Source organism: Cellulomonas hominis (genome assembly GCF_005239125.1).
Taxonomy (GTDB): domain Bacteria; phylum Actinomycetota; class Actinomycetes; order Actinomycetales; family Cellulomonadaceae; genus Cellulomonas; species Cellulomonas hominis_A.
The window spans coordinates 1-52718 of record NZ_SZYE01000002.1 but is presented as its reverse complement, the minus strand read 5'-3'; the positions used below and the strand labels follow the sequence as shown (position 1 = coordinate 52718).

Below are 52718 nucleotides of genomic sequence, written 5' to 3'. Positions count from 1 at the left end.
ACCGAGCGCGCGCGGCGCCGCACGGGCGGCTGGTCGTCCAGGTGGATCTCGAGGTGCATGCTGCGGTCCCGCAGGTGCGTCAGCGCCGACAGCACGTAGGCGATCGAACCGGCCTTGGCCTTCAGGGCCGTCGAGGCGTCGTCGAGCAGCGCCGCGTCGAAGCCGATGCCGGCCATCACGGCGAACGTGTGGCCGTCGGCCTCGCCGACGTCGATCCGCCGCCGACCGTGCTCCGTGGCGATCTGCACGGCCGCGGCCGGGTCGTCCGGCACGCCGAGGTTCGCGGCGAGCAGGTTCCCGGTCCCGGCGGGGAGCACCGCCAGCGCGACGTCGGTGCCGGCCAGGCCCTCGATGCACGACCGGACGGTCCCGTCGCCGCCGCAGGCGAACACGACCTGCGCGCCGTCCTCGACCGCGCGCCGCGCCTGACCCGCACCCGGGTCGTCCTCCGTCGTCTCGACCCACTCGGGCAGCGGCCACCCGGCCTCGGTCAGCGCCGCCTCGACGGCCGCCCGCCGCTCCTCCAGGCCGTCGACCCGGACCGGGTTGTACACGACGACCGACCGCAGCGGCCCGGTGTCGCGGGCGAGCGAGGCGTCGCCCGGGTCGCGGTCGTCCGCCGGGTGGGCCGGGCTGGTGGTGCTCATGTCGTCGCTGCTTCCGTCGAGGGGGAGGGTCGCGGACCTCGTGCGGTCACGACCCGCAGTGGACCACGGCGCACGCGTTCCGGCGCGTCGACGGGTGGTCGACCGGGCGTCGTCAGGCGAGCGCGGCGAGCAGGTCGGCCTCCTCGCCGGCGGTGAGCCCCGCGCGCCGCGGTCGGCCGGTGCCGCGGGCGACCTCGTCCCGCAGGACGCGCGCGACGGTCTCGGCCAGGTCCCGCTCCCGCCCCCCTGCCGCGCGGTAGCGCGCGTTCGACCGCCGGGCGAAGCCCGACGCGGACGCGGGCAGCCAGAGCGGCAGCGAGCGGGGGCCGGCCCAGTACCGGACGTCGTGGTCGACCAGCCAGGCGTCGTCCGCGGGCACCAGGGTCCCGGTGAACCCGGTCGCCGCCCGCACCGTGTCGACGAGGACGTCGAAGGGTGCGCTCGTCCCCACCGCGTCGACCGCCCCGGTCACCGCGTCCTCGCCGGCGCGGACGACCCAGGCGGCCAGGTCGTCGACGTCGATCACCTGGACCGCCCGGCCGGTGCCGGTGGGCACGAGCACCCGGCCACCGCGGTGCAGCCGCGCGGGCCAGTACCCGAAGCGGTCGGAGGGGTCGCCGGGACCGACGACCAGGCCCGGGCGGGCGACGAGCAGCCGACCGGGCAGCCGCTCCGCGGACGCGCGCTCGGCCGCGACCTTCGCGTCGGGGTACGCGGTCAGGTCACGCGGCTCGACGAGGTCCGCGGACTCGTCGGCGCCCGGCTCGTCGTCGCGCCGGTAGACGGACACGGACGAGACCAGCGTCCAGTGCCGCGCGCGGTCGGCGAGCGCAGCCAGCGCGGACCGCACCAGCACCGGCTCGTACGCCAGCTCGACCACCGCGTCCCAGTCGCCGGCGAGGCCGTCGTAGGCGCCGGGCCGGGACCGGTCCGCGCGGACCAGGCGCGCGCCCTCCGGCGCGTCCCCCGACGCCCCGCGCGCGAGGCAGGTGACCTCGGCGCCGCGGGCCAGGGCCTCGCGGGCGACGGCGCGCCCGAGCCAGGCGGTGCCGCCGAGGACCAGGACCCGTCGCATCCGCCCAGTGAACACGAGGGGCGGCGCGGGCGCGGCCGGTCAGGCCGCGAGGTGGAACGTCCGCGCGAACCTGTCGAGCAGCCCGTCGGGTCCGCGCAGGACCTCGACCACGCCGGTCGCGATCGCGCCGGCGGGGTCCAGCTCGCCGGAGATCAGCCGCCGGATGCCCGGTCCCGCGGCGAACGCCAGGTCGGCCGCGGGGTCGGTGCCCCGCGCGACGGCGAGCGCCGGGCCGTCGACCCGGACCAGCAGCTCCGCCGGGCCGACGCGCGCGGCGTACGCCGTCGGCGGCAGGTCCGCGGCCACGTCCGCGCGGAACGCGGTGCGCAGGGCGACGGTCATCGAGTCGGCCGTGACCACCTGGCCCTCCCGGGGGTCGCCCATCGCCTTGAAGCCCCACGCCCCGAGGGCGAGCACGACCGGCTCGAGCTCCCGCCCGTACGGCGTCAGCTCGTAGACGACGACCCGGGACCGCGGTGCGCGCCGGATGACGCCCGCCTCCTGCAGCTCCTTGAGCCGCGCCGCCAGCACGTTGCTCGGGATGCGGGGGAGTCCCGCCGCGAGCTCGCCGTAGCGGCGCGGCCCGACGAGCAGGTCGCGCACGATGAGCAGGGCCCAGCGCTCGCCCACGAGCTCCAGCCCGCGGGTGACGCCGCAGTACTGCCCGTAGTCGCGCGCGGCCATCGGCCTCAGGCCTGCTGGTCGGCGACGGCCGCGGGGCCGTTCGCGGCGGCGACGGGGTCCATCCAGCCGAACTCCAGCAGGTTCCCGTCGGGGTCGGCGAGCTGGCGCTGGTACATGAAGCCGTAGTCCGAGGCGGGCCGCTCCTCGGCGCCGCCCGCGCCCAGTCCCCGGGCGACCGTCTCGTCCACCGCCTCGCGGCTGTCGAGGAAGATCGCCGTCGCGACGGACACGGTGGTCGACGGGTCGCCGATGGGGCGGTCGCTGAAGGTCTGGAAGTAGTCGCGGGTCACGAGCATGAAGTACCCGTGGTCCTCCTCCACGACGACGCACGCGGCGTTGTGGTCGGTGAACAGCGGGTTGATGGTGAACCCGACGGCCTCGTAGAACGCCTTGGCGCGTTCGAGGTCGGTCACCGGCAGGTTGACGAAGATCGCGGTCATGGTGTGCTCCCTCGGACGCGGCTGTGTGTGACGCGCACCACACTTGCAAAAAGCAAGTGCGGCGTCAAGAGCCGGGAGACGCGGACGCGACGCGGAGGCGTTCCGCGGGCCGACCGGCCCGCTCCTCGGGCACCATGGGCGAGGGTCGGACGGGCGGAGGGGGACAGGTGCTGCTGCAGGACACGGTGCTGGGCGTCGTCGGGATGAACGTGCTCGCGGTCCTGCTCGTCGTCGCGCGGGCACCGGTGTTCGGCACCCGGCTGTACCGCCCGATGCTGCTGAACGTCGGTCTGTCGATCGCGCCCGTGCTCGTCCTCGGGGCAGGTGTCCTCGCGGTCGCGCTGCTCATCGCCGCGGGCGCCCCGCGCGCCGTGGGTGCCGCGGCGGAGGCCGTCGTGGTCCTCGTGTGGCTGCTGCTGCTGCCCAACGCCGGGTACCTCATCACCGAGCTCAACCAGTCGCACCGCAGGCCGGGGGAGCGGGTCCCGGAGTGGTACGACGTCCTGCTCGTGCTGTCGCTCGCGATGTCGGGCGTGCTGAACATGCTGATCAACGTCTTCTTCGTCCAGCTCGCGTACGTGGCGCTGCGGTTCGACGACGTCGACGGGCTGGCGTCCGCCGAGGTGCGCTGGCTGACGGTCGCCGTCCTGCTGCTCGCGGCGTTCGGCGTCTACCTCGGGCGGAACATCCGGGTGAACAGCTGGGACGTCCTGCGGCCCTGGCGGCTCGTCGCCCGGGTCGTGGACCACCTGCGCGCCCCGGGCAGGCTCGCCGCGGCGGGCGCGTTCACCGTCGTGTGCGGGGCGTTCTTCGGGCTCATGCAGCTGGTCGTCGTCGGCCCGCTCATCGGTGCGGTGATCGCGCTGGGCTAGCCGCCGTCCGGCACGGATTGGGCTTGACCAGCCCCGGTACGGTCGCCGCATGCCTGTCGAGGAGCTCCCGCTGGCCGGTCGCACCGCGCTCGTGACGGGGGTGTCGCGCCGCAAGGGGATCGGGTTCGCCGTCGCGTGCGAGCTCGCGCGGCTCGGGGCGAGCGTGTGCACGCACGACTTCGCGCCGCACGACGCGGACCAGCCCTGGGGCGGTGACGACCTCGACGCGGTCGCCGCGGGGGTGCGCGCGTCCCTCCGGGGCGACGCGGTCGCCGGCCGCGTGAGCGCCGACCTGCGCGACCCCGCCGAGGTGGACCGGCTGTTCGGCACGGCCCGCGACCTGACCGGTGCCGTCGACGTGCTCGTCTGCAACCACGCCCGCAGCGGCGGCGACGGGTCGATCCTCGACATGACGCCCGAGGCGCTCGACGCGTTCTGGCAGACCAACACCCGGTCGACGATCCAGCTGACGCAGCGGTTCGCGAGCCAGTTCGCCGCCGGGCCCGGGCTCGCGGCCGCCCGCCCCGGCGAGCGCCGCGCGCGCACAGGACCGGCGGACCCGGACCGCGCGCCTAAGGTCGTCTGGATGACGTCGGGCCAGCAGCACGGGCCGATGCGCGGCGAGGTCGCCTACGCGACGTCGAAGGCGGCGCTGGCCGGCGTGACCGCCACCGTGGCCGCCGAGCTGCTGGACCTGGGCGTCGTCCTCAACACGGTCGACCCCGGGCCGGTCAACACCGGGTACCTCGATCCCGGGTCGACCGACCGCCCGCTCGCCGAGCTCGACGCGCTGCGGGCGGCGACCCCCTTCGGGCGGTGGGGCGAGCCCGCGGACCCCGCGCGGCTCATCGGGTGGCTCGTCGGCCCGGCCGGCTCGTGGGTGGTCGGGCAGGTGCTGACGACAGACGGCGGCTTCGGGCTGCAGTGAGGATGTCGGTGCGGCTCGCTAGGGTGCGCCGGTGCACGTCATCGAACGCGGGGCCGGGACACCGGTCGTCCTGATCCACGGCTTCGGCATCGACCACCGGGCGCTCCTGCCGCTGGACCCGGTCTTCGAGGCCGCGGGCGGGTGGCGCCGCCTGTACCTGGACCTGCCCGGCGCCGGCGGCACACCGGCCGGGGACGTCGCGAGCGCCCAGGACGTCGTGACGGCGGTCGAGCACGAGCTGGTCCGGCGCATCGGCGACGAGCCGTTCGCGGTCCTCGGGCAGTCGTTCGGCGGCATGGTCGCGCGGCAGGTCGCCCACGACCACCGGCGCCGCGTGCTGGGGCTGGCGGTCGTGGCGGGGGTGTTCGTCGCCCAGCACGACCGCCGGGTCGTGCCGCCCAAGACGGTCCTGCGGACGGACCCCGAGGCCCTCGCGCTCCTGGGCGACGCCGCGGCCGACTACACGGAGGGCGCGGTGGTGCAGAGCGTCGCGGGTGCGCGGGCGTTCCTCGACCACGTCCGCCCCGGGCTGCTCGCCGCGGACCAGGAGGCGCTCGCCCGGATCGCCTCCCGCTACTCCCTCGACAGCGAGCCCGAGGACGCGTCCCCGGAGCCGTTCACCGCGCCGGGCCTGATCCTCACCGCGCGGCAGGACCAGGTCGTCGGGTACGAGGACGCGTGGGCCCGCCGGGCGCACTACCCGAGGTCCACGTTCGCGGTGCTCGACGCCGCCGGGCACGACGTGCACCTCGAGCAGCCGGCGCTCACGGCGGCGCTGCTCGCGGACTGGATCGCCCGGGTGCGGGCCGACGCGGGCTGACGCGACGGCACGCGCCGGGGCGGGTCAGCCGCGCCGCAGCTCCTGGGCGAGCATCACGATGATGCCGCTCGGGCCGCGGACGTAGGTCAGCCGGTAGACGTCCTCGTACGTGGCGACCCCGCGCAGCGGGTGGCAGCCGTGCCGCGCGGCGATCGCGAGGGCCTCGTCGAGGTCGTCCACCGAGAACGCGACCCGGTGCATGCCGATCTCGTTCGGACGTGTCGGCTCCGTCTCGATCGCGTCGGGGTGCAGGTACTCGAACAGCTCCAGCCGGCCGTGGCCGTCCGGCGTCCGCAGCATGGCGATCCGGGCGTGGTTGCCGTCCAGGCCGACGGCGGTGTCGGCCCACCCGCCGCTCACCTCGTCCCGGCCCACGACCTCCAGGCCGAGGTCCGTGAAGAAGGCGATGGTCGCGTCCAGGTCGCGGACGGCGATCCCGACGTTCTCGAGCGCGATCGGCATGCGCCGCACGGTACCGCCGTGCGGCGCACGCCGGGAGGGGTCAGCCGCGGGCGACCGCCGCCACGAACCGCGTGCTGCGCTCCTGCACGCCGGCGACCCGCCGCGCCACGACGGCCGCGGCGTCCTCGCCCGCCTCGGCGATCGTCGGGCGGCGGCGCGCGTTGCGGGAGCACGCGAAGTCCACGCAGACCAGCGTCCCGATCGTGTCGCCGTTCCGGCCGGACGACCCGGCGAGCCGGGCGACGAACAGCGCGACCTCGTTGGTCGCGATCACGTCCTCGCACCAGGCGCACACCGCGTTCCTCCGGGTGGCGCCGTCGGACGCGCGCAGCACCATGCCGGTGACGCGGTCGTCGACCAGGGTCACGACGTACGCGCGGCGGGGGTTCTTCGGGTCGGTCCAGCCGAGGTAGTCGAGCCGGTCCCAGTCGAGGACCGCCAGGTCGGGCACGACGGCCTGGGCCGCCTCCCGCCGGGAGCAGTTGACGAAGGACGCACGGATCTCGGGCACGGTCAGGGCACGCATGAGCAGGCTCGCTCTCAGGGAGTGGTGACGCCCGCCGCGGTCGGGGCCGCGCGGGCACGGGGGAGCACCCGTCGCGGGGGACGGCGACCCGCACCCGTGCGGGTGGGGCGGTCCGGCGCGACGGGGTCGTCCCCGTCACACAAGGTGGCCGTGGCGGCCGACCTCGCTCCCTGCGGACATCCGCGAGCTCCTCGTGCTCCTCGGCGTCGCGGCGGTGCCCGCGGCGCAGTCGACCCGATGCTGCCCCACGTGGCGCGGGGGTGTCGACCGGATTTCCCGCGTCGCTCAGCCCGGCACGCCGACCGGGACCGCGACCTCCATCACCGGACCCGCCGCGCCCGTCCCGAAGGTCGGCAGGTAGATCTCCCTGTTGTCGCCCGCCGCCGGGCTCCCGTCGCGGGACGCGCCGGACGACAGGTGGTCGTGCAGGCGGACGAGGAACGACTGGTCCCGGACCTGGACGTCGTCGACCGGCACGAACTCCTCCCGGTGGGCGGGGTCGACCGAGAGCCGGGTCGACCCCGACGGCCGGACCACGCCGACGACGGGGGCACGGACCGTGACGGGTGCCGTCCCGGAGCCCGTCGCACGCCCGTGGTACTCGACGAACGGGTGCCCGGACAGGTCCACCCCGGCGCCGCGCAGGACGGCGAACAGCGCGGCGGTTCCCGCGGCGATCGCGTCGGGCAGCCCGTGCAGGTCGGTCCGGAGCTCCAGGTCGAGGGTCAGCCGCTCGGGGACGTCGCGGTGGCCGACCCGCACGTCGCGCAGCGGGGTCGCGGACAGCGCGGCGCGCGCCCGCTCACCCGCCGCCGTCAGCGCACGCAACCGCTCACGCCGGGCGCCCCACAGGTCGTCGAACGCCGCGACCGGGTCCGCCGCGTCGAGCACGCGCGCGACGTCCGCGAGCGAGAGCCCGACACCGCGGAGCAGCCCGACCGACCGTGCGCGGTCGAGGGCCTCCGGCGAGAACGCACGCCGACCCGTGCGCGGGTCCTGCGCCACCGGGACGAGCCCCCGGGCGGCGTAGAGGCGCACGGCCTTCTCGCTCACCCCGAGCGCGTGCGCGACCTGGCCGGTGCTGTAGGTGCTGGTCATGCCGTCGACGCTAGGGCCTGCCCCTGGGGCAGGTTCAACCGGGTGCGGCGAACTAGCATCGCGAGGGTGAGCGACGACGCGGACCGGTCGGGGGAGTGCGCGCCGCGTGCGGGGCCGAGGGCGTCGACCTGCTGAACCGCCGGTGGCCCGACCGGCCACGAGGCGCTCGCACGGCGGGCGCGGGTCCTCGCGGCGGCGCTCTGAGCGCGAGGCGCGGCGCGGGCGACCGGAACGAGTTGGGTCAGAAGCCGGCGCAGGCCGGCAGGGGAGCAGGGGAGAGGCCACCGTGAACGACTGGAACACCAGCATCATCACCGAGTTCCGCGCGAACGAGGGCAGGGTCGGGGGACGGTTCGAGGGGTCTCCGCTGCTCCTGCTGCACACCACCGGGGCCAGATCCGGCCAGGAGCGCGTCAACCCGGTGATGTACCAGGACCTGGGCGACGGCCGGGTCGCGGTCTTCGCCTCGTTCGCCGGGCTCGACGTCAACCCGGCGTGGTTCCACAACCTGGTCGCAGAACCGCGGGTCTCGGCGGAGATTGGCACCGAGACCCGCGAGTTCCTGGCACGGGTCGCCACCGGTGACGAGCGGACCGCGATCTGGGAGAAGCAGAAGGCCGAGCACGCGGGCTTCGCCGGCTACGAGGCGAAGACGACTCGGGAGATCCCGGTCGTGGTGCTCGAACCGCGCTGACGAGCGCGCGACCGAGCCGCCGAGTGTCCAGAACCGGGCGCGATCTGTCCCGGTTCGGCGATCGACTTCCGGACTCTCGGTGCGTTCAGCGACCGGCCGCTGAGCGTGCCGCCGCCTCCACGCGGGAGCGGTGCGCCGCCCAGTCGGCAGCCGTGGACGTCACCGGGGCGGCGCCGGCCGCCTCGTCGAGCTGCTCGCGCACGATGTCCGCGTGGCCGGCGTGGCGGTTGGTCTCGGTCAGCACGTGCACCATGACGTTGAACAGCATCACGTCGGGCCGCGGCCACCACGGCACCACGCCACGGGCGTCGACGGGCAGCGTCTCGATGGTGGCGTCCGCGTGCGCGCACGCCCGGAGGTACCCGTCCACGACGTCGTGGCGCGACTCCCGTTCGGTGACCCACAGGCTGTCGCGGTTGGCGTAGCCCGGGTCGTCGAAGCGCGGGATCCGCTCGGGATACGGACGGCCGAAGACATCGCCCAGGTAGCGCGCCTCGGACAGCGTGAGGTGCTTGACCAGGCCGAGCAGGTTGGTTCCCGTCCTCGTGAGCGGTCGCCGCACGTCGTACTCGGAGAGCCCGTCGAGCGTGCCCAGGAGCGACCGCCGCACCTCGCGGAGGTCGTCGTGGAGGTAGGTCTTCGCGAACTCGTCGATCATCGAGCGAGCATGCCACCGTCGTGGACGTCGGTCACCGGCTCCGGACCCGGTCCTCGGCGAGATGTGCGACCGGACCTGTCGTCGCCCCGTGCCCGCTGGCCGTCCGGGGAGCACCCAGGGACTGTCCGGGTGCGCGGACGTCTGCTCACGGTGAGACGAGTCCTCTCGTCTGGGTGGGCGCCAGATTGGCTCGACGCCGATAATGCACGTTATGTCAGAGCGGGGTCTGCGTCCGTGCATCTGATGTCGCACACGGCCAGCGTCACCCCTCCCCGGCACGCGGGCAGAACCGCCCTCTGACCGGCGCGAACGTCGAGGAAGCGCGACAGGAGCGCAGCGCATGGCGGCACGGGGGTGCAATCGGCGCGCCAGCGCCGAGGCGCTGACCTGCAGGTCTTGCGTCGGTGTGACATCCGGTGCGACGAGATTCACCAGATGTCACCACTTCGGGAGGTTGCGTGGCGGTCGAGGAAGCCGGACCGCACCTTCATGGTGATCGCGCGACGCCACCGACTGAGCCCGCGCCTGGACGTCCCGTACCGCACGCCGCGCTCACGCCCCGCCATCGCCCAGGACCAACCCACCGCCTGGATCGGCGAGATGCTCGTCGGGACCAGTGAGTCGCTGCCCTACCGCACCGCACGCATGTTGCTGCTGCTGCTCGCGCAACCCCTGGTCAAGGTCGTCGCGCTGCGCGTGGATGCCGTGCGCGACTCCCCCGCCGGCATGACCATCGAGCCCGGCACACCCCCACTCCCCTGCCCGAACCGTTCGCAGGACTGGTCCGAGCGCACCTGAAAAGCCGCCCGACCTCGCCACCGGCAACGCCGAGAGCCCGTGGATGTTCGTCCGCGTCGGCGGCCGTCCGCGCGGAACGCGGTCGGCCGCCGGGTCAGCGTCAGCGTCCGATCGTCTCCAGGTCTGCCAGGTCCTCGTCAGACAGCTCGATCGCCGCGGCGGCGATGTTCTCCCGCAGGTGCGCCACCGACTTCGTTCCCGAGATGAGCAGGATGTTCGCCGATCTGTGCAGCAGCCAGCTCAGGGCCACGCCCATGGAGCTGGTGCCCGTGCGCTCGGCGACGCGTGCGAGGGCGTCCGACTGCAGTGGCGTGAACCCGCCGAGCGGGAAGAACGGGACGTAGGCGATGCCGTCGGGCGCCAGGTCGTCGATCAGGTCGTCGTCGTGGCGGACGGCGAGGTTGTACATGTTCTGCACGCTGACGACGGGGGCGATGGCGCGAGCCTCGGCGACCTGCTCGGGCGTGACGTTGCTGACCCCGAGGTGCCGGACGAGGCCGTCCTGCTGCAGCTGCGCGAGGGTCTCGAAGCCTTCGGCGATCGACCCGGCCTGCGGCCCGGTGGCGTCGCCCATCCGCATGTTCACGAGGTCGAGCGAGTCGACGCCGAGTGCCTCGAGGTTCGCCGTGACCTGCTGGCGAAGGTCCTCGGGGCGGCGCGCGGTCGGCCAGCCGCCCTCTGCGTCGCGCTCGGCGCCGACCTTGGTCGCCACGACGAGCGAGTCGTCGTACGGGTGCAGGGCCTCGCGGATCAGGTCGTTCGTGACGCGGGGCCCATAGGCGTCGCTGGTGTCGATGTGGGTGATGCCGGCCGCGACGGCCTCGCGCAGGACCGCCAAGGCGGCGTCGCGGTCTGCGGGCGGCCCCATCACCCAGGGACCGGCGAGCTGCATGGCGCCGTAGCCGAAGCGGGTGACGGTCCGGTCCCCCAGGGTCCAGGTGCCGCCGGGAAGCGCGGTAGTGCTGCTCACGATGCTGCCGTTCCTGTCGTCGGTCTGGCGCCGAGCTGGCGCCGTGAGTCAGACTGGCAACAGTGCTCTCCATCAGGAAGTAGGCACTTCAAAGTGCGTTACTCACCGAACAGCGGAGGCTCGATGACCACGACGGCAGCGCAGGCGCGGGCTCAGGCCAAGGTGCAGTACAACGCGTTCCTCGCGGGATGCCCGAGCCGGCAGCTGCTGGACCGGATCTCCGACAAGTGGGTCACCCTCGTGCTGTGCGGGCTCGCCGGGGACAGTGCTGGGGGGCCGGACGCGCCGGCGGGCGGGCCGGTGTCGATGCGCTACTCCGAGCTCTCCCGCCTCCTCGCGGGGGTGAGCCAGAAGATGCTGACCCAGACGCTCCGCGGCCTGGAAGCCGACGGGCTCGTCACGCGGACGGTGACTCCCACCGTTCCGGTGACGGTCGCCTACGAGCTGACCGACCTGGGGCTGTCCCTGCATCGAACGGTGAGGCCCCTCCGGATCTGGGCACAGGCGCACATGGACGAGGTCGCGGCTCGGCGTGCTGCGACCACCACCACGGAACGCTGACCACGCGAGGGCGAGCCCGACCTCTCAGTACGCCCGACCTTGATACGCAGAGACGCCAGTAGGGCACCGACACGTCGGCGGGGTCGACGGTGGGATCGGCTACCGGATGTGCCGCGACGGCCGACCACGAACTCCGCGCCCGACCACGTCCCCGGTCCGCTCAGCCTCGCGCGGGCGCGCCGAGCGCCCCGAGCAGGCGCAGCCGGTCGGCGCTCGGGCTGCCCTCGTCCGCGTAGTACACGACGAGCACCACCCCGTCGACCGGCAGCTTGTCCCGGTGGAGCGTCAGCTCGCCGACGACGGGGTGGTGCACCACCGTGGTCCCGCCCGCGAGGCGGCGCACGTCCTGCCGCGCCCACAGCGTCCGGAACCGGGCGCTCGCCAGCGAGAGCTCGCCCACCAGCTCCACCGTGCGCGGGTCGTCGGCGCCGTCCCCGGCGCTCTGCCGGAAGGCCGCGACGAAGCCGGCGACCGCGCCCTCCCAGTCGTCGTGGAACGCCCGCTCCTCGGGGTCGAGCAGCAGGGACCGCAGCCGGTTCTCGCCCACCCGCAGCCGCGGCGAGAACGCCTGGGCGAGCGAGTTGGCCGCGAGCACGTCGAACGTCCGGCCCTCGATGAACGCGGGCACGTCCAGCGCCGCGAGCAGGTGGTGCAGGCGCCCCGGGACCCGCTCGCCGGTCGGGCGCCGCGCCCGCCCGCGGGGTCGTGGCGCGGCCAGGTCCTGCAGATACGCCGACTCCACCTCGTCGAGCCGGAGCACCCGGGCCAGTGCGTCCAGCACCTGGACCGACGGGTTCCGGTCCCGCCCCTGCTCGAGGCGCAGGTAGTAGTCGGCGCTGATGCCGGCCAGCAGCGCCACCTCCTCGCGCCGCAGGCCCGCCACGCGGCGGTTCGCGCCGCCAGGAATGCCGGCCTGCTCGGGGGTGACGAGCGCGCGCCGGGCGCGCAGGTACGCGCCCAGCCGGTTCGTCCCGTCGTCTCCGCTCACCGGGCCACGGTAGGCGGGCGACGGCCCCGGAGGGGTGGTCCTGCCACTCCCAGGACCGACGGGGCGGACCCACCGGCTGCGGGGCACCGGCAGCCTGGCAGCACCACAACCCGTACAGGAAGAAGGACCTCCCATGGACCTCACCCACCGCACCGCCCTCGTCGTCGGCGGCACGTCAGGGATCGGGCTCGGCCTCGCGCGGCGGCTCGCCGCGGCCGGCAGCACCGTCGTCGTCGGCGGCCGCAGCACCGGACGGGTCGACGACCTGGAGACCGTGCAGGTCGACGTCACCGACGCCGCTTCCGTGCTCCGCGCCCGTGACGCCGTGCTGGCCGCGCACCCGGACCTCGACCTCGTCGTCGCGATGGCCGGCGTGATGCTGGTCGAGGACCTGCGCGACCCCGCGCACTACCCGGCCGCCGAGACGACGGTGGCGACCAACCTGCTCGGGACGATCCGGGTCGTCGACGCCTTCACGCCGCACCTGGTGGGCCGCGGCGGCGGCGCTATCGTCACGGTGAGCTCGGGCATCGCGTTCCTGCCGTTCCCCTCGATGCCGACGTACGCGGGGTCCAAGGCCGGCGTGCACGCCTACACCGAGGCGCTGCGCGCGCAGCTCGCCGGCACCGGCGTCGAGGTCACCGAGCTCGTGCCGCCGGCCGTCGCGACGGCCGGCCAGGAGAAGGTCAACCCGGCGGCCCTGCCGCTCGACGCGTTCCTCGACGAGGCCCTCGGGCTGCTCGCCCAGGACCCCACGCCCGCCGAGATCCTCGTGCAGGGCGTGCTGCAGCACCGGTGGGCGGAGCGCGACGGCACGTACGCCGAGCTGGTCGCGCGGCGCTCGCAGGCGCTGGCGAGCCTCCCCGGCCGCTGAGGACGGGTGCGGCGGGGTCGGCCCCGGGCATGAGGCTGACGACGACCACGCGCGTCTCCCCCGACGACGTGCTGCAGCGCATGAGGTGCCAGCAGACCCCGGCATATCGTGCTGACCTGCGGTTTCGCCATGCTGCGCTGTCCGACCTCGCCGCGCTTCGGCGGACGCGAGCCAGCGTTCGGCATCGGCGGATCACGCGCGCCCGGGTCAGCGGTGCACGACGACGACGCGCACTCGCCACCCGATCACCGCGGCGACGGCCGCCACCAGAAGCAGCGCGAGCCCGCGGACCAGCGCCTCGTGCGCGTGCGCGACCATCGCGTTACCCGAGTCCACGTCGGACTGGGCGAACTGAGTGGCCACGTACCAGCGATTCCCCCACCGGAACCCGTCGGCGACGGTGAGCACGAGGGCCAGCACGGCGATGACCTGCGCCGCTGCCCGGAGTCGAACCCGTGCCACCTGCCCCTGCGCCACCGACACCACCCCCCGTCTTGCCGGGCCGGTGCCCGAGCTCTCGGCACGCTAACGGACGAGCGCCGCCGAGGTCCGGGGTTCGGTCGCCGAGTAGCTCGATCGTCCTCGCAGGAGACCGTCGTCCGGCGAGTACGCCCGATCCTGATCGGCAGCGGTGCCAGTACTGGCCTGCGTATCTCCTGACCTGCACCTCTACCGATCCGGCGCGCTCGACTCAGCTCGCTCGCGCGCAGGAGGCCGGGGGGACCGACCTGGTCCGGGAGCGGCGGTGTCAGGCGGACGGGTGCCCGGCCCGCTCCACCGTCCAGCTCGTCAACAGGTCGAGCGCCTGGCGCGACGGTGACCCGGGTTCGGCGGTGAACAGGAACAGCACCTGCTCCGGGTCGCCCGGGTTGGTCAGCGTCTCGTACTGCAGGGTGAGGTCACCGGCCACAGGATGCCGGAACCGCTTGTCGCCGAACGTGCGCTGGTGGACGCGGTGCTCCTCCCACCACCGGGCGAAGTCCGGGCTGGCGATGGTCAGGGCGCCGACGAGCGCCTGTGTCGCCGGGTCGTCGGGGTCGCGACCCGCTTCGAGGCGGAGGTTCTCCACGACGGTCCGGGCCTGCGCATCCCAGTCGACGAGGCGCTCGCGCGCTTCGGGATCGAGGAACATCCACCGCGCGTAGTTCCGGTCCCGAGCGGGCATCGCGTCGAAGTCGGCCAGCAGGGCGCGGGCGAGCCTGTTGGCCGCGAGCACGTCCGTACGTCGTCCCAGCAGCAGCGCCGGGACGCCGTCGAGAGCGTCGAGGAGCTGATGCAGCCCCCTGCGAGCGCTCTGCGCACGGACGGGCCGTCGGGACGGGCGCGGAGCCGCGCCGATCAGGTGGGTCAGGTGCGCGCGTCCTGCGTCGTCCAGGTCCAGGGCCGTCGCGATCGCCGCCACGACGCCTGCCGACGGGACGATCCGCCGTCCCTGCTCGAGCCTCGTGTAGTAGTCCGTCGACACGCGGGCGAGCGCAGCGACCTCCTCCCGCCGGAGGCCCGGCACGCGGCGCACCCGATCGTCCGGGGGGAGGCCCGCCCGGGACCGGTCGGCCTGGCCGCGCGCGCGGCGCAGGAAGTCGGCGAGTTCGCGGTTGACGTCGGCCACTGCTCGATCGTCTCGCACCACGTTGTCGTCGCGCCTGGCCCTGCGCGTCCTAGGCGCGCGCCTCCTGGGCCGCACACGGCCGATTGTGCGGCCCCACGGCCCCGCCGACCACCGGAGGCTGGAGGAACCGACGAGAGAGGAACTCCCATGACATCCCCCACCGACAGCGCCGCGACCTGGTTCATCACCGGGACCTCCCGGGGCCTCGGCCTCGCCCTGGTCCGCCATCTCCTCGGCCGGGGCGACCGCGTGGCAGCCACGACCCGCTCGACCGAGCGACTGCTCGCCGCGCTCGACGGCGTCCCGACCGGGGGCCTCCTGGCGCTCGAGGTCGACCTCACCGACCCGGACTCCGTGCGCACCGCGGTGTCGGAGGCGACCACGCGGTTCGGCGCCATCGACGTCGTGGTCAACAACGCGGGCTACGGCTACCTGGGCGCGGTCGAGGACACGAGCGACGCCGACGTGCGCCGCATGCTCGACGTCCAGGTCGCAGGCACCTGGAACGTCCTGCGCGAGGTGCTGCCGGGCATGCGCGCTGCCGGGTCCGGGCACGTGATCACCGTGTCCTCGATCCTGGGGCTCCTGGCCTTCCCGGGCTGGGGCCTGTACTGCGCCGCGAAGTTCGCCGTCGAGGGGCTCACGGAGTCGCTGGCCGGCGAGGTCGCGGACCACGGCATCCGCGTCACGATCGTCGAGCCCGGGTACTTCGACACGGACTTCCTCCGGGCGAGCTCGCTCGAGGTCGCCGCAGACACGGGCGACGCGTACCCGGCCATCGCCTCGATGATCGAGCAGCACCGCGCGATGCCGGGCACCCAGCCCGGTGACCCCGTCAGAGCAGCTCGTGCGATCGCGTTGATCGCGGCCCGTGCGGACGGGCCGCTGCGCCAGCAGCTCGGCTCGGACTCCTCGGCGATGGCCGCGGAGCGGGCCACGGCCCTGGCGTCCGACGTCGCAGCAGCCCGGGACCTGGCGCTGACGACCGACAAGGCGCGCTGAGGGACCGCGCCGGCCATCGTCCGCGGAGGTCGTCGACGTGACCGCGGTGGGCGGCTGACCCCAGGGAATTCGTCCACCCACCGTCCTCCAGCAGTCGCTCGCCACCCAGGTCGACGAGCTCACCGAGCAGCGGCGAGCCCCGGCGCCGGCCGATGCAGCTCTCGGGCACCGGCCGGCGCTGACCCGCTCCTCGGATCACCCCGTCCGACCACGGCGCTGTTGTCCGTGCGCCGAGGTGGCAGTAGCGAGCGCGATGGAGCTGCCGCGGGCCGGCAACCGCGCGTGCGGTCGCCGGCCCGAGGGGCTGGGTGGGGTCAGTGGCCGTCGGCCGCGACGGAGACGTCCTTCCACTGCTCCCAGGTGTCCAGGCGGGACTGGTACAGGCCCGGGATCATCTGCGTCGGCATGGCGCCGAAGAACACCCGCAGCGGCGGCTGCTCGGCGTCGACCACCTGGAGCAGTGCCGGCCCGGTCGCGGTGGGGTCGCCCGGGACGCTGGACCCGCGCCTGGACGCCATCGCCTCACGCAGCCCGTCGTAGGCGGGCAGCGGAGTCGCGTGCGTCGCGCTGCTGCCGGCCCAGTCGGTGGCGAAGCCGCCGGGCTCGACCAGGGTGACCTTGATGCCGAACCCGGCGACCTCCTGCGCCAGCGACTCGGTCAGCCCCTCCAGCGCCCACTTCGAGGCGTGGTACCCGCCGAGGTTCGGGAAGGCCGCGACACCGCCGATCGTGGAGATCTGCACGATGTGGCCGCTCCCCTGCTCCCGCAGCACCGGCAGGACCGCCTGGGTGACGTGCAGGACGCCGAACAGGTTGACCTCGAGCTGGTCACGCAGCTGCTCCGGCGTGATCTCCTCGACCGCGCCGAACAGCCCGTAGCCGGCGTTGTTCACGACGACGTCCAGGCGCCCGAACCGCTCGACCGCAGCGGCCACCGAGGCGAAGGCCGCGTCCCGGTCCGTCACGTCCAGCGCGAGCGGCAGGACCGCGTCGCCGTACTCCCCCGCCAGGTCGTCCAGCGATGCCGCGTCCCGGGCCGTCGCGACCACTCGGTCGCCGCGTCCCAGAGCGGCGACGGCGAACTCCCGGCCGAACCCGCGGCTCGTACCGGTGATGAACCAGACCTTCGACATGTGAGCCTCCTCCAGAGCGGTGCGTGTCACTTGGCGCACGCTATGGCACTCGGTGTCAGATGTGCAACCGGTGGTAGGTTCAGCGCATGGCCACGGAACCGACGACCTCGCCGCTGCGGGAGCGGACCCGCCGCGCGGTGCGCGCCGAGCTGATCGACGCGGCGCAGGACCTGTTCGTCGCCCAGGGGTACGAGGGCACGACCGTCGACCAGATCGCGGCGGCTGTGGGCATGTCGCGCCGCAGCTTCTTCCGCTACTTCGCCTCCAAGGACGACCTGGTCCTGGGCAAGTACGACGCGATGGCCGACCAGCTCGCCGAAGCCCTCCACGCCCGCCCGGCCGACGAGCCGCTGTGGGACTCGCTGCGTCGGGTCTTCGACGGTGTCGTCGACTACGCGACGGACCCCGCCACGGCGCAGCGCATGGCCGCGATGGAGCGGATCGTGCAGTCCAACGACGCGCTGCGCGCCTCCTACCTCCACCGCCTGGATGCGATCCAGGGCGCGCTGGTGGACGCTGCGCGCGAACGTGCGCAGGCCGCCGGCCATCCGTGGGAGCCCGCCGATCCGGCGCCGGCGGCGGCGGTCGGAGCGGCGTTCGCGTGCATGCGCACCGCGAACGACCTCGCGGCCGGCACCGGACGCGACCTGTCAGAACTGCTCGACGAGACGTTCGGCCAGCTCGCCGCCATCGTGTGCGCGCCGGCCGCGCCCCGGCCCTGACCTCGCCGGCCGAGCCCTCCGAGCGCGAGCAAGCGGTGACGCGCCCGCCGTCGAGCTCGACGGACCGGAGCGAGAACCGGAGCGTCTGGTGAGCCCGGCTGCGGCGACCGGCGTCAAGGCCCCGGCGTCGGCAGCGACCTAGTAGATCGACCGATCGCGAGGCGCAGAGGTGCCGGCGTTCAGTGATCGAGGACGACGACGTGCTTCCCCGTGGTGCTCCCGGACTCGAGCGCGGCGTGGGCGTCGGGGACCTGCTCGAGCCCGCGGTAGGTGCGCGCGACCGGCAACGTGAGGCGGCCTGCGGCGATCGCCTCGAGCTGGCGCTGGAGCACCTCGGGCGGCAGGTCGCGGGCGTCGCCCGCGTAGCTGGTGAGACGGACGCCCTTGGGAATGGCGAACGGGTCGAAGTCGGCGATCGTCCACGCTCCCCCGAGTGCGCCGGTGAAGCACGTGGTCCCGTGGACCCGGACGCAGGCCAGCGTGTCGGGAAGGGCGGTGCAGCCCACCAGCTCGAGCGCGGCGTCGACGCCGGACGGGGCGATGTCCCGCACGGTGCCGGCGATGTTCCCGTCGTCGGTGATCGGGTGGTCCACACCGACGGCACGGAGGGCGTCGAGCCGGGAGGCGTGCCTCGTGGTCGAGATGACCGTGGCGCCGAGCTCCTTGGCGAGGGTGGCGGCGGCCAGCCCGACCGTGGAGGTCCCGCCGCGGATGAGCAGGGTCTGCCCGGCCTGGAGGTCCAGGCCGGTGCTGAGCGACCCGTACGCGGTCTGGAGCGTCTCGGGCAGTGCCCCGAGCGCCTCCCAGGGCAGCGCGCTCTCGAACGGGATGACCTGGTCCGCGGGAACGGTGACGTACTCGGCGTAGGACCCGTCGAAGGAGCGGCCCATGCCGCCCATCATGGTCGCCACCTGCTGGCCGGGGCGCAGGTCGCTGTCCGGGTCGGCGTCGACGACCACCCCGACGCCCTCGATCCCCGGGATGCGGGGGTAGGTGACGTCGGCGTCGGACTCCCCCTTGCGCGTGGTGATCTCGGACTCGTTGACCCCGAACGCCCGCACGGCGATCAGCACCCAGCCCGGCTCACGCCCGGGGGTCGGCACGTCGCGGACCTCCAACGCCTCCAGGTGCCCGGGTCGGGTGACCACGACCGCGCGCATGGTCGGCGGGGCGGTGCGGTGGGTCGTGATCGTGTCGCTCATGTCGGTCCCCTCTGCGTGGTGCTCGCTCCGGCGCGTGGCGTCGTGCCGTCGGGATCGGTCCCGGTGTCGTCGGCGAGGTCGGTGACCAGCGCTCGGAAGGCGCGGCGGACCATCGTCTCGTCCAGAGGCGTGTCGTGGAACGAGCGGTAGGTCCACCACCCCCAGATGAGTGCGTCGACAGCGCGGGCCGCGGAGTCCGAGAAGTGTCGGCGCAGCACCTCCAGCGAGTCCTCCTGGAAGGTGCGGACGAGCTCGGCCACGCGTTGACTGCGCGCCGCGTACTGGTACATCTCCGTGTACAGGCGGATGTCGTGCCGGCTCGGGCTGGTCGTGCCGCCGGTGGCCGCCACCAGCGCCTCGATCGCCTCGAGCTCGTCCCGCGCGTCACGCAGCGGGCCGGCGTACCGCGGCTCCAAGCCCTCCCCCAGGGTCTCGAAGGCGCTGACGATCAGCGTCTCCAGGTCCGCGAAGTAGTAGGTCATCGACCCGAGCGGGACCTCGGCGCGCGCGGCGACCCGGCGGTAGGACGTCGCGTGCACGCCCTCGTCGCCGATCACGGCGAGCGTGGCCCGCAGGATGCGGTCCCGTCGCCGCGGGTCGTTCGGCCTGCCCTTGCGCACCGGGTCTCCTGTCAGTGGAAGTACGTACCATGGTACGTACTTGCGTGGAGGAGTCGAGCGAGGGAGGTCCCATGCAGGACCAGACGGTGCAGGACCGGGCGCGGGCGCGGGCCGAGGAGCTGCCCGGGAGCGACCTGGAGCATCCCTTCGGGCCGGAGTGGGACGTGTTCAAGGTCCGCGGCAAGGTGTTCATGCTGATGACCGACGTGACCGGCGAGCCGATCGTGATCCTGAAGTCCGAGCCGCACGACGCCACGGCGCTGCGCAGCGCGCACGAGGACATCACGCCGGGCTACCACATGAACAAGCAGCACTGGATCACGCTGCACCCGGGCGGCTCGCTGGAACCCTCCCTGGTCGAGGACCTGGTGACGGAGTCCTACCTGCTGGTCGTGGAGAACCTGCCGCGGGCGAAGCGGCCGGTCGACCCGGCCCTGTTCGGCCGGAGGGAGTCATGAGCCTGTCCGGCGCCCGGCTGCAGCAGGTCGCCCGCGGCGCCGCCGAGGTCGAGGTCGACCCGCACCACGGTGACGCTCTGCGGCGCGACCACGACTCGATCACCCGCGGGCGCTACCTCGACAAGGAGCACTGGATCTCGGTCGGCGCGGGCCCGGGCGTCACGCGCCGGCTGGTCGAGCAGCTCGTGCAGGAGTCCTACGACCTCGTCGCCGATCGAGCAGGGAAGACGTCCCCGTGACCCAGGACCCGCCGTCGCTGTTCGAGGTGGACGACGCCTCGCGCCCGCTCGCGGACCGACTGCGCCCCCGGGCCCTCACGGACGTCGTGGGCCAGGACCACCTGCTCGCCGACGACGCCCCGATCGGGCGGATGCTCGCCGCGCACCGGCTGGCCTCGATGGTGCTGTGGGGACCGCCCGGCTGCGGCAAGACGACGATCGCGCGGCTGCTGGCCGAGCGGACCGACCTGGTGTTCGAGCCGCTGTCCGCGACGTTCTCCGGGGTCGCGGACCTGCGCAAGGTGTTCGAGGCCGCGCAGCGGCGGCGCGAGGTCGGGCAGGGCACGCTGCTGTTCGTCGACGAGATCCACCGGTTCAACCGAGCCCAGCAGGACTCGTTCCTCCCCTACGTGGAGGACGGGACGATCGTGCTGGTCGGGGCGACGACCGAGAACCCCAGCTTCGAGCTGAACGCCGCCCTGCTGTCCCGCTGCCAGGTCCTGGTGCTCAGGCGGCTGGACGACGACGCGCTGACGACGCTGATCGCCCGCGCCGAGGAGCTGCTGGGCGCCCCCCTCCCCCTCGACGACGACGCCCGCCAGGCGCTGACCGCGATGGCGGACGGTGACGGGCGGTACCTGCTCAACATGATCGAGCAGGTGCAGTCGCTGCCCGGGCCGGTCGACGCCACGGGGCTGGCCCGGGCGGTGCAGAAGCGGGCGCCGCTGTACGACAAGTCCCAGGAGGGGCACTTCAACCTGATCTCCGCCCTGCACAAGTCCATGCGCGGGTCCGACCCGGACGCGGCGCTGTACTGGCTGGCGCGGATGCTCGACGGCGGGGAGGACCCGCTGTACATCGCGCGCCGGCTCGTGCGGTTCGCGAACGAGGACGTCGGCATGGCCGACCCGGCCGCGGTCCAGCAGACCCTCGCCGCCTGGGACGCCTACGAGCGGCTCGGCTCCCCCGAGGGCGACCTCGCGATCGCCCAGGCGGTGGTCTACCTCGCCACGGCTCCCAAGTCGATCGCCGTGTACCGCGGCGCGAGCCGGGCGCGGGCAGCAGCCGGGCGCACCGGCTCGCTCATGCCGCCGGCGCACATCCTCAACGCCCCGACCCGACTGATGAGGGACCTCGGCTACGGCGACGGCTACCAGTACGACCCCGACACCCCGGAGGGGTTCTCCGGCGCCGAGTACTTCCCCGTCGGCATGCGCCGCGAGACCTACTACACGCCCACCGGCCACGGCTACGAGCGCGCGATCACCGAGCGCCTGCGCCACTGGGCGCAGCTGCGCGCCGCGATCGGTGACACACCCGACCGGGCGCGAGACGAGCCACCCACCACCGAGAGGACCTCCTCATGACCGGCACCACGAACCACGCCGTGCGCTCCTGGCTGGGCATCCCGTACGCCGCGGCCGAGCGCTTCCGCCGCCCAGTCCTGCTGCCGTTCGACCCGGACCGGCCGTACGACCAGAAGGGCCCGGCACCTCTGCAGGCCGGCGACACCAGCTGGCTCGAGGCCGACAACGGCTTCAGCGAGGACTGCCTGAATCTCAACGTCTGGGCCCCCGAGGACACCGGCGACGAGCCGCTGCCCGTCGTCGTCTACGTCTTCGGCGGCGGCTGGATGCTCGGCGCGAACACCCAGACCACCTCGAACGCGTCCGGCCTCGCCGCGACCGGGCGGGCCATCGGGGTCTCGTTGAACTACCGGCTCGGCCCCTTCGGGTGGTTGTCCCTGTCCCAGTACGGCGGCGCGCTCGCCGAGGCCAGCAACCTCGGCCTGCAGGACATCATCGCGGCGCTGCGCTGGGTGCGGGAGAACATCGCCCGGTTCGGCGGCGACCCCGACAACGTCACCGTCACCGGCCACAGCGCCGGCGCCTTCAGCGCCCTGAGCCTGCTCGCCGCGCCGTCCGCCGACGGCCTGTACCACCGGCTCGCCGCTTTCTCCGGCATGCCGTCCCGCCAGGTGCCGGCGTGGGGAGCGGAGGAGCGTGCCCTCGCGGTCCTGACCGCCCTCGGTCTCCAGGACGATCCCGAGAAGCTGGTGGACGTCGACGCGCACGTGCTCGCCGCGACGATGGCCGCCACGCAGTCGTCGGACCCGGGCGCCGCGCACGGGGTCGACAACGACGTCATCGCCGTCGTCGACGACCGCGACCAGCCGAACGGCGTCCTCGTCGACCATCCCATGCGCGTCCTGGAGTCCGGCCGGCACCGCGACGTCGACATCCTCTTCAGCAGCACCACCCACGAGACCGACTGGTGGGTCCTGCACCGGACCGAGGACTTCGACCCCGGCAGCATCGACGGCCTGGTCGAGGAGTTCGCCCCCCGCAACCGCATCCCCCGCAGCCGCGCCCGCAGGATCATCGCCGCCTACGACACCGACGGACGAACACCCGTCCAGGTCCGCGGTGCGCTGCTCACCGACTTCTCCTTCACCCTCCCGCAGGCCCGCGGAGCGCTCGCGCACGCCGCGGCAGGGGGCAACGCGCACCTCCTCTCGATCGGCCCCGTCGAGGGAGCGCACGCCGTCCACGGCACCGAGATGTACGGCATCGTCGGCCAGACGCGACCAGGTGCCTCCGATGAGCAGATCGCCCGCGACGCGTTCGTGCGCGACGCCCTGCTGGCGTTCGCCGCCGGCGACCAGAGCACGCTGTGGGACCCCGTCACCGAGACCCCCAGCACGAAGGGCGTCGGCAGTCCGCCCGACGACCCGACCACCCACGCGATCGAGGTGCTGCGCGTCTTCGAGGGTGTCGACCGGCCGTGACGCAGCGTTCCGCACCGGGCGCGGCGGGCTCCGCGCACGACCGCGGGCCGGCCCTCGCGCGGCGGTTGATCCGCAGCCGGTCGCCGGACCGGTCGGACGACGACCTCCGACCACGGGTGGATGCACGGACCCGCTGGTCGGTGCCACGGTGGCACGTCGCCGGGTCGCGCCGGCGCGGTACCGCACCCGTGTCCGAGAGGTCCGTCCCACGTGTTCCGTCAGGTCCCCGTCCTGCCCGTCGTCGTCCCCCTGGCCGCGCTGGTCGTCGCCGTGCTCCTCGTGCTGCTGGCCCGGCGTGGGCGGCTCTCGGCGCCGCGCGCCGCGGTCGCCCTGGCGCTGGGGGTGTACGCGGCGGGGATCGTGGCGAACACCGTCTTCCCGATCTTCCTGGACAAGCCGGCGCGCGACGGCGGCTGGATGCACCACCTGGCGCTCGTGCCGCTGGCCGGGTACCAGGTCGATGACGCGATGATCAACGTCGCGGTGTTCGTGCCGCTGGGGATGCTGGTGCCGCTGCTGACCGCCCGGCCCTCGTGGCGGCGGACGGTGCTGGTCGCGGCCTGCATCAGCCTGGGCATCGAGGCCACCCAGTACGTCACCGCCCACGCGCTGGGCGGTGGGCACCTCGCCGACGTGAACGATCTGGTGTTCAACGTCGTCGGCGGCGCCGTCGGGTACGGCGTGCTCGCGGCGCTCGTCCGGGTCCCCCGGGTCGCCGCGCTGGTCGACCGGTTCCGCTGGGCCGACGTGCCGCGAGCCGCCGTCACCCCGGTCCCGGTCTAGATCGATCGCGCGTCGAGGGCACCGACCGGCGCCTGTGCCGCTGGCCGCCACCGGGGCTGATCGCGTCGACCCGCACGCCGCGGGGCGCCAGCTGGTGACCCGCCCGCGACGAGCGCGCGCCCGGCGAGCCGGTCGCGGTCCTTGCTGGACATGCTCCCTCCTTCCTGTCTCAGGTCCCCGGTCCTCTGTCCGGCTCACGACTCGTGGTTCGCGATGACCAGCTCGGCCACGAGGCCGCCGCGGAGGGTGAAGCGGTAGTCCAGGTCGGCGACGCCGCCCGGGAAGGTGCCCTCGAGGCGCAGGGTCACGACCCAGTGGTCGTCGTCGACGCGGCGGGCGCCGGTCTGCGCGGTGGTGTACTCGAACTCGGCGCCGGCTTCGCGCACGAACGCGAGCACCTCGTCGTGGCCGCGGAAGGTCTCGCCCTGGTCGACGACCACGACGTCCTCGACGAGGAACGACGAGGCCGAGTCGGCGTCGTGCACGGTGCTGGCGGCGAGGAAGCCGCGGACGGTGGTCGGGACGGTGTCGGCGTGCTCGGTGTGTGTCATGCCGTCACCGTGCGGCCTCCCCGAGGAGCAGGGTCAAGCGGTGGACTCTCCCCCAAGGAGAGGCACCACACTGGACGCGTGCTGACCATCGGGGAGTTCTCGCGGCTGACCCACCTGAGCGTGCGGACCCTGCGCCGGTACCACGAGGCGGAGCTGCTCGAGCCGGACGTCGTGGACGGCACGACCGGCTACCGGTACTACGCCGTCGAGCAGATCCCCACCGCCCAGGTCATCCACCGCCTTCGCGCGCTCGACGTCCCCCTGGGCGACGTCCGGCTGATCCTCCGCGCGTCGGACCCCGGCGCCCGGTCGGCCCTGGCCGCGGGGCACCTCCAGCGCCTGGAGTCCGAGCTCGACCGCACCCGTGCGGCGGTCGCCTCGCTGCGGCGCCTCCTGCGGCCCGACCCCGCGCCGATCGCGGTCGAGCTGCGCGCCGAACCCGCCCGCCGGGTCGCGGCGGTCGCGGCGGTGATCGGCCACGACGACGTGGAGGCGTGGTTCGCCGGCGCCATGGCCGAGCTGGAGTCGGCCGTCGGCGCCGGTGCCACCGGACCGCCGGGCGGTACGTACGACGACGCCCTGTTCGAGGAGGGCGGGGGCCGGGCGCTGGTCTACCTGCCGAGCTCCGACCCCCCGAGCACCGGACGGGTGCGCGCCGTCACGCTCCCGGCCGCGGAGCTGGCGGTGACCACCCACGTCGGCGAGCACGACGGCGTGGACGTCACCTACGGCGAGCTCGGCGCGTGGGTCGTGGAGAACGCGATGGCGGTCGCCGGGCCCGTCCGGGAGGTCTACCGCGTGGGTCCGCGGGACACCGGCGACCCGGCCGCCTGGCGGACGGAGATCGGGTGGCCGGTGTTCCGCGTCGCGTGACACGCGCGCACAGCGGAGGGCCGCGTGGCCATGATCGTCCGACGGGGCAGATGTCAGGCCGAAGGACGTCCTCCTCGGTCACCGGGCAGGAGCGAGCGGTCGTCCAGGTCGATCCGGACGAGCGGGCTCCCGCTGATCCAGTCGTCGACCGCTCCGACCATCGCCTGCACTCCCCCGCGGTTGTCGGGGTGCCGCAGCTCCTCGACGATCTCGCGCAGCACCCGCTCGCGCTCGACCGGGTCCGTGATGACGACACCTGTGGCAGGCAGGTCGGCTCGCACGCCGTGCTCGAGGTGCAGGACGATCCTCGGGTGGACCTGGACGTTGGCGTACCAGTGGCGGCGCGCCGGCGTCGTGGTCAGGTAGAGATCGTCGCCCGCGCGGTAGAACCAGATCTCGATCCTGCGGGGGCGACCGGAGCGCGCGCCGGTGGTGGTCAGGTCGATCGTGCGCGCGGCGGCGCTCGACCACCGGTCGATGGACAGCGCCGCTCTGACGGCCGCTCGGTCGGGCAGACCACCCCGATCGTTGTCGCGCTCAGACACCGGCGGTCGCGTCCGGCGGCATGGCCGGCCCCAGGAGCAGCCCGCCGTCGACGACGAACTCGGCGCCCGTGACGAACCCCGCCTCGCGGGACGTCAGCCACAGCAGCATGTCGGTGACCTCCTGCGGGTCGGCCAGGCGCGGGACCGCGAACGCGTCGGGAGAGAAGGCGTCGGCGATCACCGTGCCGGAGCCGGGCACCGGTTCGTTGACGAAGGGCGTGGAGACGACCCCGGGGTGGATCGAGTTCACCCGGATCCGGTCGCGTCCCAGCTCCAGCGCGGCGGTTCGGGTGAGCCCGCGGACGGCCCACTTGGCGGCGGTGTAGGGCGCGAAGAGCGCAGTGCCGACGTTCGCCATCGTCGAGGCGACGTTGACGATCGACCCGCCGCCCGCACGTCGCAGCGACGGGGCGGCCGCCCGGATCCCGAGGAACGTGCCGGTCGTGTTGACCGCGAGGGCGCGCGCCCAGTCGGCGGGGTCGGTGTCCTCGATCAGCGCGGGTGGGGTCTGGAGGCCCGCGTTGTTGACGAGGACGGAGATCGGGCCGAATGCTGCCTCGGCGACGGCGACCGCCCTCCCCCAGTCCTCGGGCTCGGTGACGTCGAGATGGGCGAACAGGGCGCGATCCCCGAGCTCGTCCACCAGTGCCGTGCCCTCGTCGTCGCGGCGGCCCGCGACGACGACGCGCGCACCCTCGGCGTGGTAGCCCCGGACGTGGGACGAGCCCATCCCGCCCGTGGCTCCCGTCACGAGGACGACGTCGTTGCTGAAGCGCTCGGCCATGCTGGTGACCTCCTGTGTGGCGAGTCGGGCGACTCGCCACACACAATCGTCGTCCTCCTCGTGAGGCGAGTCAAGCCACTCGCCCGTCGGTAGACTCACGTCCCGTGCCAGGTATGTCGCCGTTCCACGAGCGCGTCGCCGCCGACAAGCGGGCCGCGATCCTCGCCGCCGCCACGGCGCTCTTCGGGACGCAGGGGTTCGCCCGCACGTCCCTGGCGCAGGTCGCGGCGGCCGCGCACGTCTCCCGGTCGACGTTGTTCAAGCGGTTCCCCACGAAGGACGCGCTGTTCGACGCGATCGTCGCCGACGTGTGGACTCCGCAGACACGACCCGCCGAGCTCGATCCGGCCGACCCCGGGGCTGGTCTCCGGGCGCTCGGGACCGTGTACGCCGAGCTGCTGGGCCGGCCGGGCATGGCCGCTCTGTTCCGCCTCGTCATCAGCGAGGCACCGACGTCCCCCGAGCTGGGTCGCCGGCAGTTCGACCTCGGCAAGATGCCCTTCTTCGAGGAGGTCCGTGGCTACCTCGAGGCGACGTCGCGAGCCGGGACGCTGGAGGTCGAGGACCCGACGATGGCAGCGACCCAGATGCTGGGCATGATCTCGAACTTCGTGCTGTGGCCGCGCATGTTCCTGCCCGACTGGGATCCCGAGGCGGGCGAGGTCGCCCGTGCCGTCGAGGAGGCCGCCCTGACCATGTCCGCCCGGTACGGCAGGGACGAGCGCGACCCCGGGTGCGGCCGCTCTCGGGCCGACCTCAGCCCGACTGACCCAGGTTCGTCACCAGGTTGACCGCCCCCGCGATGACCACGGTCCCGAACAGGTACGACAGCAGCGCGTGCCCGAGCCCGACCTTGCGGATCGGGGTGGTCACGAGCTGGGTGTCGGCGACGCCGAAGCTCATGCCGACGGTGAAGGCGAGGTACGCGAAGTCGCTGTAGGCCGGCGCCTCGCCCTCCCCGAAGTCGATCCCGCCGTCGCCCCCTGTGTAGTAGTGCCTGGCGTACTTGAGCGCGAAGACGGTGTTCACGAGGGACCACGACAGGACGACGGTGAGGACGCACAGGATCACCGTGACGACCCCGAGGAGGTCCCGGGACCCCGCCTGGACGAGCCCCTGCGCGACCGCGGCGAGGCTGATGACGGCGGCGCCGAGGACGGCCGCGTCCGTGGCCCGCGTCCGGCCCTCCTCCTCGGCGAGCCGCTTGGTCCCGCGGTGGTCCTGCGGCCATCCGATCCGCCAGACCCGGAGCTGGAGGCCGCCTGCGGCGACGACCCACCCCACGAGCACCGCGATCTCGGGCACGCCGAGGACGACCGTCACCACCGCCGCCAGGACGCCGCAGCCGAGGAAGAGCAGCAGGCGGCGCGACGCGAGGATGGTCGACTCCCCCGCGGCGTCCCCGGCGACGGCACCCGACATGACCCCGCGCCCGCTCACCCGCCCGCCATATCGCGGAGCGCGGCCACGTCAGGCGCCCTTCCCGTCGGGGTGCAGGACGACCTTCGTCCACCCGTCGTCGCGCTTGTCGAAGTGCTCGTACGCCTCGGGGGCGCGGTCCAGCGGCAGCTCGTGGCTGACGATGAACGACGGCTCGGCCTTGCCGCCGGCGATCAGGTCGCGCAGCTGCCGGTTGTACTTCTTGACCGGCGCCTGACCGGTGCCGAGGTGCAGGCCCTTGAACCAGAACATGCCGAAGTCGAACGCGATCTTCCCCTGCTTCGCGAGCTCGTCCTCGGCCCCGGGGTCCTGCGGGACGAAGACACCGACGGTGCCGATCGTCCCGGTGAACCGGACCGAGCCGACCAGCCGGTTCATGGTCAGGTTCGTCTGCTCCTGGCCGTCGGGCTCGTGCGCCTGGTAGCCCACGCACTCGCAGCCGTTGTCGGCGCCGAGGCCCATCGTCTGCTCCAGGACGGCCTCCACCGGGTCGACCTCGGAGTCGTCGATCGTGATCGCCCCGATGGACTCCGCCAGCCGCAGCCGGTCGGGCTGCCGGTCGACGACCATCACCTTGCCTGCGCCGCGGATCGTCGCCGACAGCGCCGCCATCAGCCCGACCGGGCCGGCGCCGTAGATCACCGTCTGGTCGCCGGGCTTCACGCCCGCCATGTCGGTGGCGTGGTACCCCGTCGGGAAGATGTCGGCGAGCATCACGTAGTCGGTCTGCCGCTCCTCGGCGTCCTCCCCCAGCCGCAGGCAGTTGAAGTCGCCCCAGGGCACCCGCAGCAGCTCGGCCTGACCGCCGCCGTACGGGCCCATGTCGGCGAAGCCGTACGCGGCCCCCGCCATGCTCGGCTCCGGCTGCGCAGTGAGGCAGTAGTTGGTGAGCTGGCGCTCGCAGTTCTTGCAGTGCCCGCAGGCGATGTTGAACGGGAGGACGACCCAATCGCCGACCCGGACCTTGTCGACCCCGTCGCCGACCTCGACCACCTGGCCCAGGTTCTCGTGCCCGAACCACCGGCCCTTCTCGAAGTCCGTCCTGCCCTCGTACATGTGCAGGTCGGAGCCGCAGATGTTCGCGGAGGTGACGCGCACCAGCACGTCGGTCGGCCGCTCGATCCTCGCGTCCGGGACGTCCGAGACGCTGACCTGGCGCGGACCCTCGTACACCACTGCCTTCATGACGGCTCCTCTGGTCGGGCCCGGCGGGCGCCGGGATCGGACAGGCCATTGCACCCACGCGGCGCGCCGCCGCGGTATCGGCAGACCTGCCGATCCGTGCCCGCCGCCGAGCCCCGGCCGCCCGCGGGCGACCGGGCCCGGGCGGGGGTAGAAAGGGTCTCGTCCGCACCCGCCGGTCTCTCGAGCAACGGGTCCCGCCAGGTCGGGTCAGCGCACCGCCGCTGACGTCCCCCGGGGGTCCCGCATGCACCCGCTCCGCGTCGACGACCTGCTCCTCGTCGAGGGCGCCGCCGTGCGCACCCTCGCCACGCCGCCCGAGCGGACGCGGGGCCTGCTCGAGGTGCTGCGCCGGGCCGCCCCGTTCGACGCCGCGTTCCTCGCGTTCGCGGACCCGTGGGAGCGCCGCTACTACTCCCTCGCCACGGTGGACCTGGACGACACCGCGGTGCGGTTCCTCGAAGGCCCGCGGGTGGCCCGGGACACCGAGCTCACCGGCACGGACCGCGCGCGCCTGCCGCTGGGGCCGTCGGACCTGCCCTACCCCGCCGAGGAGCTGCCGACCTGGGCGGAGTGCCTGATCCCGTCCGGGCTGCGGGAGGGGCTCGGTGTCGCCCTGTTCGCCGACGGCCGGCACGTGGGGCACCTCGCGGTGCTCCTCGCCAGCCCGGCCCCGCCGTCTGCGGCCACGCGCCGGCGCCTCGCCCGGCTCGCGCCCCCGCTCGCACGCGGCCTCGACCCCCTGAGCTCGCTCCTCGCCGTCGCCCGGCTCGTCCAGGGGGGTCACCGCGGGCGCGGTCCTGCGCGCCGACGGCGGGTGCCAGGTGGTCCCGGGGCTGGCGACCACCCCCCTGCTGCTCCCGGGGTCGCCGGTCCTCACGCTCGCGCGGCGGCGCGTGCGCGACGGACGGGTCAGCTCGTCGTTCCTCTGGCCGCTCGGCGGGGCGCACGCTCCCGACGGGCACGCGCGGATCACCATCCTGAGCGCGTCGGACGACGCCGGTCCCGGCCTGCCCGGCCTGGTGCTGCTCTCCCCGCCCCGCCGCTGCACGGCCTCACCCCCCGGGAGCTGGAGGTGCTGGGGCTGCTGGTGGAGGGGTGCACCAACCCCGACATCGCGTGCCGGCTCGTCGTCACCCCGCGGACCGTGGCCACGCACCTCGAGCACATCCTGGCCAAGCTCGGGACGCCGACACGGACCCACGCCGCCGTCCGTGCGGAACGGGACGGTCTGTACGTGCCGGCGGTGCCCGGCTAGTCGCGGTGACGCCTCCCGCGCGACCGGCACCCCGTCGGGTGGTGAGCCCGCCCGGAGCGGTACGCGCGGGCCCACGCTCCTGCCCCGCCGTCCGCAGCTCCGCGACAGGCCACGGAGCCCCGTCACGGCGCACCTCGAGGTGCCTTTTGTCGGCACGCCCTCGCCCGCCGATCATCGGGTGACGCACGAGGAGCGGGGTGGGGCGATGAGTGAGCAGGCGACCGCGGACGGTTGCAGGGGCCCGGTGGTCATCGAGGTGTGGTCCGACCTGGGCTGCCCGTGGTGCTACGTCGGCAAGCACCGGCTGGAGCGGGCGATCGCGGCCCGGACGGACGCGGGACGGTTCGTCGTCGCGCTGCGGTCGTTCGAGCTGCACCCGGACGCACCGCGCACGCCGGAGACGATCGAGACCGCGTTCATCCGCTCGCACGGCGGGGACGCGGAGGTCGTGCGGCACGCGGAGAGCCGCATCCAGGCGCTCGCGCAGCGGGAGGGTCTTCCCTTCTCCGTGGACCGGCTCAACGCGAACACCTTCGACTTCCACCGCGTCGTGCGCGACGCGGAGGAGTCGGGCCGAGGCCTGGCGCTGTTCTCCCTCGTGCAGGACCGCTTCTTCGCCGGGGACCTCAACCCCTTCGAGGCCGACGAGCTCGCACGGGTCGCCGAGCAGGTGGGCCTGTCGGGTCGGCGGGTCCGGGACGTGCTGGCGGGCGACGAGTACGCCGATGCGGTCCGTGCCGACGTCAAGGAGGCCCGGGACATGGGAGCGCAGGGTGTGCCGTTCATGGTGTTCGACCGGCGCTTCGCCACCGCAGGCGCCCAGACCGTCGACGTGTACGCGCAGGTGCTCGACCAGGTGATCGCGAGCGCGCCGCCCGCGGCCCGGCGGACCGCGCCGGAGCCACCGTCGCCCGACCGCGCGCGCTAGAGAGCTGTCACGAGCACGACCACATCGAGAGACAGAGGAACACCATGCCCACGATCGCCATCATCGGCGCCGGCCCCGGACTCGGCCTCGCCATCGCGCGCAGGTTCGGCTCGGAGGGCTTCGACGTCGCGCTCGTCGCGCGGAACCCGGACAAGCTCGACGGCCTGGTCGCGGATCTCGCCGCCGACGGGATCACCGCGGCCGCGTTCCCGGCGGACGTCCTGGACCGCGACGGCCTGACGGCCGCGCTGGACGCCGCGAAGCGGCGATTCGGCGGTATCGACGTGCTGGAGTACTCCCCCGCCGACGCCTCGGCGGGGCCGCTCGCCCCGGTCCACATCCGGGAGACGACCCCCGAGAACACCCAGGCGCAGATCGAGTACTACCTGTACGGAGCCCAGGCTGCAGCGGCTGCCGTGCTGCCGGACCTCCGCCGGGCGGGAGCGGGCACGCTCCTGTTCACCAGCGGCGCAGGGTCGATCACCCCCACCGCGGTCTTCGGCAACGTGAACGCCGGCGCCGCGGCCATGCGGAACTGGGCGCTGAACCTCGCCGGGGAGCTGGAGGGCGACGGCATCCACGTCGCGCACCTGGCGATCGCGGCCTGGATCACCGACCAGGCGCCGGACGGGGTGCCGGCGATGTCAGCGGCGGAGATCGCGCCGTTCCACTGGGACGCACACCAGAACCGATCCGCGCACGAGATCGTCGTCGCTCCCTGACCTCGGCACGGTCGGTCGGGAGGGCGCCGCTACGCGCCCTCCCGACCGACCCCCGTGATGTCGTGGACCCGCCGCTGGGCAGCGACCTCCTCGTAGTGGGCCACGGCCCAGGAGGCCATCGCCAGAACCGCGTCGGAGAGCGAGCGGCCCAGGTCCGTCAGCTCGTACACGACCCGTGGTGGCACCTCCGGGAACGCGGTCCGGGTGAGGAGCCCGTCGCGCTCGAGAGCCTTCAGCGTCACCGTGAGCATCCGTTGGGAGATCCCGGGGATGCTGGCGTGGAGGTCGGAGTAGCGCAGCGGACCGTCGCCGAGCGTGCTGACGACGAGCATCGTCCACTTGTCGCCGATCCGGTCCAGGACCTCCCGGATGAACCCGCTCTCCGCCGGCCACGCCTGACACGGCCCGCTCAGCGTCCTGGGGTTCGCCACTGCGTCCACCTGCCTTCAGTCACCCTCCGTAAGGTAACCGCACGCGGCGTGCGTAGTGCGGAGTGCTGGTTGGTTCGACGCATGTCAATATAGGCACATGCCGAACGAGCGCCGACCGAGCGGGTCGGACCCCGGGCTCTTGATGCTCGATCGCCCCGCCGACGCCTGCACGCCGCCGACCTCGCCCGCGGACCACGCGATGGGCGCCGACGCGGCGGCGCACGTCGCCGCGACCCTGAAGGCCCTGGGCGACCCGCTGCGGCTGCGGATGCTGTCGCTGATCGCGACGTCCCCGACCGGGGAGGCGTGCGTGTGCGACCTGGCCACGGTCGCCGAGGTCTCCCAGCCGACCGTCTCGCACCACCTGAAGCTGCTCAAGCAGGCCGGGCTGCTGACCTCCGAGCGCCGCGGGACCTGGGTGTACTACCGGGTGCGGCCGGCGCTGCGGGGCGCGGTCACCACCCTGCTCGACTCGTTCGCCCCCGCGGCCGTCGATGCCGCGAGCGCGGCCCCGCCGGCCGGGCCCGCCGAGGCCGACGACGCGCTGGCGCGGATCGCGGACCGGCTCGCCGCAGCGTTCCCCGACCGTGACCCCGGCGCGGTGCTCAGCGTGGTCCGGGAGTCCTACACCGCTCTGGCCCGGTCCTCGGCCATCCCCTCGCGCCTGGTGGGCAGCACCGAGCGGTTCGCGCGCCAGCGGCTGTCCGACGCCGCACGGGCGACGGGCGCCGCGCCCGCCCGCCCGCAGGTGCTGTTCGTGTGCGTCGCGAACGCCGGCCGCTCCCAGCTGGCCGCCGCCCTGCTCCGCCACCACGCCGGCGACGCGGTCGCGGTCCGCTCGGCGGGGTCCGCGCCGGCGGCGGACGTGCACGCCGCGGTCCGCCCGCTGCTCGCCGAGCTCGGCGCCGACGCCGAGGCGTTCCCCAAGCCGCTGACCGACGACGCGGTCCGCGCCGCGGACGTCGTCATCACGATGGGCTGCGGCGACACCTGCCCGGTCCTGCCCGGCAAGCGGTACGAGGACTGGGTCGTCGGCGACCCGGCCCTGGCGTCCGAGACCGGGGTGCGGGCCATCCGCGACGTGATCGACCGCCGCGTGCGCGCCCTGCTCACCGACCTGCTGCCCGACCTCACCCCGACCACCGCCTGACCCCCGTGGAGACCGAGATGCCCGACACCAAGCCGTCCGCCCTGTTCGTCTGCGTGCACAACGCCGGCCGGTCCCAGATGGCCGCCGGCTACCTGCGGCACCTGTCCGGCGGCGACGTCGAGGTCCGCTCGGCCGGGTCGATGCCCGCCGAGCAGATCAACCCGGTCGCCGTGGCGGCGATGCTCGAGGAGGGCATCGACATCCGCGCCGAGCGACCCAAGGTCCTGACCACCGACGCGGTCAAGGCGTCCGACGTCGTCATCACCATGGGCTGCGGCGACGCGTGCCCGATCTTCCCCGGCAAGCGGTACGAGGACTGGGCCCTGGCCGACCCGGCCGGCCAGGGCATCGAGTCGGTCCGCCCGATCCGCGACGAGATCCGCGGCCGCGTCCTCACCCTGCTGTCCGAGCTCGGGGTCGAGCCCGTCACCGCCTGACGCCTCGACGCCAGGTGCGCGCCGCGGGGCGCCTCACGCCTCCGGGGGTCCGGGCTTGCGGGCGCGCACGATCGCACCGTGCATGCCCTCGGCGACCGGGTGGGTGAACTGGACCTCGGCGTCGACGAACCCCGCCGCCGCGAGCCCCTGCAGGTACTCGGTGCGCGACAGCGCCCCGGCGATGCACCCGACGTACGAGCCGCGCTCCGCCCGCTGCTCTGGGGTCAGGTGGTCCTCGGCGACCACGTCGGAGATCCCGAACCGCCCGCCGGGCACCAGCACCCGGAACGCCTCGGCCAGCACCGCCGGCTTGTCCGGGGACAGGTTGACCACGCAGTTCGAGATCACCACGTCGACCGCGGCGTCGTCCAGCGGCAGGTCCTCGATCGTGCCCTTGCGGAACTCCACGTTGCTCGCACCGGCCCTGGTCGCGTTCGCCCGGGCCAGGTCGAGCATCTCGTCGGTCATGTCGACCCCGTAGGCGAACCCGTCCGCCCCGACCCGTCGCGCCGAGAGGAGCACGTCGATCCCGCCGCCGGACCCCAGGTCCAGCACGCGCTCGCCCTCCCGCAGCTCGGCGACCATCAGCGGGTTCCCGCACCCCAGGGACGCCGCCAGCGCCTCCGCCGGGACCGCGGCCGCGTCCTCCGCGCCGTACAGGCCGGCGCCGAACCGCTCGTCGATCACCAGGTCGGTCGGCCCGCACCCGCCGGCCGAGCCGCCGCCGCAGCAGCCGGCGTCCCCGGTGCCCTGCACGGCCGCCAGGGCGTAGCGGGCCCGGACCTGCTCCCGGATGTCCTGTGCCATCACTCCTCCTTTGGATCGATCCTCGTCAATATCTACCGACACCAGGAGCGTGGACCACCCATCGACGGCTGTCAACATCGACAGGCGTCGATGTGTCGCGCATGATGGGTCCATGGCTCTCGACCTGCTCCCGGTGACCTCGGCCCCGTCGACGGGCTGCTGCACCCCCACGACCGGATCGACCATGAGCGCCGAGGACGCCGAGCGCACCGCGCGGACCCTCAAGGCGCTGGCCGACCCGGCCCGCCTGCGGCTGCTGTCGATCATCGCGGCCCACGACGGCGGCGAGGCGTGCGTCTGCGACCTCACCGAGCCCGTCGGGCTGTCGCAGCCGACCGTGTCCCACCACCTCAAGGTGCTCACCGAGGCCGGCTTCGTCACGCGCGAGAAGCGCGGGGTCTGGGCGTACTACACCCTCGTCCCCGACGCGGTGCAGCAGCTCTCGGCGCACCTCGGGCAGCATCTCGCCGGCGTTCGGTGACGGTGCCGCGGCGCGGCGCGCCGCGCCACCCGGCGGGCGCGGCGCGCGGCTCAGGCCGTACCGAAGCGGTCGTAGAACGCGCGGGGGTCGTCCGCCAGCGAGGCCTTGACCATCGCGCTCCACTCGTCGACGACGACCTCGAGGTCGCCCGCCTCGACGGCGTCCAGCACCGTGCGGACGACCACGGCCGGGTCGGTCTTCGGCCCCTGGAGCCCAGCGGCCATGTCCGTGTCCGCCAGCCCGAGGTGCACGGAGGTCACCCGCGTGCCCTGCGCGGCGAGCTCCAGCCGCAGGGCGTTGCTCATGTTCCAGTTCGCCGCCTTGGACACGGCGTACGCCCCGGCACCCGGAGCGGCGAACCAGGACAGCGCGGAGGCGATGTTGACGATCGCCCCGCCCCCGTTGGCCGCGAGGACCGGGGCGAACGCGCGGACCATCGACAGCGCGCCCCAGAAGTTGACGTCCATCTCGGCGCGCACGCCGCCCAGGTCCCCGAGGAGCTGCGACCCGGTCGAGATGCCGGCGTTGTTCACCAGCAGGTCGACGTCGGCGGCCAGCTCGGCGGCCGCGGCGACCGCGTCGGGGTCGGTGACGTCCAGGGCCACCGGCCGGACGCCGGGGAGGTCGATCGTCGCGGGCTCGCGGGCGGCGGCGTAGACGGTCGCCCCCCTGGCGAGGAGCTCGGCGGCGAAGTGGTGGCCGAGGCCGCGGTTGGCCCCGGTGATGAGTGCGGTTGTCATGTCTGGCACGCTAGGACCTGACGTTGACGTCAGGGTCAAGTCCAGGTCGAGCGGTCGAGGAGACGGATGCGCATCGGGGAGGTCGCCGCGCGGGCCGGCGTGAGCGTGCGGGCGCTGCGGTACTACGAGGAGCAGGGGCTGCTCGCCGCCGAGCGCAGCCCGAGCGGGCAGCGCCGGTACGCCCCCGACGCAGTGGACCGGGTCACGTTCATCCAGCACCTCTACGCCGCCGGTCTCGGCAGCAAGGCGGTGCTGCGGATCCTGCCCTGCCTGGAGCACGGCGGGCTCACCGACGAGATGCTCGACCGGCTCCTGGCCGAGCGCGCCCGCGTGCAGGGCCAGCTCGACCAGCTGACCGCGACGCGCGACAAGCTCGACGAGGTCATCCGGCACGGGCGGGCGAACCTCGCGGGTCAGGGTCGGCACGCCGACGAGAGCGGGTGCGCGACCGCGTCGTGACGACGCCAGCACCCTGTGGCGTCGGCAGGCCCGCGGGGCCCGCGGGATGACGGTGTCATCCAGCCGTTGTACGCGCGCGCCCGCCGCATCTCGTCCCGCCGGAGGTCCCGGCGCCGCGGGCCTCGCTCCTACGTTCGAAGGACACCGAACGAGGAGGACGCATGATCGAGGCCACCGGCCTGACCAAGACGTACGAGGGGAAGGTGGCGGTCGACGGCATCAGCTTCACGGTCCGACCCGGTGCGGTCACCGGGTTCCTGGGTCCGAACGGCGCGGGGAAGTCCACGACGATGCGGATGATCGTCGGGCTCGACCGCCCGACCGCGGGTTCCGTCACCGTGAACGGCCGCCGCTACGCGGAGCACCGCGCCCCGCTGGGCGAGGTCGGCGCGCTGCTCGACGCGAGAGCCGTCCACGGCGGACGGTCCGCGAGGGCGCACCTGCTGGCGCTGGCGGCGACCCACGGGATCGACCCGCGCCGCGTGACGACCGTGATGGAGGAGACCGGCCTGCTGCCCGTGGCGCACAAGCGGGCCGGGACGTTCTCGCTGGGCATGGGGCAGCGGCTCGGCATCGCCGCGGCGCTGCTCGGCGACCCGCGGACGCTGATCCTGGACGAGCCCGTGAACGGGCTCGACCCGGAGGGCGTCGTCTGGGTGCGGAACCTGCTCCGTGGCCTGGCGGCGCAGGGCCGGACGGTGCTGCTGTCGTCGCACCTCATGTCCGAGATGGCGCTGACCGCGGACCACCTGATCGTCCTCGGCCGCGGGCGCGTGCTCGCGGACGCACCCGTGGCGGAGGTGGTGGAGCGGGCGCGGACCCGGGTCGTGCGGGTGCGGACGCCGATGGCGCAGGAACTGGCGACCGCGCTGCGGGCGCTGCCGGGCGTCGAGGTCGCGCCCACCGGACCCGACCTGCTCGACGTGACCGGGGCGGAGGCGCCGGAGATCGCGCAGATCGCCACCGGCGCGGGCGTCGTGCTGCACGAGCTGGCCCCCGTCCAGGTCTCCCTCGAGGACGCCTACATGCAGCTCACCGCGACCGAGGTGGAGTACCGCTCGGGCTCGCCCGACCCGGTCGACGACCGCACCTCCCCCACGTCCCGGACCCGCACCACCGGAGGTGCCCGATGACCACGTTCGCCACGCTCGCCGACCTGCCCGCGCGCGCCACGCCCGTCGCACAGCCGGTGACCTTCCCCCGCCTCGTCGCCGCCGAGTGGATCAAGCTGCGGACGCTGCGCTCGACGTGGTGGTCCCTGCTGGTGGGTGTCGCGTTCCTCCCGGCGTTCGCCGCGATGCGCTTCTCGAGCATCTCCGCGGTGCCCGAGGCGGTCGGCTCCCCGTACCTCGTCGGCGCGGTGTACGTGACGTCCGGCGTCGCGCTGACGCAGCTGGTGTTCTGCACGCTCGGCGTGCTGTCGATCGCCGGGGAGTACGGCACCGGGCAGATCCGGTCGACGCTGACCGCCGCACCTCGCCGGCTCCCGGCGCTGTGGGCGAAGCTGTTCGTCACGGTCGCCGTGGTGATGGTCGCCTCGCTGCTCGGCGTGGCGCTCGCCTGGGCGGCCGGGACGCCGTGGTTCGAACGCACGGGCATGTCGATCGACCTGACCCGTGCGGACGACCTGCGCATCCTGCTGGGCGTCCCGCTGTACCTCGGTGCGGCGACCGCCCTGGCGTTCGGCATCGGCGCGATCGTGCGCAGCTCGGCCGCGGGGATCGCGACGGTGCTGGGCCTGCTGCTCGTCCTGGAGAACGGCCTCGGCGCCGTGCCGTGGAAGCCGCTGCAGACGTTCGCGTCGTTCCTGCCCGCGAGCGCGGGCAACCGGCTGCTGCAGTCCGACGCGGTCGGGTCGGTCATCACCACGTCGAGCACGACGACCCTGTCGCCCTGGGAGGGCTACGGCGTGATGCTCGCCTGGGTGGCGGTGGTCCTGGTCGCGGCGTCGGTGCTGCTGCGCCGCCGGGATGCCTGACGCGGCAGGTCTGGGAGAGTACGGACGTGGCCGCGCACGACAGGACCGACGAGGACGGGCTGACCACCCCGCCGGTCTTCACCGAGCTGTCCGCGCGCCCGCTCGGACCGGTCCGCCGGTTCCTGCGGCGGCGCCCGGTGGTGGTGGACCTGCTCGTGGCCGCCGGCTTCGCGGGGTGGGCGCTGCTGCTGGGCGTCGGAGCGGACTCGATGTACTCCCTGCACGCGCGGTTCGGCGGGGACCGGGTGCTGCAGATGCAGCTCGCCTCCGCCGGGATGACGGTGGCGGGGGTGGTCGCGCTGCTCGTGCGCCGCCGCCGGCCGGTACCCGTGGCCGTCGCGATGACGCTGCTCGGGGTCGGGGCGCTGGCGGCGACCGGCGCGACGTCGGGCTTCGAGGTCGGGGCGGCGGTCGCGCTGTTCACCGTCGCCACCCGTCGGGACCCGGCGGTCACGTGGCGCGTGCTCGCGGGGACGGTCACCTCGCTGCTCCTCGCCGCGTGGCTGCTCCCGCTGCCGCCGGTCGTCGGCGCCCTCATGGCCGGTCTCGACCCGGACGGGGCGGGCCGCGACCTCCGGGGCACCGTCTGGTTCCAGACCGCCGCGCCGGTGGTCGTGCTCGCCCTGCTCGCCGTCGCGACCGGTGCGAGCGTGCGGAACCGGCGGCTCCACCTCGCGGCCTTCGTCGAGCAGGCGAACGCGGTGGCCCGCGAGCAGGAGCAGCGCGTGCAGCTCGCCCGGGCGTCGGAGCGCGCACGCATCGCCCGCGAGATGCACGACGTCGTCGCGCACAGCGTCTCGGTGATGGTGACCCTCGGCGGTGGTGCGGCCGCGGCGCTGGACCAGGCACCGGACCGGTCCCGGGCGGCGCTCGGCGAGCTGGTCGCGACCGGCCAGGGGGCGCTGCGCGACATGCGCCGGGTCCTGGACGTCCTGCACGAGGACGAGCCCGGTGGCGCGGCGGGCCCGGGGGTGCCGCTCACCCCGCAGCCCGGCACCGGGGACCTGGGCGCACTCACCGACCGGTTCCGCACCGCGGGCCTCGCGCTGCACGCGACCGGGCTCGACGACCGCGGCCTGGCGACGCTCCCCGCGGCCCTGCAGCTCACGGTGTTCCGCATCGCGCAGGAGGCGCTGACCAACGTGCTGCGGCACGCGCCGGGGACCGCGGGCGCCGCGCTCGCCGTGCGCCGGACCCCCGGGTCGGTGGAGCTCGTCGTGACCGACCAGGGCGACGCCCGCGCCACCCCCGGAGGCGCGGGCGCGGGGCGGGGCGTGCTCGGGATGCGCGAGCGCGCCGCGGCGTTCGGCGGCACCGTCGAGGCCGGTCCGCACGGGGCCGGCTGGCGCGTCCGGGCCGTGCTGCCGCACGCGGAGGGGGACGCATGACCACGGTGCTGCTGGCGGACGACCACGCACTGGTCCGCATGGGCTTCCGCCTGCTGCTGGAGAGCGCCGGCGACCTGGAGGTCGTCGGCGAGGCGGGCGACGGGCGCGCGGCGGTCGAGCAGGCCGCGACCCTGCGGCCGCACGTCGTCCTCATGGACGTGCGGATGCCGAGGACCGACGGCATCGAGGCCACACGGGAGATCGTCGCGGCCGACCCCGAGGTGCGGGTGCTCGCCCTCACCACGTTCGACCTCGACGAGTACGCCTTCGCGGCGCTGCAGGCCGGCGCCAGCGGGTTCCTCGTGAAGGACGCCGCCCCGACCGAGCTGGTGGCGGCGGTGCGGACGGTCGCGGCGGGTGACGCCGTGGTCTCCCCCCGGATCACCCGGCGGATGCTCGAGCTGTTCTCCCGCGCCCTGCCCGCGCGCGGCACCCGGTCGGACGACGGGGTGGACCCGCGGCTGGCCGTGCTCACGCCGCGGGAGCTCGAGGTGCTCCGCTGCGTCGGCGAGGGGCGCTCGAACGGCGAGATCGCCGAGCAGCTCCAGGTGTCGGAGGCGACGGTGAAGACCCACCTGGCGCGCATCCTGCCGAAGCTCGGGGCGCGCGACCGCGTCCAGGCCGTCGTCCTCGCCTACGAGACGGGTCTGGTGCACGTCGGGCGCGGCTGACCGCTCCAGCCGGCGGAGCGACGACGTCGTCAGCGCGCCCGCCCCGGGCGTGGACGTCGGCGTCGGCGGTAGCCGGCGCGCCGGTCACGCGCCGGCGTCGCGCGCCTCGTAGGCGCGCACGAACGCGCGCGCACCCTCGGTCATGATCCGCCGGACGTGCTCGCTCTCGGCGCGCCGGCGCGCCGGCTCGTTGAGCACGCGCAGGGCGGTCAGGGCGTGGAAGTGCGCGGCGGCGAGCCCCGGGTCCTCGGCGTCGAGCAGGCCGGCGCGGGCGAAGCGGTCGACGCGCTCGCTGAGGACCTGCGCGTGGGCCTCGTCGAGCGGGTGGTCGTCGAGCTCCGGCAGCAGCGACTCGTTCTCGTTGATCAGCCGGACGGCGGCGAGGTAGTCCGACGAGAGCAGCAGGGAGCGGCCGAGGTCGGCGGCGAGCGCGGTGAGCGCCTCGTCGAGAGCGGCGACGTCCGTGATGCTCGCGTCGTCGAGGTGCTGCGCGACCAGCCGTCGGAGCGTGGCCAGCGCCCGCTCCCCCGCGTCCTCCACGACGCCGAGCAGGAGGCGCCGCTTGTCCCCGTAGTAGTCGTAGACCGTCCGCTTCGACACCCCGGCGAGCGCAGCCACCGCGTCCATGCTCGTGCGCTCCACGCCCGTCTGCAGGAACAGCTCTCTGGCGGCGGTCAGGATCGCCGCACGCTTGTGCGCCTGGCCCTCGCGCACGGGCTTGTCGCCCACCGTCGTCATCGCCCTCCTCCGTGGTGCTCGGGACGATGCTACACCGTGCGGTGTAGATCTACACGACACGGTGTAGTGTGCCGCCTCATGCACACCACGAACCCGGTGACCTTGCAGGCGCACGCCCTGCAGAAGCGCTACGGGCACCTCACCGCCGTCGACGGCCTGTCGTTCACGGTGAGACCGGGCGTCGTGACCGGCTTCCTGGGCCCCAACGGGGCGGGGAAGTCCACGACGCTGCGGATGTTCCTCGGGCTGGACAGGCCCACCAGCGGTGCGGCGACGGTCGGCGGGCTGCGGCTCGCGGAGACACCGCACCCGATGCGCGTCGTCGGCGCGATGCTCGACGCCCGGGGCGTCCACCCGCGCCGCACGGCGGCGGACCACCTCGCCGCGGTGGCGCGCGCGGGGGGCGTGCCCAGGACCCGGGTGCCCGAGATGCTGGAGCGGGTCGGGCTGGGAGGCGTCGGGAACCGCCCCGCCGGCGACTTCTCGCTCGGGATGAAGCAGCGGCTGGGCATCGCGACCGCGCTGATCGGGGACCCGGCCGTCGTGATCTTCGACGAGCCGCTCAACGGCCTCGACCCCGAGGGGATCCGGTGGGCGCGCTCGCTGATGCGCGACCTGGCGGCCGAGGGCCGCACGGTCCTGTTCTCCAGCCACCTCATGGGCGAGATGGAGCTGACGGCGGACCACCTCGTCGTCATCCACCACGGGCGGCTGCTGGCCGATCAGCCCCTGGCCGCCTTCATCGCCGACCACACCACCGAGCACGTCCGCGCGCGCACGCCGGACCGGCCCGGGCTCCTCGACGCACTCGCCCGCGCGGGCGTGCAGGCCACGGCGGACACCGCCAGCGCGGACGGGATCGACATCGAGGGCGCCGCGACCGACCACGTCGGTCGCATCGCCGCCACCGCCGGCGCCGAGCTGTCGGAGCTGACCGCGGTCCGCGACTCGCTCGAGGACGTCTTCCTCACCATGACCTCGACTCAGAAGGAAGCCGCCTGACATGGACCTCCTCGCCTCGGAGTGGATCAAGACGCGCAGCATCCGCACCACCTGGGTGCTGGCGGCGGGCACCGTCCTGGTCACCGTGGTCGTGAGCCTGCTCGGCATCAGTGGCCTCCAGGCCGACTGGCAGGCCGACCTGCCCGCAGACTTCGACCCGACCGGCGTCAGCTTCAAGGGCATCCTCGTCGGGCAGATCCTCGTCGCGACGCTGGGCGCCCAGGCGTTCACCAGCGAGTACGCGACCGGTCAGATCGTCACGAGCCTGACGATCGCGCCCCGCCGGGCGATCCTCCTGGTCACGAAGCTCGGCGTCACCGCCCTGGTCGCGCTGGCGACCGCCGTGCTCGCGGTGGTGTGCAGCCTCGGCGCGAGCCAGGCGGCGCTGGCCGCCGCGGGACTGCCGACGGCGGACCTGACCGATGCCGACAGCGTCCGGGCGGTCCCGTGCGCCATCGGCTACCTGGTGCTCACCGCCGTGCTCGGCGTGGCTCTCGGCGCCATCACGCGCTCCTCCTCCGGCGCGCTCGCGGTCGTCGTGACCGTCGCGCTGCTCGTGCCGGCACTGGCACCCGGGCTGCCCGGGGCCCTCGGGGAGCTCGCCGGGACCTACTGGCCCACGACGGCCGGACAGGCCTCGTACACGACCACCGGCACCGGAGTCCTGACGGGCCCCGCAGGACTCGCGGTGATGGCGGTGTTCACCCTCTGGACGACGCTCGCGGCGCACATCACGCTCCGGACCCGTGACGCGTGAGCCTCCCGCGACCCCGGCCCGGGCCGGGGTCGCACCGGCGGCATGATGGGGGGATGGCGCACCGGGTCGACCTGACGGCGGACGAGCTGCGCGCCGTCGTCCGGTTCGCGGTCGACTGCGCCCGGGACCTGCTCCCCGAGTTCGAGGCCGTCGCCCCGGACGATGCCCGCCCGCGGGACGCGATCGCCGCCGCGCAGACCTTCGCCGACGGGGCCGCTCGCTCGAACCTGCAGCGCACCGCGTCGTTCGCCGCGCACCGCGCGGCGCGGTCCGTCGCCACGGAACCTGCGCGGCTCGCCGCGCTCGCGTGCGGCGACGCGGCCGCGGCGGCCTACCTCCACCCGATCGCCCGGCGTGGCCACGACCGCCCTGGTCGAGTCGGTCGCCCCGCTCCCCGCCACCGGCGACGGACCGCGGCGGGCGGAGCTGGTGCTGCGGATCGACGCGCCCGGTGAGCCCCGGGTGACGCACACCGAGGCGCTCCCGAGGCCCGTGCGTGTCGGTGAGCGGCTTCCGGTCTGGGTGGTGCGGTTCGAGCCGCGCCGGTTCGCGATCGACTGGGACCGCGAGGCCGTTCCGGAGCACCGGGCCTGACGAGCGGTTCCGCTGCGGCCGGGTACTGCGGGCGCAGTACCCGGCTACTCCGCTGGGCTGATCCGGGCCCGGGTCAGCCCGGCGGAGGGTGACGGCCGGCGCGGGCCCGGGGATGCTGGGTCCGGCCGGAGCGCCCACGACACGTCGACGTCGAGGGCGCGGCCCTCGCGCGGGTGCGGGCGCCGCACGACGGTGGCGCGGCCCGCGGGGTCGACGTCCTCGCGGGACCGGTGCGCCGACCGGGTCCACCGGGTCCACCCCGACGTGCCCCGGCGCCGCCACGGCGTCGGGGCACGATCGTCGGCGTGGGCGTCGTCGCGGCGCGGGGCGGGGCGGCGCACGCTCGTCGTGTCGTTCCTGACCGTCACCACCTGGTCGGCGCTCGCGCTCGGCCCGGTGCGGGGGTACCGTCCCGGCATCTGAAGGAAAATCGCCGTCCGCGCCAGCGACGGCGCGCGCACGCGGTCTCGGGTGAGTCGCCACTTCTTCCTCGAAGGAGTGCACCCGTGACCACGCGACCTCAGAGCCCTGTCACCTCGACCACGCAGCCACCCCGGCCCGCACGGACCCTGCGCGAGGCGTGGCTGCCCCTCACCGGCCTCTCGGCCGTGTTCCTGGTCGAGATGCTCGACAACTCGGTCCTCAACGTCGCGCTGCCGACGATCGGCCGCGACCTGCGCGCCTCGGCCGTGTCCCTGCAGCTGGTGACCAGCTCGTACGCCGTGGTCTTGGGCGGCCTGATGCTGACCCTCGGCGCCCTCGCCGACCGTGTCGGGCGCCGCCGGGTGATGCTGGTCGGGCTCGTCCTGCTCGGGACGGCCAGCCTCGCGGCCGGGGCGGTCACGTCGATCTGGCAGCTCGTCGCGGTCCGGGCGGCCATGGGCGTCGCCGCCGCGATGACGACGCCCGGGTCCCTGGCCCTCGCGTTCCGGCTCTTCGACGACGACGAGCGGCGGGTGCGCGCGACCACCGTCATCTCCACGGTCGGCCTCGTCGGCCTGGCCCTCGGTCCCACCGTCGGCGGTGTCGTGCTCGCCTTCGCGCCGTGGCAGGCGCTGCTGATCGCGGACGCCCCGATCGCCGCCCTGGCGTTCGTGTGCCTGGTCCGCGGCGTCGCGGCCGACCAGCCGGGCGAGCTGCACCGCGCCCCCGTCGACGTGCCCGGCGGGATCCTCGGCACCGCGTCGGTGGTGCTGGCGCTGCTCGCCCCGACCCTGCTCGTGGAGGCGGGCGTCCCGCCCTGGGTGGGCTACGCGGCCGCCGCCGGTGCGGTCCTCGCCGCCGTCGCGTTCGTCCGGCGGGAGCGGTCCACGCCGCACCCCCTGCTCGACCTGCGCCTGGTCGGGCGGCCCCTGGTGTCGTCCGGGCTGGCGTTCAAGGCCGCGACGGGGCTGGCGGCGTCCGGACTCGGGTTCCTGGTGACGCTGCAGCTCCAGCTCGCGTGGGGGTGGACCCCCGCGCAGGCCGCGCTCGGTACCCTCCCCCAGGTCGTGGTCCTGATCGCCGGCGGGTACCTGATCCGACCGATCATGCAGCGGGTCGGCCTCGAGCGGGCCGCCGGGCTCAGCGCGCTCGCCGTGCTGCTCGGGCTGGTCGTGTACACGGTCCTCGGTTCCGCCGGCTACGTCTGGGTGGCGGTCGCCCTGGTGCTCGTCGCCGCGGGTATGCGCGTGAACGGCGTGGTCGCGGGCACGAACGTCATGCGCGGCCTGCCGGAGGACCGGACCACCATCGGCGCCGCGCTCGTCGACACCGCGTCGGAGGTGGCCACGGCGGCCGGTGTCGCCCTCAGCGGCGCGGTGCTCGCCACGCTCGTGGCGGGCGACGTGTCGGCGGACCCGTGGACGCACCAGCAGGTCGAGCAGTTCGGTCGTGTCGTCCCGGCAGCGGGTGGGGCGCTCGCGCTGCTGGCCGGAGCATGCGTCGCCGCCGGCTTCGCGGGTGTGCGGCGGGCCCGGGCGCTCCCCGGACGGTGACGCGCGCGCCCGCACGCGGCCGGCGTGCGCGCCCCGACGCGCTGCCGGCGCCAGGTAGCCGGCAGCGCGTCGGGGCGCGGGCGCGAGGGCTCCTCAGACGCGGAGCTCGACGCCCGCGAGGGCCTCGACCCGCTCCCAGACGCGGCGCACCGCGTCGGCCCCCGGGTCGGCGGTCCGCGCGGGCGCCGCCAAACGCACCGGCAGACCCCGCATCCCCTCGCGGGGCGCCACGTAGTCCCCGCCGCGGATCCCGGGGTCGGTCAGCGCGCGGACGCCGGGCCAGGCCGCCGCGTCCTTGCCCTGCGCCCACGGGGTGTACGGGTTGCGCCGGTACGGCGTGCTGTCGTCGCGGATGCCCGGGCGGTGCGGCGTGCGCGCGTCGACGCCCACACCGGGGTGCGTGACCACCGAGGCCACGGGCCGCCCGGCCGCGCGCAGCCGCCGGTCCAGCTCGAACGCGAGCACCTCCGTGACGGCCTTGGCCTTGGCGTACGCGACGACACCGAGTCGCGGCACCCGCGCGGGGTCGTCGACGTCCGGCCGGAACCGCGCGACGAAGCCGGTCGAGGCGTGCACGACCCGCCCCTCTCCCCCGTGCTCGACGGCGGTCGCCGTCAGCGCGGGCAGGATCCCCGCGAGCAGCCGCACGTGCCCGAGGACGTGCGTGCCGAGCAGCAGCGGGTGGCCGTCCGACGTGCGGGCGCGCGTGCTCATGGACATCGCGCCGCCGTTGAGGAACACGCCGTCGAGGCGCGGGAGCGCCGCGAGCTCGGCCGCCGCCTCGTCGACCGCCCCGAAGGAGCCGAGCTCCAGCACGACGGTCCGCACGTGCGCGTCCGGGGTCCGGGCGAGGATCGCCTCCCGCGCCCCGGCCAGCCGGGCGGCGGAGCGCGAGGCGAGCACGACCTCCGCGCCCGCGGCCGCGAGCTGCTCGGCCGCGAAGTACCCGATGCCGGCGGTCGCGCCCGTGACCACGACGGTGCGCCCGTCCTGGCGGGGCGGGCGCGCCGGATCCCAGGTCGCGTCGCCGGTCGCGGTCCGGTGGGTGGTCGTCTGCTCGGTCATGGTGGCCCCGTCCGTAAGTGGATAGATCATCCGGTCGTGGTCACCGTACCGGATGCTTCATCCGCTTCAGGTAGGGTGGTCCACATGTCCCCCCTCCGCGCCGACGCCGCCCGCAGCCGCGAACGCATCCTCGAGGCCGCCGCCGGCCAGGACCGCGGGACCCTCCGGCTCAACGACGTCGCGCGCGCCGCCGGGGTCGGCGTCGGCACCGTCTACCGGCACTTCCCCACGGTCGACGCCCTCGTCGAGCAGCTCACCGCGGGCACCGTCCAGCGGGCGCTCGACGCCGCCCGCGCCGCCGTGGCCGACGACGCCGCAGGTCCCGCGTTCCACGGGTTCCTCGCCACCGTGCTGGACCTGATGCTCGCGGACGACGGGCTGCAGCAGGTGCTCCTGGCGGCCGACGGCTCCTCCCCCGAGGTCCGCGACGCGAAGGCCGAGCTGACGCGGAGCGCCGCCGTCCTGCTGGAGCGCGCCCAGCGCGCCGGCGACGTCCGGCAGGAGCTCACCCTGGAGCAGCTCATGCACCTGGTCTGCGGGTTCGAGCACGCCGCCCGGCTCGGCCCGCCGGAGGACCGCGGGACGATCGCCGCTGTCCTCCGCGGGGGCCTCCGGCCGGACTGAGTCGGGGCGGTCAGTCGTCGGCGCGCTGGCGGGCGACCCGCGAGGCGGCCGCCGCTCCCGCCCCGAGCGCCAGGACCGTGCAGGCGAGGGACAGCCCCAGGGTGACGACGTAGGCGATCGGTGACAGCTGCAGGGGGACGGACAGCACGGCGATCACCGCAGCCGCGACCAGCAGCGGACCCATGACCTTCCGCGCCGCGGCGTGCCCGGCGCGCCAGGCCTCCTCGCTCGCCATCAGGGACGGCAGGCGGATGCCCGCGGAGCGGCTCCGACCGGCGCCGCCGGCGGCCGAGACGACCGCCCAGATCACGACGTCGAGGACGCCGAGCAGCACGGCGCACCCCACGGCTGCGAACCAACCCGGACTCGTCACCTGCGTCCTCTCCGCGTGGCGGAGGACGGGGTGCCTCGCCGCTGACCAGAGCGACCATTCAACACGATGCCGACGCCCGACCGGCGCCGAGCGCGCCGCGGGGGCCCGGTGGCTCACGCCGGCCGTGCTCGGCCCCCGCGGGTGCCGGAGCCCTCGGCCCCCGAGCGGCACGCTTTCAGGTAGCTCAGGAACGAGGCCTGGAGCCCGGTGACGTGCGTCTCGCGCAGGAGGGCGGTGGACACGTCCGGCGCCCGGTCCGTGCTCTGCAGCCGGTCGTGCACGGCGAGGAGCTGGCTCGCCAGCCTCCGGTAGACGGGCACGGGCCCGAGCGCCTCGACCTCGTTGCCGGTGAGGTGCAGCCGCGCGGGGGTCGCGTCGGTGCGGCGTTCCGGCAGGGCGTCGATCAGCGCGAAGATCTGGCTGTCCTCGGCGAGGACCCCCGGGCTGCCCGCACCGAAGGTCGCGAACGGCGCGGCGTCGCGCAGCCACGCGTACAGGGCGAACAGCCCTCCGTACGAGTAGCCGAAGAGCCCGTGCCCGGTCTCGCTGACGCGGAGCCGCGAGGTCAGGTGCGGGTGCAGCTCGTGGGTCAGGAAGTCGAGGAAGGCGTCGGCGCGGGTGTCGGCGAGCTCGGCGAGGTAGGCGTCCACGACCGCCTGCGACATGAGCCCGCGGTCGCGAGCCGTCACGAGCGTGGACAGGGTGATCTCGTTCACGGGCTCGCCCGGCGGCACGAGGTCCCGGTTCCGGAGCGTGTCCCAGTCCGACGCGTCCTCGCCCGCGTACCCGACGCTGACCTGGACGTACGGGGCGACCGCGAGGAACGGGTCCAGCTGGGTGACGATCAGGGGCGCCGTGAGGCCCACGGACCAGTTGCCGTCGACCACGTACACGAGCGGGAGCGGATCCGTGCCGTCCGCGTACCCGGGCGGCGTCGTCAGCCAGATCCCGTAGCGACGCCCTGACCGCGCCGTGAGCTCGAGGTACTCCGTGTCGGGGAGGCAGCCGTGCAGCATGCCGGTCATGCGGTGGTCCTCTCGTGGGAGACGGGCCCGGGCGCGCGGATCGCGTCCGGTCGGACCCAGGCTGCGACCCCGCCCCTGGGTCAAGGTCAAGCGTCAGGATGGGGTGTGCTCACCATCGGACAGCTCGCGACCCACGCCGGGGTGACGGTCAAGGCCGTCCGCGTCTACCACGCCAAGGGGCTGCTCCCGGAACCGGCGCGGGACGCCTCCGGCTACCGGCGGTACGACAGCCGGGCGGTCGTCGACCTCACCCGGATCGTCACGCTGGCGCAGGCGGGGGTCCCGTTGGCCCGCATCCCGGACGTCCTGGCCGCCGACGGCGACGACCTCGCCCGGCACGTCGCGCTCATCGACGCCACGCTCGGTGACCGCGTCCGCTCGCTGGAGCGGCGCCGGGCTCGGCTGCAGCACCTGGGCCGGCCCGACCGCCTCTGCCTGCCCGCCGAGGCGATCGCGTACCTGGACCGGCTCGGCGCGATCGGGCTCTCCGAGCGGTACCAGGACGCCATCCGCGACGACTGGATCCTCGGGTACGCCGTGGCCCCGGACCTCGCGCGCGGGATCCTCCCCACGCACGCCGCGCTGCTCGACGACGAGGAGTACGTCGCCGTGCTCCGCGGCTACGACGACGCCATCGACCGGAACCCGGACGACCCGCGCCTGGCGGAGGTCGCCGACACCGCCGCCGCGCTCGCCCGCCGCATGACGACGGTGCCGGACCTCCCCGCGTTCGGCCACGTCCGGCCCGACGTGGTCGACCTGCTCACGGCGCACGCCGGCGTCGACTCGCCCGCGTGGCGGGAGCTCGACAGGCTCCTCGCCGACCGGCTCCACCCGGAGGGCCCGGAGTCCTGACGGCCGCCGACCGACCGAGCCGGATCAGACCGCCGACCCGGGCAGCCGGTCCCGCGCCCCGGGTGCCGCGGCGCGGAGCGCCTCGGTGAGCGCGGCGAGGTCCGTGAGCTCGAGATCGGGGCGTTCCTCATCGGCCCGCAGCTGCTGGAGGTGGCCCCACGGTCCTCGCCGGAGCCAGGCGGTCCGCAGGCCCGCCGCGCGGGCCGGCCGGACGTCGTTGTCGAGGCGGTCCCCCACGTACAGCACCTGGTGCGGGCGGAGACCCGTCCGGGCGACGACACGTCGGAAGAACTCGGGCGACGGCTTCGCGACGCCCCACGTCGCGGACGCGGCCACGAAGTCGAGGTCGACCCCGAAGCCCTCGACGGCGGCCTCCGCTCCTGCTGGCTGGTTGCCCGCGACGCCGACGACGAACCCCGCCGCGCGCGCCGCGCGGAGGCAGCCGACCGCATCGGGGTACAGGTCCGCACCGTCGATGTCGGGCACCGACCGCGGTGCCGGCACGCCGAGCAGCGCCCACGCGTCGCGGTGGTCGCGTCCCTGGCTGATCGCCGCACCGACGGCCGCCATGAGGCTGAACGCCGTGACGCCCGCGGCTCTCGCCTGCCGGCTCCACGCCCCCGACTCGTCGACGAGGGTCTCGCCCACGTCGAACACGACGGCACGGAGGCCCGCGGGCAGCTGCGTCCTGGTCACGGGACCAGCCTGACACCGCAGCGGGCCCGCAGTCTCACCCGGCCTCGGCCGCCGCAGCCGCCGCGGTGAGGACGACCTCCGCCAGGTCGGCGGGCCGGCTCCACATCGGCCAGTGCCCGGTGGGCAGGTCGACGAACTCGACGTGCCGGAGCCGCGCGACCTCCGCGAACATCGGGTGGCCCCCGTCCGCCAGCTCCCTCACCTGGGCTCCGGGGATGGAGCAGCACACGAGCGTCGTCGGCACCTCCAGCCGGCCGGGGTCCGAGAGCTGCACGGGCTGCCGCAGCGCGGCCCCGGGCTGCGGGACGGCGCGGGTCCGGAACCGCTCCAGGGACGCCTCGCCCAGGCCGTCGAGGCTCGCCTGCTGCCCCAGCGCGTCGAAGGGCGGCAGGGGCAGCTCGTCCGGGCCGTCCGGGGCGGCGACGGTGCCGGGCGCCACTGGTCCGCTGTCGACCCAGACCACGTGCCGCACCCACCCGGGGTGCCGGTCGAGGACGAGGCTGACGGGTGCGTTGGCCCCGCTGTGCGCCACGACCACCACCGGACGCCCGGCGGACGCGCCGGCCCGGTGCATGGCCTGCTCGATCGCCGCGGCCTGGTCGTCGAGGGTCCTGGACGCGCGCTCGGGGTCGGCGGGGTCGAGGCCGGGCAGGGTCATCGGGACGGCTCGGTGGCCGGCGCCGGTCAGGTGCGCCACCACCTCGTCCCAGGCCCACGCCCCCAGCCAGTGGCCGGGGATCAGGAGGATGGTCGGTGCGTCTGTGCTGGTCGTCATGGCCCGATGCTCGCAAGCCCTCCGGACAGCGGTGTGTCACCATTTCTGGCATGGATCTGGTCCGGGCGTCGAGTTGAGGCGGGCGGAGCGCCTGCACGCGCTGGTCGAGATGCTGCGCCGGCAGGGCACCCGCGGTTGCACGGCCGAGCGGCTGGCCGCCGAGTTCGGCGTGTCCGTGCGGACGGTGAAGCGCGACCTCGCCGCGCTCGAGAGCAGCGGTGCGCCGATCTGGTCCCGCCCGGGGCCCGGCGGCGGGTACGGGCTCACCGCCCGGGCCACCCTCCCGCCGGTCAGCCTGACGCCCGCCCAGGCGGTCGCGCTGCTCGCGGCCGTCTCGGCGGCGCCCGACGCCCCCTACGCCGATCTGGCCGCGGCCGGGGTGCGCAAGGTCCTGGACGTCCTGGACCCCGTGACCCGGAGGAAGGCGGACGAGCTCGCCGGCCGCGTCTGGGTGAACGCTCCCCCGGCCCCCTCGCGTGCCATCAGGTCGGCGCTCGAGCAGGCGATGGCGGAGCAGCGCGTGGTGCGGATCCGGTACGTCGCGGGCGACGGCGGCGTGACGACCCGCGACGTCGAGCCGATCATGTTCGGCGCGATGGGTGGCCGGTGGTACCTGGTCGGCTGGTGCCGGCTGCGCCGCGGCATCCGGTGGTTCCTCGTGACCCGGATCGAGCGCGCCGCCGTGACCGCGACCCCCTGCGGCGACCACGGCGTCGAGGAGGTCGGCACTCCCCCGGCGACCGCTCGGTCGGTGCGGAGCGGCCCGGCGCGCGACGGCGGGGACCCGGGGCGCTGAGCAGCCGGGCGTCGTGCGGACCGGTCAGTGGTGGTGCGGCGGGCGGTCGTAGCGCAGGTGCTCGGCCTGGTGCAGGACGTTGAGCACGAGGGCGTCGATGTGCTCGTTCGCCATCCGGTAGTAGACCGTCGCGCCGTCGCGCCGCGTGGTGACCAGGCGACCCCCGCGCAGCTTGGCGAGATGCTGCGAGACCGCAGGCACCGGGCGGGCGAGGTGCTCCGCGATCGCCCCGACCGACAGCTCCCCGTCGTGCAGCAGGCCGAGGATCGCGAGGCGGGTGCGGTCGGCGAGCAGGCGCAGGACGTCGACGGCGGTGTCGAGGTCGGCGTCCGGGGCGGTGGCCCGGGAGGTCTCGGCGGTCACCCGCTCAGCGTGCCACGTGGCTGACCTCCCGGGTGGGCCACAGCGCGGCTGTCGCCGCGAGAGCCGCCGCGCCCAGGCCGGCGAGGACGAGGGCGGCCGAGCCGAGCCCGAGCACGCTGAGCCACCCCGCCACCGGGTAGGTCACGAGCCAGCACGCGTGCGACAGCGAGAACTGCGCGGCGAACACCGCGGGCTGGTCGCGCTCGGGGGTCGTGCGGGCGATGATCCGGCCCACGGGGGTCTCCGCAGCGGCCCACCCCGCGCCGACGAGGGCGAACAGCGCCCCCACGAGGACGAGACCGCGGGTGCCGGGGACGTGCAGCGCCGCCGCGACCCCGGCGGTCGCGGCCACGACGACCCCGCCGCCGGCGAGCATCAGCGCGCGCTCCGGCAGCGCCTCGAGCGCCCGGGGAAGCAGCACCGCCACCGTGATCGAGCCCGCGCCGAGCGCGGCCATCAGCAGCGCCGCGACCCCGTCACCCCGGGCGTAGACCTCACGGGCGACGAGGACGTACTGCACCAGCACGTAGGCGCCCCCGGCCGCCACGACCATGTTCAGCGCGAGCACCGCACGCAGCGCGGGGGTGCGGACCATCAGGGCGATCCCCCGGCGCGCCCGCCGCC

Annotated in this window: 65 protein-coding genes and 1 pseudogene (1 of these 66 running past the window's edge); 35 read left to right on the top strand and 31 right to left on the bottom strand. The window is 74.6% G+C overall.

The window, feature by feature from the left end; all coding sequences use genetic code 11:
• From FA014_RS00750 to FA014_RS00735, 4 genes are all read right to left on the bottom strand, one after another.
• On the bottom strand, positions 1-647 hold the 5' portion of the coding sequence (locus FA014_RS00750; protein WP_154727805.1) for a diacylglycerol/lipid kinase family protein. Its footprint begins 355 nt before the window's first position; 647 of the gene's 1002 nt are visible here — the first part of the coding sequence; it begins with the start codon at positions 645-647; the stop codon falls past the left edge of the window.
• 112 nt (positions 648-759) lie between these two features.
• The gene (locus FA014_RS00745) at positions 760-1722 is read right to left on the bottom strand and encodes an NAD-dependent epimerase/dehydratase family protein (protein WP_154727804.1); all 963 of its coding nucleotides are present in this window, start codon (positions 1720-1722) and stop codon (positions 760-762) included.
• 39 nt (positions 1723-1761) lie between these two features.
• On the bottom strand, positions 1762-2406 hold the full coding sequence (locus tag FA014_RS00740) for a winged helix-turn-helix transcriptional regulator (protein ID WP_154727803.1): 645 nt from the start codon (positions 2404-2406) through the stop codon (positions 1762-1764).
• A 5-nt stretch (positions 2407-2411) separates the two neighbouring features.
• A complete protein-coding gene (locus tag FA014_RS00735; RefSeq protein ID WP_154727802.1) occupies positions 2412-2846 on the bottom strand; it encodes a VOC family protein in 435 nt (144 codons plus the stop codon).
• Between the two features lie 167 nt (positions 2847-3013).
• On the opposite strand from FA014_RS00735, the gene FA014_RS00730 reads away from it, so the two are divergent.
• The 3 genes from FA014_RS00730 to FA014_RS00720 are packed head-to-tail and all read left to right on the top strand — an operon-like array spanning position 3014 to position 5466.
• Positions 3014-3718 (top strand): DUF1361 domain-containing protein, encoded by a 705-nt coding sequence (locus FA014_RS00730; RefSeq protein WP_195969099.1) that lies wholly within the window; start codon positions 3014-3016, stop codon positions 3716-3718.
• Positions 3719-3767: 49 nt separating this feature from the next.
• Positions 3768-4646, top strand: a complete 879-nt coding sequence (locus FA014_RS00725) for an SDR family oxidoreductase (protein ID WP_154727800.1) — start codon at positions 3768-3770, stop codon at positions 4644-4646.
• A gap of 31 nt (positions 4647-4677) precedes the next feature.
• Positions 4678-5466 (top strand): alpha/beta fold hydrolase, encoded by a 789-nt coding sequence (locus tag FA014_RS00720; protein ID WP_154727799.1) that lies wholly within the window; start codon positions 4678-4680, stop codon positions 5464-5466.
• 24 nt (positions 5467-5490) lie between these two features.
• On the opposite strand, the gene FA014_RS00715 is transcribed toward FA014_RS00720, so the two are convergent.
• The 3 genes from FA014_RS00715 to FA014_RS00705 form a co-directional block, all read right to left on the bottom strand.
• Complete coding sequence (locus tag FA014_RS00715; protein WP_154727798.1) at positions 5491-5928, bottom strand: VOC family protein; 438 nt, start codon at positions 5926-5928, stop codon at positions 5491-5493.
• Between the two features lie 40 nt (positions 5929-5968).
• The gene (locus FA014_RS00710; RefSeq protein ID WP_154727797.1) at positions 5969-6454 is read right to left on the bottom strand and encodes an FBP domain-containing protein; all 486 of its coding nucleotides are present in this window, start codon (positions 6452-6454) and stop codon (positions 5969-5971) included.
• A 285-nt stretch (positions 6455-6739) separates the two neighbouring features.
• Positions 6740-7552: a MerR family transcriptional regulator gene (locus FA014_RS00705; RefSeq protein ID WP_195969098.1), complete on the bottom strand. Its 813-nt coding sequence runs from the start codon at positions 7550-7552 to the stop codon at positions 6740-6742.
• Positions 7553-7838: 286 nt separating this feature from the next.
• On the opposite strand from FA014_RS00705, the gene FA014_RS00700 reads away from it, so the two are divergent.
• Complete coding sequence (locus FA014_RS00700; RefSeq protein WP_154727795.1) at positions 7839-8246, top strand: nitroreductase family deazaflavin-dependent oxidoreductase; 408 nt, start codon at positions 7839-7841, stop codon at positions 8244-8246.
• An 85-nt stretch (positions 8247-8331) separates the two neighbouring features.
• On the opposite strand, the gene FA014_RS00695 is transcribed toward FA014_RS00700, so the two are convergent.
• Positions 8332-8904 (bottom strand): DinB family protein, encoded by a 573-nt coding sequence (locus FA014_RS00695; protein WP_154727794.1) that lies wholly within the window; start codon positions 8902-8904, stop codon positions 8332-8334.
• A 489-nt stretch (positions 8905-9393) separates the two neighbouring features.
• Here FA014_RS00695 and FA014_RS00690 point away from each other — a divergent pair, with 489 nt between their 5' ends.
• Complete coding sequence (locus FA014_RS00690) at positions 9394-9702, top strand: hypothetical protein (RefSeq protein WP_154727793.1); 309 nt, start codon at positions 9394-9396, stop codon at positions 9700-9702.
• A gap of 100 nt (positions 9703-9802) precedes the next feature.
• Here FA014_RS00690 and FA014_RS00685 read toward each other — a convergent pair whose 3' ends face one another.
• Positions 9803-10672 carry an oxidoreductase gene (locus tag FA014_RS00685; protein WP_230322762.1) on the bottom strand — a complete coding sequence of 290 codons (870 nt, stop codon included), beginning with the start codon at positions 10670-10672 and terminating at the stop codon, positions 9803-9805.
• Between the two features lie 123 nt (positions 10673-10795).
• On the opposite strand from FA014_RS00685, the gene FA014_RS00680 reads away from it, so the two are divergent.
• Positions 10796-11233 carry a winged helix-turn-helix transcriptional regulator gene (locus FA014_RS00680; RefSeq protein WP_154727791.1) on the top strand — a complete coding sequence of 146 codons (438 nt, stop codon included), beginning with the start codon at positions 10796-10798 and terminating at the stop codon, positions 11231-11233.
• Positions 11234-11393: 160 nt separating this feature from the next.
• Here FA014_RS00680 and FA014_RS00675 read toward each other — a convergent pair whose 3' ends face one another.
• Positions 11394-12221 carry a helix-turn-helix domain-containing protein gene (locus tag FA014_RS00675; RefSeq protein WP_230322761.1) on the bottom strand — a complete coding sequence of 276 codons (828 nt, stop codon included), beginning with the start codon at positions 12219-12221 and terminating at the stop codon, positions 11394-11396.
• A 133-nt stretch (positions 12222-12354) separates the two neighbouring features.
• On the opposite strand from FA014_RS00675, the gene FA014_RS00670 reads away from it, so the two are divergent.
• Positions 12355-13095 carry an SDR family oxidoreductase gene (locus FA014_RS00670; RefSeq protein ID WP_154727789.1) on the top strand — a complete coding sequence of 247 codons (741 nt, stop codon included), beginning with the start codon at positions 12355-12357 and terminating at the stop codon, positions 13093-13095.
• Positions 13096-13302: 207 nt separating this feature from the next.
• Here FA014_RS00670 and FA014_RS00665 read toward each other — a convergent pair whose 3' ends face one another.
• Positions 13303-13557: a hypothetical protein gene (locus FA014_RS00665; RefSeq protein WP_154727788.1), complete on the bottom strand. Its 255-nt coding sequence runs from the start codon at positions 13555-13557 to the stop codon at positions 13303-13305.
• Positions 13558-13843: 286 nt separating this feature from the next.
• Entirely contained in the window at positions 13844-14704 is an 861-nt protein-coding gene (locus tag FA014_RS00660) for a helix-turn-helix transcriptional regulator (protein WP_154727787.1), read from the bottom strand.
• Between the two features lie 147 nt (positions 14705-14851).
• Between FA014_RS00660 and FA014_RS00655 the strand changes: the two genes are divergently transcribed.
• A complete protein-coding gene (locus FA014_RS00655; RefSeq protein WP_154727786.1) occupies positions 14852-15706 on the top strand; it encodes an SDR family oxidoreductase in 855 nt (284 codons plus the stop codon).
• A gap of 314 nt (positions 15707-16020) precedes the next feature.
• Here FA014_RS00655 and FA014_RS00650 read toward each other — a convergent pair whose 3' ends face one another.
• Positions 16021-16839, bottom strand: a complete 819-nt coding sequence (locus FA014_RS00650; protein WP_154727838.1) for an SDR family oxidoreductase — start codon at positions 16837-16839, stop codon at positions 16021-16023.
• A gap of 137 nt (positions 16840-16976) precedes the next feature.
• Between FA014_RS00650 and FA014_RS00645 the strand changes: the two genes are divergently transcribed.
• Positions 16977-17561 (top strand): TetR/AcrR family transcriptional regulator, encoded by a 585-nt coding sequence (locus FA014_RS00645; RefSeq protein WP_195969097.1) that lies wholly within the window; start codon positions 16977-16979, stop codon positions 17559-17561.
• A 179-nt stretch (positions 17562-17740) separates the two neighbouring features.
• Here FA014_RS00645 and FA014_RS00640 read toward each other — a convergent pair whose 3' ends face one another.
• Positions 17741-18763, bottom strand: a complete 1023-nt coding sequence (locus FA014_RS00640; protein WP_230322760.1) for an alcohol dehydrogenase catalytic domain-containing protein — start codon at positions 18761-18763, stop codon at positions 17741-17743.
• On the bottom strand, positions 18760-19383 hold the full coding sequence (locus tag FA014_RS00635) for a TetR/AcrR family transcriptional regulator (RefSeq protein ID WP_195969096.1): 624 nt from the start codon (positions 19381-19383) through the stop codon (positions 18760-18762). Before FA014_RS00635 ends, FA014_RS00640 begins: the two co-directional genes overlap by 4 nt.
• Positions 19384-19454: 71 nt before the next feature.
• On the opposite strand from FA014_RS00635, the gene FA014_RS00630 reads away from it, so the two are divergent.
• The 5 genes from FA014_RS00630 (at position 19455) to FA014_RS00610 (ending at position 23630) form a co-directional block, all read left to right on the top strand.
• Positions 19455-19841 carry an MmcQ/YjbR family DNA-binding protein gene (locus FA014_RS00630; RefSeq protein WP_154727783.1) on the top strand — a complete coding sequence of 129 codons (387 nt, stop codon included), beginning with the start codon at positions 19455-19457 and terminating at the stop codon, positions 19839-19841.
• The gene (locus FA014_RS00625; RefSeq protein ID WP_154727782.1) at positions 19838-20080 is read left to right on the top strand and encodes an MmcQ/YjbR family DNA-binding protein; all 243 of its coding nucleotides are present in this window, start codon (positions 19838-19840) and stop codon (positions 20078-20080) included. Before FA014_RS00630 ends, FA014_RS00625 begins: the two co-directional genes overlap by 4 nt.
• Positions 20077-21426 (top strand): replication-associated recombination protein A, encoded by a 1350-nt coding sequence (locus FA014_RS00620; protein WP_154727781.1) that lies wholly within the window; start codon positions 20077-20079, stop codon positions 21424-21426. The genes FA014_RS00625 and FA014_RS00620 overlap by 4 nt, the downstream gene beginning before the upstream one ends.
• Positions 21423-22847, top strand: coding sequence for a carboxylesterase family protein (locus tag FA014_RS00615; RefSeq protein ID WP_154727780.1), 1425 nt, complete (start codon positions 21423-21425; stop codon positions 22845-22847). The genes FA014_RS00620 and FA014_RS00615 overlap by 4 nt, the downstream gene beginning before the upstream one ends.
• Before the next feature lie 210 nt (positions 22848-23057).
• Entirely contained in the window at positions 23058-23630 is a 573-nt protein-coding gene (locus tag FA014_RS00610; RefSeq protein WP_154727779.1) for a VanZ family protein, read from the top strand.
• A gap of 194 nt (positions 23631-23824) precedes the next feature.
• Here FA014_RS00610 and FA014_RS00605 read toward each other — a convergent pair whose 3' ends face one another.
• Complete coding sequence (locus tag FA014_RS00605; protein WP_154727778.1) at positions 23825-24181, bottom strand: nuclear transport factor 2 family protein; 357 nt, start codon at positions 24179-24181, stop codon at positions 23825-23827.
• Positions 24182-24259: 78 nt separating this feature from the next.
• Between FA014_RS00605 and FA014_RS00600 the strand changes: the two genes are divergently transcribed.
• Complete coding sequence (locus FA014_RS00600; RefSeq protein ID WP_154727777.1) at positions 24260-25054, top strand: MerR family transcriptional regulator; 795 nt, start codon at positions 24260-24262, stop codon at positions 25052-25054.
• A gap of 53 nt (positions 25055-25107) precedes the next feature.
• Here the strand turns inward: FA014_RS00600 and FA014_RS00595 are convergent, their stop codons facing one another.
• Entirely contained in the window at positions 25108-25599 is a 492-nt protein-coding gene (locus tag FA014_RS00595; RefSeq protein WP_230322759.1) for a nitroreductase/quinone reductase family protein, read from the bottom strand.
• Positions 25592-26383, bottom strand: coding sequence for an SDR family oxidoreductase (locus FA014_RS00590; RefSeq protein ID WP_154727776.1), 792 nt, complete (start codon positions 26381-26383; stop codon positions 25592-25594). Before FA014_RS00590 ends, FA014_RS00595 begins: the two co-directional genes overlap by 8 nt.
• A gap of 113 nt (positions 26384-26496) precedes the next feature.
• Between FA014_RS00590 and FA014_RS00585 the strand changes: the two genes are divergently transcribed.
• The gene (locus tag FA014_RS00585) at positions 26497-27174 is read left to right on the top strand and encodes a TetR/AcrR family transcriptional regulator (protein WP_154727775.1); all 678 of its coding nucleotides are present in this window, start codon (positions 26497-26499) and stop codon (positions 27172-27174) included.
• Here the strand turns inward: FA014_RS00585 and FA014_RS00580 are convergent.
• On the bottom strand, positions 27140-27823 hold the full coding sequence (locus FA014_RS00580; protein WP_230322758.1) for a DUF1345 domain-containing protein: 684 nt from the start codon (positions 27821-27823) through the stop codon (positions 27140-27142). The two genes, FA014_RS00585 and FA014_RS00580, sit on opposite strands and share 35 nt — an antisense overlap.
• A gap of 30 nt (positions 27824-27853) precedes the next feature.
• On the bottom strand, positions 27854-29008 hold the full coding sequence (locus FA014_RS00575; RefSeq protein WP_154727774.1) for a glutathione-independent formaldehyde dehydrogenase: 1155 nt from the start codon (positions 29006-29008) through the stop codon (positions 27854-27856).
• Positions 29009-29252: 244 nt separating this feature from the next.
• Here FA014_RS00575 and FA014_RS00570 point away from each other — a divergent pair, with 244 nt between their 5' ends.
• From FA014_RS00570 to FA014_RS00560, 3 genes are all read left to right on the top strand, one after another.
• Positions 29253-30263 carry a helix-turn-helix transcriptional regulator gene (locus FA014_RS00570; RefSeq protein ID WP_230322757.1) on the top strand — a complete coding sequence of 337 codons (1011 nt, stop codon included), beginning with the start codon at positions 29253-29255 and terminating at the stop codon, positions 30261-30263.
• A gap of 205 nt (positions 30264-30468) precedes the next feature.
• Positions 30469-31191 (top strand): DsbA family oxidoreductase, encoded by a 723-nt coding sequence (locus FA014_RS00565; RefSeq protein ID WP_154727773.1) that lies wholly within the window; start codon positions 30469-30471, stop codon positions 31189-31191.
• A gap of 44 nt (positions 31192-31235) precedes the next feature.
• Entirely contained in the window at positions 31236-31913 is a 678-nt protein-coding gene (locus FA014_RS00560) for an SDR family NAD(P)-dependent oxidoreductase (protein WP_154727772.1), read from the top strand.
• A 29-nt stretch (positions 31914-31942) separates the two neighbouring features.
• On the opposite strand, the gene FA014_RS00555 is transcribed toward FA014_RS00560, so the two are convergent.
• Entirely contained in the window at positions 31943-32344 is a 402-nt protein-coding gene (locus FA014_RS00555) for a winged helix-turn-helix transcriptional regulator (protein WP_154727771.1), read from the bottom strand.
• A 142-nt stretch (positions 32345-32486) separates the two neighbouring features.
• On the opposite strand from FA014_RS00555, the gene FA014_RS00550 reads away from it, so the two are divergent.
• On the top strand, positions 32487-33494 hold the full coding sequence (locus tag FA014_RS00550) for a metalloregulator ArsR/SmtB family transcription factor (protein ID WP_154727770.1): 1008 nt from the start codon (positions 32487-32489) through the stop codon (positions 33492-33494).
• A gap of 17 nt (positions 33495-33511) precedes the next feature.
• Positions 33512-33931, top strand: a complete 420-nt coding sequence (locus FA014_RS00545) for an arsenate reductase ArsC (RefSeq protein WP_154727769.1) — start codon at positions 33512-33514, stop codon at positions 33929-33931.
• A gap of 33 nt (positions 33932-33964) precedes the next feature.
• Here FA014_RS00545 and arsM read toward each other — a convergent pair whose 3' ends face one another.
• A complete protein-coding gene (arsM, locus tag FA014_RS00540) occupies positions 33965-34738 on the bottom strand; it encodes an arsenite methyltransferase (protein WP_154727768.1) in 774 nt (257 codons plus the stop codon).
• Positions 34739-34850: 112 nt separating this feature from the next.
• Here arsM and FA014_RS00535 point away from each other — a divergent pair, with 112 nt between their 5' ends.
• Positions 34851-35219 carry an ArsR/SmtB family transcription factor gene (locus FA014_RS00535; RefSeq protein ID WP_154727767.1) on the top strand — a complete coding sequence of 123 codons (369 nt, stop codon included), beginning with the start codon at positions 34851-34853 and terminating at the stop codon, positions 35217-35219.
• A gap of 50 nt (positions 35220-35269) precedes the next feature.
• On the opposite strand, the gene FA014_RS00530 is transcribed toward FA014_RS00535, so the two are convergent.
• Entirely contained in the window at positions 35270-35959 is a 690-nt protein-coding gene (locus tag FA014_RS00530; protein WP_154727766.1) for an SDR family oxidoreductase, read from the bottom strand.
• A 66-nt stretch (positions 35960-36025) separates the two neighbouring features.
• Between FA014_RS00530 and FA014_RS00525 the strand changes: the two genes are divergently transcribed.
• The 5 genes from FA014_RS00525 to FA014_RS00505 all read left to right on the top strand — a co-directional run bounded on the left by FA014_RS00525 (position 36026) and on the right by FA014_RS00505 (position 40455).
• A complete protein-coding gene (locus FA014_RS00525; RefSeq protein WP_154727765.1) occupies positions 36026-36418 on the top strand; it encodes a MerR family transcriptional regulator in 393 nt (130 codons plus the stop codon).
• Between the two features lie 161 nt (positions 36419-36579).
• A complete protein-coding gene (locus FA014_RS00520) occupies positions 36580-37551 on the top strand; it encodes an ABC transporter ATP-binding protein (RefSeq protein WP_154727764.1) in 972 nt (323 codons plus the stop codon).
• Entirely contained in the window at positions 37548-38396 is an 849-nt protein-coding gene (locus FA014_RS00515) for an ABC transporter permease (RefSeq protein ID WP_154727763.1), read from the top strand. The genes FA014_RS00520 and FA014_RS00515 overlap by 4 nt, the downstream gene beginning before the upstream one ends.
• A 26-nt stretch (positions 38397-38422) precedes the next feature.
• Positions 38423-39784, top strand: coding sequence for a sensor histidine kinase (locus FA014_RS00510; RefSeq protein ID WP_154727762.1), 1362 nt, complete (start codon positions 38423-38425; stop codon positions 39782-39784).
• A complete protein-coding gene (locus FA014_RS00505) occupies positions 39781-40455 on the top strand; it encodes a response regulator transcription factor (protein WP_154727761.1) in 675 nt (224 codons plus the stop codon). Before FA014_RS00510 ends, FA014_RS00505 begins: the two co-directional genes overlap by 4 nt.
• 84 nt (positions 40456-40539) lie before the next feature.
• Here the strand turns inward: FA014_RS00505 and FA014_RS00500 are convergent, their stop codons facing one another.
• Positions 40540-41193 (bottom strand): TetR/AcrR family transcriptional regulator, encoded by a 654-nt coding sequence (locus tag FA014_RS00500; RefSeq protein WP_154727760.1) that lies wholly within the window; start codon positions 41191-41193, stop codon positions 40540-40542.
• Between the two features lie 78 nt (positions 41194-41271).
• On the opposite strand from FA014_RS00500, the gene FA014_RS00495 reads away from it, so the two are divergent.
• From FA014_RS00495 to FA014_RS00480, 5 genes are all read left to right on the top strand, one after another.
• Complete coding sequence (locus FA014_RS00495) at positions 41272-42195, top strand: ABC transporter ATP-binding protein (RefSeq protein ID WP_154727759.1); 924 nt, start codon at positions 41272-41274, stop codon at positions 42193-42195.
• Between the two features lies 1 nt (position 42196).
• Positions 42197-42952: a hypothetical protein gene (locus FA014_RS00490; protein WP_154727758.1), complete on the top strand. Its 756-nt coding sequence runs from the start codon at positions 42197-42199 to the stop codon at positions 42950-42952.
• A gap of 53 nt (positions 42953-43005) precedes the next feature.
• A complete protein-coding gene (locus FA014_RS20990) occupies positions 43006-43407 on the top strand; it encodes a putative immunity protein (RefSeq protein WP_328288159.1) in 402 nt (133 codons plus the stop codon).
• The gene (locus tag FA014_RS00485; protein ID WP_154727757.1) at positions 43307-43546 is read left to right on the top strand and encodes a hypothetical protein; all 240 of its coding nucleotides are present in this window, start codon (positions 43307-43309) and stop codon (positions 43544-43546) included. Before FA014_RS20990 ends, FA014_RS00485 begins: the two co-directional genes overlap by 101 nt.
• Positions 43547-44052: 506 nt before the next feature.
• A complete protein-coding gene (locus FA014_RS00480; protein WP_328288158.1) occupies positions 44053-45522 on the top strand; it encodes an MFS transporter in 1470 nt (489 codons plus the stop codon).
• A 93-nt stretch (positions 45523-45615) separates the two neighbouring features.
• Here the strand turns inward: FA014_RS00480 and FA014_RS00475 are convergent, their stop codons facing one another.
• Complete coding sequence (locus tag FA014_RS00475) at positions 45616-46587, bottom strand: SDR family NAD(P)-dependent oxidoreductase (RefSeq protein ID WP_154727756.1); 972 nt, start codon at positions 46585-46587, stop codon at positions 45616-45618.
• An 84-nt stretch (positions 46588-46671) separates the two neighbouring features.
• Between FA014_RS00475 and FA014_RS00470 the strand changes: the two genes are divergently transcribed.
• Entirely contained in the window at positions 46672-47211 is a 540-nt protein-coding gene (locus FA014_RS00470) for a TetR/AcrR family transcriptional regulator (protein ID WP_154727755.1), read from the top strand.
• Positions 47212-47221: 10 nt separating this feature from the next.
• Here FA014_RS00470 and FA014_RS00465 read toward each other — a convergent pair whose 3' ends face one another.
• Positions 47222-47584, bottom strand: a complete 363-nt coding sequence (locus FA014_RS00465; RefSeq protein ID WP_154727754.1) for an SdpI family protein — start codon at positions 47582-47584, stop codon at positions 47222-47224.
• Positions 47585-47697: 113 nt separating this feature from the next.
• Positions 47698-48609 carry an alpha/beta hydrolase gene (locus tag FA014_RS00460; protein WP_154727753.1) on the bottom strand — a complete coding sequence of 304 codons (912 nt, stop codon included), beginning with the start codon at positions 48607-48609 and terminating at the stop codon, positions 47698-47700.
• A gap of 105 nt (positions 48610-48714) precedes the next feature.
• Between FA014_RS00460 and FA014_RS00455 the strand changes: the two genes are divergently transcribed.
• Entirely contained in the window at positions 48715-49464 is a 750-nt protein-coding gene (locus FA014_RS00455; RefSeq protein WP_154727752.1) for a MerR family transcriptional regulator, read from the top strand.
• A gap of 24 nt (positions 49465-49488) precedes the next feature.
• Here FA014_RS00455 and FA014_RS00450 read toward each other — a convergent pair whose 3' ends face one another.
• Both FA014_RS00450 and FA014_RS00445 read right to left on the bottom strand, forming a co-directional pair.
• On the bottom strand, positions 49489-50160 hold the full coding sequence (locus FA014_RS00450; RefSeq protein ID WP_154727751.1) for an HAD family hydrolase: 672 nt from the start codon (positions 50158-50160) through the stop codon (positions 49489-49491).
• Between the two features lie 34 nt (positions 50161-50194).
• The gene (locus FA014_RS00445) at positions 50195-50935 is read right to left on the bottom strand and encodes an alpha/beta fold hydrolase (protein WP_154727750.1); all 741 of its coding nucleotides are present in this window, start codon (positions 50933-50935) and stop codon (positions 50195-50197) included.
• A 73-nt stretch (positions 50936-51008) separates the two neighbouring features.
• Between FA014_RS00445 and FA014_RS00440 the strand changes: the two genes are divergently transcribed.
• Positions 51009-51731, top strand: coding sequence for a helix-turn-helix transcriptional regulator (locus FA014_RS00440; RefSeq protein WP_154727749.1), 723 nt, complete (start codon positions 51009-51011; stop codon positions 51729-51731).
• A 24-nt stretch (positions 51732-51755) separates the two neighbouring features.
• Here the strand turns inward: FA014_RS00440 and FA014_RS00435 are convergent, their stop codons facing one another.
• The gene (locus FA014_RS00435) at positions 51756-52094 is read right to left on the bottom strand and encodes an ArsR/SmtB family transcription factor (protein ID WP_154727748.1); all 339 of its coding nucleotides are present in this window, start codon (positions 52092-52094) and stop codon (positions 51756-51758) included.
• A gap of 4 nt (positions 52095-52098) precedes the next feature.
• Positions 52099-52718: pseudogene (locus FA014_RS00430) on the bottom strand (MFS transporter); the annotation flags it as partial.

Excerpts from the sequence above, each read along its gene's own strand:
- FA014_RS00560 (WP_154727772.1), top strand. The coding sequence starts at position 31,236 with ATGCCCACGATCGCCATCATCGGCGCCGGCCCCGGACTCGGCCTCGCC.
- FA014_RS00695 (WP_154727794.1), bottom strand. The coding sequence starts at position 8,904 with ATGATCGACGAGTTCGCGAAGACCTACCTCCACGACGACCTCCGCGAG.
- FA014_RS00535 (WP_154727767.1), top strand. The coding sequence starts at position 34,851 with ATGGCTCTCGACCTGCTCCCGGTGACCTCGGCCCCGTCGACGGGCTGC.
- FA014_RS00670 (WP_154727789.1), top strand. The coding sequence starts at position 12,355 with ATGGACCTCACCCACCGCACCGCCCTCGTCGTCGGCGGCACGTCAGGG.
- FA014_RS00495 (WP_154727759.1), top strand. The coding sequence starts at position 41,272 with ATGCACACCACGAACCCGGTGACCTTGCAGGCGCACGCCCTGCAGAAG.
- FA014_RS00520 (WP_154727764.1), top strand. The coding sequence starts at position 36,580 with ATGATCGAGGCCACCGGCCTGACCAAGACGTACGAGGGGAAGGTGGCG.
- FA014_RS00650 (WP_154727838.1), bottom strand. The coding sequence starts at position 16,839 with ATGTCGAAGGTCTGGTTCATCACCGGTACGAGCCGCGGGTTCGGCCGG.
- FA014_RS00490 (WP_154727758.1), top strand. The coding sequence starts at position 42,197 with ATGGACCTCCTCGCCTCGGAGTGGATCAAGACGCGCAGCATCCGCACC.
- FA014_RS00530 (WP_154727766.1), bottom strand. The coding sequence starts at position 35,959 with ATGACAACCGCACTCATCACCGGGGCCAACCGCGGCCTCGGCCACCAC.
- FA014_RS00525 (WP_154727765.1), top strand. The coding sequence starts at position 36,026 with ATGCGCATCGGGGAGGTCGCCGCGCGGGCCGGCGTGAGCGTGCGGGCG.
- FA014_RS00710 (WP_154727797.1), bottom strand. The coding sequence starts at position 6,454 with ATGCGTGCCCTGACCGTGCCCGAGATCCGTGCGTCCTTCGTCAACTGC.
- FA014_RS00545 (WP_154727769.1), top strand. The coding sequence starts at position 33,512 with ATGCCCGACACCAAGCCGTCCGCCCTGTTCGTCTGCGTGCACAACGCC.
- FA014_RS00445 (WP_154727750.1), bottom strand. The coding sequence starts at position 50,935 with ATGACGACCAGCACAGACGCACCGACCATCCTCCTGATCCCCGGCCAC.
- FA014_RS00505 (WP_154727761.1), top strand. The coding sequence starts at position 39,781 with ATGACCACGGTGCTGCTGGCGGACGACCACGCACTGGTCCGCATGGGC.
- FA014_RS00500 (WP_154727760.1), bottom strand. The coding sequence starts at position 41,193 with ATGACGACGGTGGGCGACAAGCCCGTGCGCGAGGGCCAGGCGCACAAG.
- FA014_RS00570 (WP_230322757.1), top strand. The coding sequence starts at position 29,253 with ATGCACCCGCTCCGCGTCGACGACCTGCTCCTCGTCGAGGGCGCCGCC.
- FA014_RS00740 (WP_154727803.1), bottom strand. The coding sequence starts at position 2,406 with ATGGCCGCGCGCGACTACGGGCAGTACTGCGGCGTCACCCGCGGGCTG.
- FA014_RS00640 (WP_230322760.1), bottom strand. The coding sequence starts at position 18,763 with ATGAGCGACACGATCACGACCCACCGCACCGCCCCGCCGACCATGCGC.
- FA014_RS00625 (WP_154727782.1), top strand. The coding sequence starts at position 19,838 with ATGAGCCTGTCCGGCGCCCGGCTGCAGCAGGTCGCCCGCGGCGCCGCC.
- FA014_RS00475 (WP_154727756.1), bottom strand. The coding sequence starts at position 46,587 with ATGACCGAGCAGACGACCACCCACCGGACCGCGACCGGCGACGCGACC.
- FA014_RS00585 (WP_154727775.1), top strand. The coding sequence starts at position 26,497 with ATGTCGCCGTTCCACGAGCGCGTCGCCGCCGACAAGCGGGCCGCGATC.
- FA014_RS20990 (WP_328288159.1), top strand. The coding sequence starts at position 43,006 with ATGGCGCACCGGGTCGACCTGACGGCGGACGAGCTGCGCGCCGTCGTC.
- FA014_RS00690 (WP_154727793.1), top strand. The coding sequence starts at position 9,394 with ATGGTGATCGCGCGACGCCACCGACTGAGCCCGCGCCTGGACGTCCCG.
- FA014_RS00515 (WP_154727763.1), top strand. The coding sequence starts at position 37,548 with ATGACCACGTTCGCCACGCTCGCCGACCTGCCCGCGCGCGCCACGCCC.
- FA014_RS00470 (WP_154727755.1), top strand. The coding sequence starts at position 46,672 with ATGTCCCCCCTCCGCGCCGACGCCGCCCGCAGCCGCGAACGCATCCTC.
- FA014_RS00575 (WP_154727774.1), bottom strand. The coding sequence starts at position 29,008 with ATGAAGGCAGTGGTGTACGAGGGTCCGCGCCAGGTCAGCGTCTCGGAC.
- arsM (WP_154727768.1), bottom strand. The coding sequence starts at position 34,738 with ATGGCACAGGACATCCGGGAGCAGGTCCGGGCCCGCTACGCCCTGGCG.
- FA014_RS00590 (WP_154727776.1), bottom strand. The coding sequence starts at position 26,383 with ATGGCCGAGCGCTTCAGCAACGACGTCGTCCTCGTGACGGGAGCCACG.
- FA014_RS00565 (WP_154727773.1), top strand. The coding sequence starts at position 30,469 with ATGAGTGAGCAGGCGACCGCGGACGGTTGCAGGGGCCCGGTGGTCATC.
- FA014_RS00745 (WP_154727804.1), bottom strand. The coding sequence starts at position 1,722 with ATGCGACGGGTCCTGGTCCTCGGCGGCACCGCCTGGCTCGGGCGCGCC.
- FA014_RS00680 (WP_154727791.1), top strand. The coding sequence starts at position 10,796 with ATGACCACGACGGCAGCGCAGGCGCGGGCTCAGGCCAAGGTGCAGTAC.
- FA014_RS00725 (WP_154727800.1), top strand. The coding sequence starts at position 3,768 with ATGCCTGTCGAGGAGCTCCCGCTGGCCGGTCGCACCGCGCTCGTGACG.
- FA014_RS00605 (WP_154727778.1), bottom strand. The coding sequence starts at position 24,181 with ATGACACACACCGAGCACGCCGACACCGTCCCGACCACCGTCCGCGGC.
- FA014_RS00615 (WP_154727780.1), top strand. The coding sequence starts at position 21,423 with ATGACCGGCACCACGAACCACGCCGTGCGCTCCTGGCTGGGCATCCCG.
- FA014_RS00550 (WP_154727770.1), top strand. The coding sequence starts at position 32,487 with ATGCTCGATCGCCCCGCCGACGCCTGCACGCCGCCGACCTCGCCCGCG.
- FA014_RS00705 (WP_195969098.1), bottom strand. The coding sequence starts at position 7,552 with ATGACCAGCACCTACAGCACCGGCCAGGTCGCGCACGCGCTCGGGGTG.
- FA014_RS00655 (WP_154727786.1), top strand. The coding sequence starts at position 14,852 with ATGACATCCCCCACCGACAGCGCCGCGACCTGGTTCATCACCGGGACC.
- FA014_RS00460 (WP_154727753.1), bottom strand. The coding sequence starts at position 48,609 with ATGACCGGCATGCTGCACGGCTGCCTCCCCGACACGGAGTACCTCGAG.
- FA014_RS00715 (WP_154727798.1), bottom strand. The coding sequence starts at position 5,928 with ATGCCGATCGCGCTCGAGAACGTCGGGATCGCCGTCCGCGACCTGGAC.
- FA014_RS00630 (WP_154727783.1), top strand. The coding sequence starts at position 19,455 with ATGCAGGACCAGACGGTGCAGGACCGGGCGCGGGCGCGGGCCGAGGAG.
- FA014_RS00735 (WP_154727802.1), bottom strand. The coding sequence starts at position 2,846 with ATGACCGCGATCTTCGTCAACCTGCCGGTGACCGACCTCGAACGCGCC.